Raw genomic sequence first — 42,465 nt, forward strand, 5'->3', positions numbered from 1 at the left:
ACATCTGCCTCATGGTCGCCAAGATCGCGGGGCGGCTGTTGGGTTCGGTGACAAGCTGCTGCGACACCCTGGTCAGTTGGTCATCGTGGGCCCGGGCGTAACGGCGCAGCAAGTCAGATGCTTCCGCGATGGAAATATCCAGAATCGCGCGGAGGAATCCTTTGGCCTGCTCGACGACCACTGCATCAGTCACCATCAGTTCCAGTGTGCGACCGCCGCGACGAGATCACCAGGCGGAACTGGGTTCCAGTGCTTGGGCGGGTGGTCGTCTCAGTAGCGAAGCAGGAGACACCGCATCCGCGGAGGCGGAATGGTGTTGGGTGGTTTTTTCGCGCCTCCGTGAGCTAGTCGGCGTTCGACGGTGGTTCCTGCCGGGGATATTCGGGCGGTGTTTCAGCAAACCGCAACGGTATCCGCTAGAACGCCGTAGGATCCCTGTGGAGTGCAGGAACGGTAATAAGTTCGACGGTCATCAATTGGGGTTCGCAAAATGATTCGGTCTCTAGTCGTCGCCATCGCGGCCACAGTCTGCGTCGGTCTCGCCGTCGCCGCACCCGTCGCCGCGCGACCGTCAAACCCCGACGACCCAGGGCGCGGACCCACCTCCTCTGACGTGCCGCACTACCCGATGCATCCTCCGGAGATTGACTCCCTCAGGATGTATCAGGGCGCCGTCAGCGCCATCCGCCATGAAGAATCCACACTTCTAGAGCACCTGAGCCCAGTTGGCAGTCTGACTTGGCCTTTCCGGCCGCTACACCAATAACTCGAAAGTACAAGTCCGCCACCGTCGGCAATTGGTCGCCACCTGCTGCTCAATCTTCCCCAGCCTGTCGTCTTGCTCTCTGAGGGCTTCGGTGAGTGCGGTCAGTCCGTCGGCGAGAAGTTTGGTCGACGGGTTTTCAGTTGTCCTCGCGACCTCACGGAACTTGCTGCCTGCGGGTTGACGCCCAGGGCGCTGCGTTGCTCATAAGCGATGACCGTAGCGGCGGGCATCGAAAGATTGGTCGGGACTGAGCGTGACCGGACCCGGTCATGTCGACCGCCACCAGGCGGGGAGAAGGCAAAACCCTGACCATGGATCGGCCCGCTACCTACGCAGAATGGCGGGGCGGCTGCATTGGCCTTTGGTCAGTTGTTGGTCACGTCTCTTCCCCAGACCGCGCCCTTGGGGTCGGTTAGTGTGCACCAAGCGTCTGGGGAGCACGCGCTGGCCACCTTTACTACCTGGCCGTTGTTCAGTACGCCGATCTTGTGTCCACCTTGGTCGCTCGGTTTGTCGTACAGATCCGTATCGGCGTTCACTGTTGCCGTCTGTTGCGCTGCCGCCGGACCTTGACTCGTGGGGCAGGTCCAATGCTCATGCTGGGCGCTCCAAGTTCCGCCACCGATGTTACCGCCTTTCGCGACTTGGCCATACGCAAACCCTGCCATTGGGTCGATTTGGCCCGTGATGTGGTTCGTGACATCACCCCAGTTGATAGTGAAATCAATATTTGGATAGGGGTTTGCAGGTATCACTCCAGCGCCGGTGGCGCCGCCGAACTTGACCTTTCCGCCTTCATAGACGGATTTGGTTCCCCCCGTGGGATGTGTGCTGGACCAATCGACGGTGTACACCGAGCCGTCGCTAAGGTCGAGAGTCAGAACGGGCGAGTCTAGCGTGCAGGAGGTGGGGTCAGCCTGCGCCGCAGGGCCTGGGACGGCGATGATTCCCACCGCGCCGATCGCCGTGGCGGCGGCGAACATTTTGGATGCGCCTATAAACGATAATTGCATGGAATTTTCTCCGTTACTCTTTTTCGCCACCGACCGTGCGCATCAAATTAACAGGCAGAGGAAGCTCAGTATTCAGTTTGGTAGAACTAATACGGACGCTAATAAGTTTGTCGTACAGGAACTGGCAAATCTGCAGCGATGTGGCGATGGTCGGTTGCATGTGGATTGGTACACGACGGGGCCGGGGGTGACGTGGCTGCCGGAATGGGTTGCGGAACATCTGAACCAGAGTGTGCGTGCGGTGGTGGTGTCTTGTGAATGCCTTCTGCTGGATGCATGTTTTGCCGTGGGATGCCCGGGTATCAGCACTCGGCGGGTCGAAGATGTCCCGACGGCGAAGCTAGCGAGCCGCTAGTCCGCTTGCGACCGACCAGTGAACAGGAACACACATGCGTAAGACCTTGGGCATCACTTTGACTGCTGCCACCCTCATGTTCGGCGGGGCTGGCGTCGCCAACGCCACGGCACCGATCGCGCCGACCCCGGCGTCGACCACGACGATCTTGGCGGACGACACCTACGGCAACCAACAAAAGGACAGCGACAAGACCGGCCTGTGGGGCCTCGCAGGTCTTCTCGGTCTGGGAGGGCTGCTCGGGCTGAAACGGCGCAAGGAAAACCCCGACGCCGGTTACCGCGCCCCGAATGCTCCTCGGGCCTAGCGAACCGCCTCTCGCAAACGGCCCCCCCGTCACGGCTTGGCGAACCTGTGACGGGGGCTGTTCGCTGTCCTTCACGCGACTGGACTACCGTCGACCCGTAATCGGTGACGTCCGCGCCCAGACGCGTGAAGGGCGTTGGGTCACGAAACCACCGATACACTGCCCGAACGGCCACAGCTAGGTGATGCTGTCAGCGTTCGGGATATTTGTCGAGAAGCTGTTGGGCAACATCGCGCAGTTTGATGTTTTTCCGTTGGGATAAGTCGACCAGGGTGGCGAATGCCTCGTCAGCAGTGCAGCCCGTGCGAGTCCGTACCGCTCCCTTCGCTTGGTCGATGACGCTGCGCGAGTTCAGTGCTGCCTCAAGTTGGGTGACGGTTTCTCGTGAGCTTTGCCAGCGCCGCGCGTTGGTGATGGCTTGACTGGCTGTGACGGTGTAAAGCCGCACGAGCAGGTCGTCGAAGGGGTCAAACGCTGCGGTGCTGCGGCTATAGATGTTGAGGGAACCGACAAGTTCGCCTTCGTCCTCGTCATGGGCTGGCGCAACGATCAGCGGCGACGACAAGCTGGCCAATACACCTTGTTGCCGAGCTGCGGCCACGAACTCCGGCCACCGCTGCTGTTCCACGTCGGTGCTGACGCGCACCGCTTGACGTGTTTGGGCCGCCTCCAGACAGGGGCCACGACCGGCGGTGTATTGCTCGCGATCTAGACCCAGCATCAGGTCGTCGGTACACGCAGCGGTGCGCGGTTCAGGATCACTCAAGACCGTTATCGATACTGCGTCGGCTCCCGGGACTGCTCTGGCGGCGGTGTCGGCTACCCGTAATAGCACGTCGTCGAGTGGCTCCTCGGCAGCGAAGATAGCACCGAGCGACTCGATCGCTTCGGAGACGGTCTGCAGCCTGCTTAGCGGGTCGGGACGTTCACCATTGGTCGACATTGCTCTCCGCCTCCGAAGCGTTTGCGCTGAATTGAACGCGCTCCCGCTGATGCAATTTGCAGGGATATACATTGCCCGCTCGATCTAGAACAAGTTTGGAACCAGGCCACCGTGTGATGCATGGCGGCCCCGGCTTGCTCGGCGGCCTCAACCAGCACGTGGGTCTGAACTGGTGAGGCCTGGGCAAATGCGCTAGCCGGCTAACGCACTCACCTAGGAGACACTGATGCCCGTAACTCGTCGCCCTAAAACGGAAGTCGGCTCGTGAGTCGGCCCGCCACCCCATGCAGAAGGGCCTTCCAAGTGACAGGGAATCGCCACCATAGAACGCGCGCGGCCGGGTTGGCGCTGCCTCGGTTTACCGGGGCCGATCTACGGCGTCGGCGCACCGAGACATGCGGTCCGATAATTCCAGAAATTCGTTCTCATGCCCGTTAGCCACAGACGAGTAGCCCATCCTCCGTACCTCCGTCGCAAACCCCTGCACGTCGCGAGCCAACTGCTCCAACTGGTTAATCACGACACCACGCTTTCGGAAGGGAACCGTTGCACACCGCTATCAAACGAGGGGTCGGGCGCAGCCACTACTCCACAAGCGGCATCAAATATCGGCGATTTCCCGTGTCGGGCGCACTGCCCTTCCGACCGCGACGCTACGCGCGAATGGGTTCCAGACCAAATGTCCCTTGGCCCCGCGAACGTGGTTCCGTAGGTGCCTCGCGGGTCACCGGTTAGCACCCATTCGTGCTGTTGGTCGGCCCGCGCCGGCAATCGCAGCGAACTTGCTCCGTTGCGCGGCCTCCGCGGCTTGGTGGCGCGCTCGCATTCCGGCGCGTATTTGCACGTCGCAACAGCGCCCATCACGAGCGCGATAAACCACTAATACTTGAGCACGAACCCGACCAGCAGCAGTGTTCTGAACATCCCTGCGTCTGCGGAGAGGCGGGGGTTTCGGGCCGGTCAGCCCAGCGTGTTACACGCGGCATCGCGCTTTCCATCGCCTAGGTGCGAACCTTCGTGCGGCGCTTGGGTCTTTTCGTCGGGTCGTGCTGGCCCGCAAGCGTCAAACCCAATAGCAGCATGCCCCCGCCCAGCCCGAATTGCAGCCAGTTGTCGGCGTTGTTCAGCGCGCTGCCCTGGTCCATCGGCAACCCGTATACCCCAGCGCGCGACGTAGGCGAGGCCGCCGCCAAGCAGGTAGGCGCGTGATGCGGCGTACGTACGCGCGAAGATGAAGCGATGACGCCGAGCGCCAAATGGGCGACGATGCAGAGCTGCGCAGTGAACTTGAAATCCGCACTGAATTGACGACACTTCTGACGACAACCGTGACGACAGCTGCTCGCCCGACACGATGGACAGTGTGGTGCGGGCGAACGGCGCGTAGGGCGGGGTGGCCGGGGCGGCGATCAGGCGGGGCACCCGGGCCATCGCACCCCGGGCGGTGGCGAACGCTTCGAGCAGTCCTTGGGTCGCGTCGGCGGAGTACAGCGACATGAGCGTCGTTTCGAACGTGAGGCTGATGCGGGCGTCGGTGGCGCGGGCGTGGTACACCGCGATGTCTGAGGTGACGTCAACGTGGATGACGGCGGTCGTGTGGGTGACGGTGGCAGCTGGGATGGCATGAAGTGTTTGAGACATGGTGTGTCACCTTCTGTTTGAGATGTGTGAGGTGCCGGTTGGCAGCGCGCGGACGGACCGGCGGGGTTCCGGGTCAACCCCGTGGAGCCGCCGTGCTGGAGGCGAATTTCGCCCCGCGGGCGGCAGCGAGCACGGGATGGGCGAAATGTCGCCGTAGCCGGGCGCAGCGCGGCGGAGCACGGGCGAGCGCGATTCAGCGGCGTGGGTTGACGCGGTCGGGGTCCCGCCGGTCAGGCTGGGCCGGCGCTGACGGCAATCTTGGTGAGGGGCTACGGATCCGGCGCCGCGCAGCGGCGCCGTGGGAGCCCACTCAGTGGGCTAGGCCGGCGACCAAGTTCACGGCTGCGCCGAGAATGACGGCCCCGAGGAGGAACGACAGCAGACCGTGGCGTAAGGCCGTCACCCGAATCGGGCTGGTTTTGAGATCGGTGTCTGACACCTGATAGGTCATGCCGATCGTGAAGGCTAGATAGGCGAAGTCGGCGTACGCCGGCGCTTCGGATTGATTGAAATCGATGCCACCCGCTGAATCGGCGTAGTACAGCAGCGCATAGCGCAGGGTGAAAATCGTGTGCACCACTAGCCACGCCGCCCCGACGCTGCCGACACCGACCACGGCGGCGATATCGGCTTGCACTCCATGTGACTGGCCCGCGGCGAAGAGGCAGGCGACCCCGAGCAGGCTCGCCACGCTGGCGCTCAGAATGAAGATGTCGGTGGCCACCCGGGTCGGGTCTTCGCGGGTGGCGTGAGATCCCGTGCGTGCCGGGCTCATTTTCGCGATCACCGCCCATGTCCAGATGAGGAACACGGCTGCAGCGGTGATCCAGCCGCACGCTGGCGCATAGTTCCACTGCACCGATACGCCGACGCCGATCGCCACGGCGAGGCCACACGCTGCCGCCACGACGGCGCGCGCCGCGATGGGGCCGTCGCGGCTCAGCGTGCTCACGTAGCCGAGTGTCGCATCGTCGCGTCCGAGCCGACGCGCGACACGGCCAACTCAGCGTCACCGATGTGGTGTGATCGTCGGGCGGCTTGACCGCGGCGCCACAGCCCGGCCAACTCGGTGCGCATCCTCGCCACCTCGTTGGCGAGTTCCTCTCGGTCCGCGCCGCTTTCAGCCAATTGAGTCAAGCGTGTCCCGTGACATCCGGCCGCTCGTCGAAACGCATCCTCGAGTACTTCGCGGGCATACTGTCCAGCCGACGCTGGTGCGACCGTCTGGGCGTACAGATCGGCGAGGTGCACGGCGAACCGGTGGTGCCGCCAAGCGGTGACGCGTCGGTGAGACTGCCTGTCGGCAGGTCCGCGCTGACGGGCGGTGTGCAGCACCGTCACCGGGTCGGGATCGGCGCTGTGCGACGAGGTGTCGGATGAGTTCCATCGCCCACCGATTGTCCGGTCGCCAGATCGCGCTGTCGGGCACCACATTCAGCAGCGGTGCGGCTTGGGCGGCGGGCAGGTGCATCATGGCGCCGACGAGCTGGGCCTCGGGATCCCACTGCTGCATGACGGTTTCGCAGCGCCTGCCCGGCGGCTCGCCGGCAGGGTTGTCCTGACGGAGCTGGCCCAGCCCCGAGGTACTCGTGGGCGCAGCACCTCGTTCTCCTGCTCTAACAACCGGTTCCGGCGGCGCAGCTCCCGCAGTTCCGCGGACTCACCGGTGCTAGCGCCGGGCTTGGCGCCGTCGTCGACATCAGCCTGGCGCATCCACTTCGACAGGGTCACCGGATGGACCCCGAAATCGGTGGCGATCTGCTCGAGCGTCACCCCGTCGTCGCGGTTACGGGCGATCCGCACGACGTCATCACGGAACTCGCGGGGATAGGGCCTGGGCACAATGACATCCTTCCAGCCTGCCCTTGCGGGGCAAGCCATCTCAGATGTCACCTATCCATGCAGCAGACCCTAGTGATGTTTTCAATGGTGTGTATGCAGGCGGATAACGCCTGAACTTGTCGTCCCTACTGGGATCGAACCAGCCGACATGGTGAGCTCCGGGCTTGTGGCCGAAGCGAAGTCGGCGAAGGGTTTTGATCCGAACGCGCATGCGACGTGTCCTAGCTGTGTCCTAAGACAGGCGACCACCCGATGAAACACGTGGGATGCATAAGCACGAAAATTGCCCATCTAGCTGCACAGATCACCACTGCGTAGACACTGCGGAACGGCCCAGAACACGGTGTGCACACTGGCAGTGTGGGGGTCAGGGGTTCGAGTCCCCTTAGCTCCACCGAAAACCGCACGTCAAAGGCAAAGACACAGCCACCAGACCGTCATCACAATGTCGGTTTACGCTGCTTAAATGAACTCCATGTTGGGGCGCGCCGTCACCATCGCCACGAGGCGTCCGGAGCGCGTACAACTGCGGCGCACTAAAGACTGGCGAAAGCCCCAAGGAGCCATCGTCGTCGCACGGCCGAGCAAGTGGGGCAATCCGTTTCCCGTTGAGGACTTCGGGCGTGAGCGGTCAGTCGCGATGTATCGCAACCTCATCCGCGGCATCTGGAATCCGAGACTTCTTGACGACCTCGACGATCCGGCGCTCGCGCGGGCCTACGTCGCCAACGAGAAATGGAGGCGCCGAATCGGCGGCCACCCGCTCGAAGCCGCCCGATTCGAGTTGGCGGCCCACGACCTCGCGTGCTGGTGTCCGCTCGATCAGGCCTGCCACGCCGACGTCCTACTCGAACTGGCGAACGGCGCCTGATGGCGTGGGTGAAGCCGTGCACGCGGAAGGACGGCTCGGTCTACTTCTCGGGGTTCTTCCGAGAGCTCAACCACGCGACCGGGAAGATGCAGCAGTCCAGCATCTCGTGAGACGACCCGGGCGACGCCTAGCACTGCCGCCAACCTGTCGATTGGGTCGCTCCGGCCAAGGCGCGCGAGATCGTGCGCATCGTCCAATCCCCGCGCCAGGCGCAGACCGTCCGCCAGTTCCTGACTAAGCACATCGACACCCTCACCGGTGTCGAGCAAGCACCCTCTGAGTCCCTCGGTGAGTGCCGTCAATCCTTCGGCGAGAAGCCCGGTGGTGGGTTTCTCCGCGTTTCGCGTGACTTCGCGGAACTTGTTCCTGCGCCGACGGCCCATGATGCTGCGTTGCTAATGAGCGGTAACTGGATCGGGTGATACCGCCGACGGCACCCTTTCGGCGTGGGTGAGCACAATGCGCAGAATCCGAGAATCGGAGGTTTCGCGGGTTGCGAGCACAAGCGAGCCACACCCATGCGCACGGCCATAGCTTCGTCGAGACAACGAAGTTCACCTCGAAACTTCCAATAAGACGAAGGACACCATCATGACCGCCGCGCAATTGACTCGAGCCCGTGCCGATGCCGCACGTCTGGACGCGGCACGACTGGAGATGGATTCCGATCACGCGTATGCCGCTGGCAGGCTGCAGCGCGCGCGGCGACTGGCGGCGACCGCCGCACGGATACGCGCGGCGGCGGAGGGTTGGGAGGTTGCGGCGTGAACCGCACGACGGGGTGTGTCGCTTCCGGATACATCGAAAAGCACAGCTAGGCAGTCGATTCCGTCAATCAGTAGTCAGAAAGGGTCGATGCCGCAGTCACCTACCTCGCCGGGCATCTGATGGGCGGCACCGTGGTCACCGCCCAGCCCACCTATGGGAACAACGCTCCCGCCCGAGCGCTGTCGACAGGCTGCCCCTGCCTGACTCGGGCGATCTCGGTTGCACGGGTGTACTGCCAGTACACCTACCGATAGGAACTCCCCGGCTCGACCTCTGAGGTGTTTCCTGAAGATAGCCGGTGCGGCAAGGACGCCACACCCAGTCGAAGTCAAAGGCGCAACGCCACAGTTGATTTGCAGCGCCACCGGGGATAAGGAGCAATTCGATGACCACCCAACGCACTCGCCGCACGCTGTTGACCCGGATCGGGGCGGGCGCGGCCTTGGTCGGCCTGTTGGCCGCCGGCTGCGCACCGTCGAACTCCGAAACCGCCGCAACCACTACGCCGGCCCTGTCGGGTCCGACGCCGAACCTGCCCGCAGGAGATATGTCCAACGGGGCGGCGAACTTTTACACCAGCGATCGAGTGGATGCGCAACCCGTGTCATTCAAGAACCAGTACGGCATGAACGTCACCGGGAACATGTTCGTGCCCAAGGACATCGACCGCAATACGACCAACCCCGCGATCGTGGTCGGCCATCCGATGGGAGCGGTCAAGGAACAAAGCGCCAACCTTTACGCGACCAAGATGGCGGAGCGTGGCTTCGTCACGATGTCGCTGGACCTGTCATTTTGGGGTGCCAGCGACGGGCAACCGCGCAACGCAGTCTCACCCGATATCTACGCCGAGGACTTCAGCGCAGCCGTGGATTACCTGCGCACCCAGTCATTCGTGGACGAGGAACGCATCGGCGCGCTTGGAATCTGCGGCAGCGGCAGCTTCGTGATCAGCGCAGCGAAAATCGACCCGCGCATCAAGTCGGTCGCCACCGTCAGCATGTACGACATGGGTGCAGCCAATCGCGATGGCCTGCGCAACGGCGTCACCCTCGAACAACGTCGCCAAGTCCTGCAGCAAGCAGCCGACCAGCGCGACGCCGAATTCGGCGGCGGGGAGACCGCATACACCGGCGGCACTCCCGAGGAACTCACCGACCAGTCCAGCGCCATCGACCGGGAGTTCTACGACTTCTACCGCACCTCGCGAGGTAACAGCCCCGACACCACCACGCACCCGACGATGACCAGCAACGTCAAGTTCATGAACTTCTACCCCTTCAACGACATCGAGACGATCTCGCCACGACCCTTGCTGTTCATCGCCGGCGAGAACGCCCACTCCCTCGAGTTCAGCGAGGACGCCTACGCCCTCGCCGCCGAGCCCAAGGAACTGGTCATCATCCCCGGCGCAGGTCACGTCGATCTCTACGACCGCGTCAACCTCATCCCATTCGACAAGCTGACCGGCTTCTTCCAGAACAGCCTGCGAAACGGGTAACTAGTTCCACCACAACCGCGGACCACACAGTCACGATTCACCGACCCCACGTCAGGAGTTCGACCTATGCCGGTAACCACCAATAACAGTCGGAACGACGAGTTCGCAGGCAAAGTCGCGTTCATCACCGGCGCCGGGAGCGGCATCGGACGTGCTACGGCGCTAGCGTTCGCCGACCGTGGCGCCGCGGTGGCCATCGCCGACGTCTCAGCTGAGGCCAGCCGTGGTGTCGCCGAGGAGATTGTTCGTACTGGTGGGCAGGCGCTCGGGCTCGCGTGCGACGTCACCGTCAGCGGCGATGTGCAGACCGCCCTTCGGCAGACGGTCGAGGCGTTCGGTCGCCTGGACTTCGCATTCAACAACGCCGGCATCGAGCAGCCCCCCACTCCGCTGGCCGACATCACCGAGGACCAATGGCAACGCGTCCTCGACATCGATCTGCGTGGGGTGTTTCTCTGCATGAAATACGAAATCCCGTTGATCCTGGCCGCAGGCGGTGGCGCGATCGTCAACACCTCCTCGGGGGCGGGTGTCAAGGGCTTCTCCGGCGGTGGAGCCTACGGCGCCGCCAAGCACGGGGTGATCGGGCTGACCCGCTGCGCCGCACTGGACTACGCGGCGGCCAACGTGCGCATCAACGCCATTTGCCCCGGCATCATCGAAACTCCGATGATGGATCGCTTCTCAGGAGGCACACCAGAAGGGCGCGAGCGGGTCATCGATCAGGAACCCGTCGGCCGGATGGGCCGTCCCGAAGAGATCGCCTCGGCAGTGATGTGGCTCTGCTCCGACAACGCCGCCTTCACCGTCGGCCACGCACTCGTCGTCGACGGCGGACAGACAGTCGGTTGAACCGCGTCGAGAACGCCTTCGCTGCGGGCTCGAGGTTCTTGTCAGGGGATAAGTGGGCACTAGCCCTGCGCCGCAGAGCGCACTGGCCACCAGCAAGGACCGCCCCAGCAGCTCGTTCTATGGCCTGGCGATCGGATTCACCGTCATGGCCGGCGCGTTGGCGGTCGGCGCGATCTCAAGAGGCGATTCACTCAACATCTGAACTCACCGCGCCCAAGTCAAAGGCAAACCTCCACACCGAGCCGTCCCAGTGATCCGCCGCAGCCGATCCGCAAATAGCGGCCGAGTTTTTACCTGTGCGTCAACTGTCCAAATGCTGCGGAAGGTCGTTGATAGCGAACTAGACTCCGCGGTCATCGAGGAAGCGAACCCTTAAGGCGACTAGGAACGCGAACAACTCGAGGCTCGCGTCGTCGTTCCTGAATCCTCGGTGCGTAGCAAGGGGGCCATGGTGCAGCTTTCAACCTCGTTTTGGGCCGCCGACGAGTCGGTGCCAGTGGTGGATCTAACGGTCGGGGACCTGCTGCGGGAGGCTGTTGGGCGTGCTCCGGACACAACTGCTCTCGTGGCCGGTATGTTTGCGGCCGACGAGCGGCGGCGGTGGTCGTATGCGGAGCTGCTCGCTGAGTGCGAGCGAGCGGCACGCGCCCTGCTTACCCGGTTCTCGCCGGGCGACCGTGTCGCCGTGTGGGCCAACAACATCCCGGAGTGGGTGATCCTCGAGTACGCAGCCGCACTGGCGGGTATCACGCTAGTCACAGTCAACCCGGCCCTGCGGTCGGAAGAACTGGCCTACGTTCTGCGTCATTCGCGGTCCGAAGGGATCTTCTTGGTGCCCGAGTACCGCGGCTCGGCGATGGCCGAGATGCTCGACTCGGTTCGCGGCGAAGCGCCCGCGCTGCGCGAAACCATCTTGCTCACAGAGTGGGAGGCGTTCTGCGCGAGCGGCTCGCCGAATCAAGCATTGCCGGAGGTCGACCCGGCCGCTCCGGCGCAGATCCAATACACGTCGGGGACCACTGGGCGGCCCAAGGGCGCGGTATTGCATCACCGCGGGATCGTCAACAACGCGCGCATTTGGAACCTTGACGTCCTTGGTGTTCCGCCCGGGACGGCGCAGCTCACCGCGATGCCGCTCTTTCACTGCGCCGGATGCGTATTGGGCGTTCTGGGATCGGCAGCGTGCGATGGCACGCTGATACTTCCGCCCTATTTCGATCCGCCGTTGCTGCTCGAACTCATCGAAGCGGAGCGCCCGACATGCTTTGTCGGTGTACCCACCATGCTCATCGCCTGCCTAGATGACCCGAACTTGGCCAACACAGATGTGTCATCCGTGCGCTGGGTCGCCAGTGGGGGCTCTGTGGTGCTGCCGGAACTGGTGCGCCGCGTCGAGGACGCCTTCGGTGCGCCGCTCTGCATCGTGTACGGCCAAACCGAGGCGTCGCCACTCATCACAGCCGTCTCGGCACAAGACGCCCCGCCCGACCGCTTGACCACCGTGGGGCGACCGCTCGGCGCGACCGCTGTCAAAATCGTCGATCCAGCGTCGGGTGAGACGGTACCTCCCGACACCGATGGTGAGCTCTGCACTCGCGGGTATCTCGTTATGGCGGGTTATTTCGACGATCCGGAGGCGACCGCGTCAACGATCGACCGCGACGGTTGGCTACACACCGGTGACCTTGCCGCCATGGATAGCCGCGGTTACTGCCGCATTACCGGTCGGCTGAAGGACATGATCATCCGCGGAGGAGAGAACATCTATCCGCGCGAGATCGAGCAGGCGCTGTTCGAGCATGGTGATGTCGCGGACGTCGCCGTGGTTGGCGTGCCCGACGACCTGTGGGGAGAGCAGGCCGCCGCTTTCATCCGTCCGGCGCAGGGTCGGATCCTTGATCGGGAGAAGTTACGTGTCTACTGCGGCGAGCGTCTGGCCCCGCATAAAGTGCCGCGACATTGGATCACCGTCGATGAGTTTCCCGTCACGCCATCGGGGAAGGTGCAAAAGTACGTTTTGCGGGAGCGGTTCCTCGCGGGGCCACCTGCCGACGCGAGCAGCCATGGTCGACCCAAAACCGCGGCCCAGTTCACCGGGAACGACTCGATACCGATCCTCGAATTGAGTATCGGCGGGTTACTGCGCGCGACTGCCGCGCGCACGCCAGATGCCGTCGCCTTGGTGGCCGGTACGCCGGCGCCCGGCGAGCGACGGCGGTGGACGTATGCCGAACTGCTCGCTGAATCTGAGCGCGCGGCGCGTGCTCTGCTGACCCGGTTCTCACCGGGCGACCGTGTCGCTGTGTGGGCCAACAACATCCCGGAATGGGTCTTCCTCGAACTTGCGGCTGGACTTGCCGGAATCACCCTCGTAACTGCCAATCCCGCCCTGCGGGCAGACGAGTTGGCATACGTCCTGCGTCATTCTCGATCAGATGGCGTCTTCTACGTGCCGGAGTACCAGGGCTGCCGAATGGCTGGGACGCTTGACGGTATACAAGGTGAGCTGCCCAACCTGCGCGAGGCGATATCGTTTGCTGACTGGGAATCGTTCTGCGCCAGCGGCCCGCCGACCCAACAGCTGCCCAACGTTGATCCGCAGGCACCAGCGCACATCCTGTATACCTCGGGCACGACCGGGCTACCCAAGGGTGCGGTCCTGCATCACCGCGGGCTGGTCAACAGCGCGCGAATCTACGTCGATGCTCTCGGCGTGCAGCCGGGCATGGTGCAGCTGGGCGCGATGCCGTTGTTCCACATCGTCGGATGCGGCCTGACCGTCTTGGGCACGTTCGCGAGCGCGGGCACACTTGTTCTGATGCCGTACTTCGACCCTTCGCTATTGTTCACGCTCATCGAAGATGAGAGCGCCGCATGGTTTTTCGGCGTCCCCACGATGCACGTTGCGTGCCTCGAGGATCCTCGCCTGGCTGCCACGGACGTTTCGTCGGTGCGACTTATTGTTGCCGCCGGCGCTCCCGTCTTGCCCTTGCTAGCGGCTCGTGTCGAGGAGGCCTTCGAGGCGCCGCTGTGCATTGGGTTCGGCCAGACGGAGACGTCAGGATGCATCACACAAGTCGTCCCCAACGATGAACCGTCGGACCGCCACCACACCATCGGTAAGCCAGTTGCTCATACAGAGGTAAAGGTCATCGACCCCACCACCGGCGAAACCGTCGGCACTGATATCGATGGAGAGCTATGCACGCGTGGATATTTCGTGATGACCGGTTACTTCGACAATCCCGAAGCGACGACCGCGGCAATCGATGCCGAGGGATGGCTGCACACCGGCGACATTGCGGCCATGGACAGTCGCGGTTACGTCCGCATAACGGGCCGCCTCAAGGACATGATCATCCGCGGCGGCGAAAACATCTATCCGCGCGAGATCGAGCAAGTGCTGTTTGAGCACGAGGATGTCGCGGACGTGGCGGTCATCGGCGTCGCCGACCCTACCTGGGGAGAACAGGTGGCCGCGTTCGTTCGGCCGACCGCCGGGCGGACACCGGACGCCGAGCGACTGCGCCGGTACTGCGCCGAACGACTGGCGTCGCACAAGGTGCCGCTGTACTGGGTGGTCGTCGATGAGTTTCCGACCACGCCGTCCGGCAAAATACAGAAGTTCATTTTGCGTGAGCGGTTCACCGCGAGCGCACCTGCCCCGGCGGCCGCTACCGAAAACCAAGACGAATTGCTGGCTGCGTTGCGACGGGGTGGTCCTGATCAGCCGGTGGCCGAGGCCTTCCGACTGGGTGTGCAGGTGACGTTGGGATGTCGTCGCGAGGATTTGCGAGGAGACGCCACGTTCACCGAGATGGGTGGCGATTCGCTGTCTGCATTGCGCTTTTCACGGCTGATCGAGGAGATCTTAAATATCGAAATGCCGGTCGGCGTGGTCATTGACGCGACCAATGATCTCGACGGGCTGACCAACTACATCGAGAAGAACCGGAAGACAGCCGAGACCCGAGCAACGTCTGCAATGGTACATGGCCGTGACATCGATGAGCTGCGAGCGAGCGACCTCACGTTAGACAAGTTCATCGACGCCCGAACGATTGCCGGGGCCAGGACACTTGACCGTCCCAGCGGCGTGCAGACGGTGCTGCTGACTGGTGCGACCGGTTACCTCGGCCGGTTCCTTTGCATGGAATGGCTTGCGCGCCTAAGTCGTTCGGAGGGCAAACTGATATGTATCACTCGCGCACGCGATGCCGGCGCGGCACGCCAGCGGATCACGGCGTCACTCGAGCGGGACGATCCAGACCTGGCCTCCGCATTCCGGAGGCTTGCCGCAGATCACCTCGAGGTGATCGCGGGCGACGTCGATGAGCCGAATTTCGGTTTGGATGAGGCCACTTGGCACCGGTTGGCCAACACTGTCGACCTCATTGTGCACGCCGCTGCTCTCGTCAATCATATGCTGCCGTACAGCCAGCTGTTCGGTCCGAATGTCGCGGGCACTGCACAAGTAATCCGGCTTGCGCTGACCTCAAAGCTGAAGCAACTCAACTATGTTTCCACCGTCGCGGTGGCGACCACCGGTGCTGAAGTACTGGGAGAAGACATCGACGTTCGTGTGGCCAGTCCGGTGCGCAAGATCGATCAGACGTACGCGAACGGGTATGCCAACAGCAAGTGGGCGGGCGAAGTGTTGATGCGAGAAGCCCACGATCTGTGTGGCGTGCCGGTCGGCGTCTTCCGCTGCGACATGATTCTGGCCCACAGCCGATATGTCGGTCAGCTGAACGTATCGGACCTTTTCACGCGGTTGATTCTGAGCCTTATCGTCACCGGAATCGCGCCGTATTCCTTTTATGGGCTCGACGGGCAGGGGCAGCGTGTACGGGCGCACTACGACGGACTACCAGTGGATTTCGTCGCTGAGGCGCTCGCGACGCTAGGCGCCAACGTCACCGAGGGATACCGTACGTACAACGTCGTGAATTCGCATGATGACGGCATTTCGCTGGATCAGGTTGTGGATTGGTTGATTGACGCCGGTCATGCGATGGAACGCATTCACGACTACGCGGACTGGCTTAGTCGCTTTGAATCCGCCATGCGCGTGTTGTCGGACACGCAACGGCAACATTCGGAGCTTGAATTGCTGGAGGCCTTCAAACCCCCGGCGCCTGCGCTGACTGGACCCGTACTGCCGGCGGAATCATTCCGTGACGCGGTACGAGCCGCGCAGATCGGAGCCGACCGCGACATCCCGCATATGTCGGCGGAACTCATTGGCAAGTATGTGTCCGACCTTCGGCAACTTCAGCTGCTCTAGGTCACGGGGCGGGTCGCCATACGGGCACTGATTCGTCGAATCAGATCGGCGGACCTTCCTCAGAAGCATCCGACTTATCCGTGGCCGGTCACTAACGCGATCGGCCAGCAGGTCTTGTGCGGGCTGTTTCGTGTTGGTCGGTTGAAGTGTTCTTATTCATGCGGTTCCTTATTCAACGTCAGCGCGCGGACGAGGTCGCCGCCGTCAGTCGAAGATGCGCAGACGGTTCCGTGCGGCAGCAGGCCGAACGTGCGCGATCGCGCGGGCGAATCGCAGATGCCGCCGAGGAGGTCGTCGCACCCGCGATGCCGGCCGAACGAGCGCTGGAGCGCAACGCATTGGTCAAACGTCACCGTTGAGGGCCTTCACCAATGCCGAAGTCGCCTCGGCTTCTTCCCCCGGTACGACCGTGATAGGTGGCCCCACGGTCAGTTCCCAGTGCGAGACGAACGGAATCGGAAGCTGCTTTTCATCCCATCCGCCAAGGTTCCAGCAACGTTTCGCCTCGAAGCGCAGGGGGACCAGCGGCAGTCCGGTCACGGCGCCCGTGAGCACTGCGCCAGGGCGCGCCTGACGCCGAGGGCCCGCAGGGCCGTCGGGCATCACCACAGTATTTTGCCCACGACGCACCCCGGCGATCAGCGCCTCCAGCGCCGCCCGGCCGCCGGAGCCGCTGGAACCCAAATACAGCATTTCGACGCCATCCCAGGAGGCAGCCAGATGAATTGGCCGCATGTACCAATAGGGGTGGTTCAGCCAGCCGTGGCCCCGCCAGTCACCAAGCGAGACCCAATTCAGCCACACGTGCTCGTGCCACAGCACCCACACAAAACGTTTGATTTCGAGATGCTCTTCGCCAACGACTGTGAACCGGCAGGTCCAACGGACGAGGCGGATGTAGCTCCAGAGCAGCGCAGCAAGAATGTACGAGATCGGCACGTACACCGGCCACCACCGCATGGGCACAGTGTCGACGCGATACCAGCTTTTCCAGGACGGTTTCATCGCCCGTTCCTCAGCGGCTTCCGCCCGCGGTCACCGCGAGTGCCCGGCATTGAGGCGGCGCCCAGTCCCTCAGAGTGCTCGTAGGCCATCAGGGTCCTTTTGATCAGTTCCCGTCGTTCGTCGATCGTCATCGAGTCAAAGGAGCGTGGACAACGTCGGAGGCCGACCGGTGTGGTCATACAGAGTGAAGTCAGGCGCCTCGTCGCCCGCGATCATCCCGGAAGACTAACGCGAGAAGCTCTGCCTGACGCACGAGCCAGATGATCCGGTCGTCGTCGAAGAGCTACCGGGTGGAACCGTGCTCGGCCCGACCACGCCGAGGATGCGGGCAACGATGCGCGGGTGATCGACGAGGCGTGCGCTGATGAGGTGGACTCTCATCACTGAGAGAGTCGGCCGTGGGACTCTACGTGGACGGTCCCCGTCTGGTGCGCGCCCGGCGTATCCGGCATTTCATGCCGACCACCGGCGTACCGGCGCCGCAAGATCAACACAAGACCCCGGCCGCAATCAAGCCTCACTTGCGACTCTGCCCAGGACGCGGCGGTCGAAGACCAGATCCCACGCCGTGTCCATCGCCGTGGCGATGGCGCCGACCAGAACCGCGTCGTCGCCCAGGTGTCCTCCGACGATGTCGGGGACCGACGGAATCGTCTCAGCGAGCTGTTGGCGGATCGGGTCGGCGAGCAGGTCTGCGTTGCGACCGATGCCGCCTGCAAGCACGATCAGCCCAGGGTCGAGCACAGCGGTCACCACAGAGACGACCCGCGCGAGCTTCGATGCTTCATCGGCAACCACGCGCAGGGCGCGTTCGTCGCCGTCGCGGGCGGCGTCGAAGACCGCCTTCGCCGACGGCAGGTTGAGGCCGGCCTTGCGAGCGGCAGACACCACCGCGTCGCCCGCCGCGACGACCTCGACCGGGCCTGGCCGGTGAGCCGCCACACCCGCTGGAACCCGGCCGTAGGGCAAATCCGCGATCTCGCCCGCCGCGCCGTGCGCTCCACGAAAGAGTCTGCCGTTGACCAGGATTCCCATTCCAATGCCAGTGCCGACGGTCAGGCACGCCACGACGCCGACGCCTTGCGCCGCACCTCGTGCGTGCTCACCGACGGCACACAGATTGGCGTCGTTCTCGACGATCACCCTGGAGCCGTTCGATCCCAGGATTGTCAGAAGTTCGTGCAGCAGGCCCCGCCGTTCCCAACCGGGCAGATTCGGCGCCCGATAGACGGTGCCCCTCTCGGTGTCTGGGATGCCGGGGGTCCCGAGGACGGTGACCACGATGTCTTCTGGAGTAAGCCGGGCTTCGGCGACCGCACGACCAACGCATTCCGCGACGGTTCGCACCAACATGGCCCCTGAGCGGCTGCGGTTCGTCTGCTCGACGCGGGCCACCACGGTCCCGTCGAGGTCAGCGACTGCGACGTGAAGAACCCGGCGACCGACGTCCACGCCGACGATATGGCCCGCATCCGGAGCGGTGCGGTAGACGACCGCCGCCCTGCCGGGGCGATCCACGCGCCGACCTATCGCCCGCACCAGACCATGCTGCTCCAGATCCAGAAGCGCTTGACCCACCGTCGGTTTCGAGAGACCTGCCTCCCCGGCGATCTCCGGACGCGTTGCCTCACCGTGGTCTCGCAGCCGGTTCAACACAAGGCGCTGGTTGAGTGCGCGCATGCTCGCCGGCGTTCCGGCTTGCGTCGCAGTGCGGCCTTCCACCGCCACCTCCACTCCCGTCGGCGTCAGACCCTACAAACTCTTCCAGATCCACCAGTTCTATGTTAAGAAACTTTACTAACATAGAAAATCGTCGGAGGTGCGTCATGAGCTCACCAGAGAAGCCCGCCACGGCAGCGGCGTCCCCGCAGCCCGCGCTCGAGCGCAGCATCGGTCCGCTTCAGGCGACGGCGATCAACATGACCCAGATGTGCGGCATCGGCCCGTTCGTCACGATCCCCGCCATGGTGGCGGCGATCGGTGGTCCAGAAGCCATGTTCGGGTGGGTTCTTGGCGCTCTTCTGGCGCTCGCCGACGGCCTCATCTGGGCCGAACTCGGCGCGGCCATGCCCGGTGCCGGTGGGACCTACATCTACCTACGCGAAGCATTCCAGTACCGCACCGGGCGGCTGATGCCGTTCCTTTTCGTCTGGAGCGCGGTGCTTTTCATTCCACTGATCATGTCCACCGGCATCATCGGCTTGATCCAGTACCTCGGCTATCTGATCCCCGGCGTCACCTCCGACTCTGGAAACACCTTGTTGGGCAAGCTCATCGGCGTCGGCATCACCCTGCTGATCATGGCAGCGTTGTTCCGCAGGATCGGCCAGATCGGCAAGCTGACCACCGTGCTGTTCGTCGTCATGCTGGTTGCGGTGCTCAGCACGATCGTCGCGGCATTCTCGCACTTTAGCGGCGCACAAGCGTTCGCCTACACTCCCGGCGCATTCAGCTTCAGCGGGGGAACGTTCTGGGTAGGACTGGGCGCGGGCCTGATCATCGCCATCTACGACTACTTGGGGTACAACACCACCGCGTACCTCGGTGCCGAGATGCGCGATCCGGGTCGGACGATCCCGCGGTCCATTGTCTTGTCGATTCTCGGCATCATGAGCCTGTACTTCCTGCTGCAGGTCGGCGTTCTCGGATCAATCCCGCTCGACGAGATCGAGAAGGCGACATCCGTCGCCTCTGCGGTGCTCGAGCAAGCCTGGGGATCAACCGCTGCACACGTGATCACTGTGTTGATCGTCGTCGCCGCCATCGGCTCGGTGTTCGCCGGTCTGCTCGGCGGATCCCGTGTCCCGTTCGAAGCCGCCCGGGACAAGGTGTTTCTCCCCGTCTTCGGCAGGTTGCATCCCAGACTGAAACTGCCCACTGCCGGCGTACTCGCCATGGGTGTTGTCACCATCATCGGCTCGTTGTTCACGCTGACCACGATCATCAACGCCGCTGTCGCGACACTGGTCATCATCCAGTCTCTGGCCCAGGTCGCCGCGATTGTTGTCCTGCGCCGCCGGCGGCCGAACCTGGTGCGCCCGTATCGCCAATGGTTGTATCCGCTACCAACGATCATCGCCTTGGCGGGCTGGATTTATGTCTACGTGTCCGCGACCTGGCTCTCGATCGGCTTGTCCGTGGGCTGGATTGTCATCGGATGCATCGCGTTCCTCATTTATGCCAAGGCCGAGCACACCTGGCCGTTCGGGCCGAAAGAGGTCAACGAGGCCTTTGCGGACGAGGCGGCAGAAGGTGGCCCGCTGGTAGGTGGTGGGTTCTCGCCCGCTGACGACGTTTGAAATCCGATGCGCCCATGTTGCAGGCGAGGGCGATTCTGTCCGACATCGATGGAACGCTGGTGGATTCCACCCCTGTCGTCGAAAGGTCTTGGCGCACCTGGGCACTGGAATACGGCGTCGACGCGGGTGAAGTCCTGCGAGTCTGTCACGGCCGACGGACCGAGGACACGGTGGCGGAGTTCGTCGCGCCGCAGCAGCTGGAAGTCGCGGTGGCTCGGCTGCAGGCGCTGGAGTTGGCCGATTTCGACGGCGTGACGGCGTTACCCGGCGCCCAGCAGATCCTCGAAGCTCTGACTCCACAGCGCTGGGCCGCGGTGACGTCGGGTGAGCGCGACCTGATGACTAGTCGACTTTCGGCTGCGCACCTGCCGATTCCAGAAACCATGATCTGCGCCGAGGATGTCACCGTCGGCAAGCCGAGCCCGGAAGGCTACCTACTGGCGGCTGCGGCGTTGGGCTTGGATGCCAAGGATTGCGTGGTCGTGGAGGACGCGCCCGCGGGTATCGCCGCGGGATTGACCGCGGGCGCGCGGGTCGTGGCGGTCACGACCACCCACACTGCCGACCAAGTAGCCGGCGCGGATGTGATCGTGGCCGATCTGTCTTGCCTCCGTGTGGAATTGACTGATGACGGTGTCGTGCTGAACCGACTCGAGTCGTCGTAACTCACAGCCTCCGACGGTTCTCGCCTTCATGACGCTACTCAGATTCGGGCTGATTGAACGACACATCGACTTGTTGAAATCCTTTGGCCTGCTCGGCTTTCGCCCTGGCGGTGTAGGTATGCCGATCGGCGCGGGTGAGTTCGACGTTGTCGGTGAACGGAGTCAGCAGGGCCCGTGGATAGAGCCTCTTGACGCGTACGACGTTTATCTCGGCGCTGAGCACCAGGCTTGTCGAGATGAGGTACAGGAAGGCCAGCATCCCCAGAACCAGCGCGAAGACGCTGTTGGTTGCGCTGGCCGTCTTGACGATGTGGCCGACATAGCCGGCGGCGAACCACTGCAGCAGTTGCCAGGCGATCGCCGCAGCCAGCGCGCCGGGAAACAACTGCCCGTAGGGCAGACGACGGGCGGTGGTGAGGCGGAACGCCAGCAGGCAGATCGAGGTGTTGATCGCAACGCTCGCCGTTATCGCCGCTACGGTAGTCAAGAACCCGAAGTTGTCGGCGGCACGCGTAAACAACGACAGGACCGTCGTGCCCGCCGCGGCGCCGCCAAGTATCAGGATGAGCAACAAGCTTTTCAACCGGGACCGCAAGGGGTCGGGTCGCACGTTGCGCGGCACCGCCCACACCGAGTCCATGGCGTTCTGGACCGCCTGTCCTACCCCCATGCCGCCGTAGACCGCCCCGCCGACTCCAATGACGACGCCGACTGTGCCACCGGAGAGTTGATGAGGCTGGGTCAACTGATCGCCGATGACCGGAAATTGGCTGAGTGCAGACTCCAGGACCTGGCGTTGCAGTTCGGGGTGGCCGACGAGGACGACACTCAGCGCGGTGGTCAACAACAGCAGCAGCGGAAACAGCGACACAAAGGCGTAGTAGGTGATCAGCGCAGCCAGATAGCCGCCCTGGTCATCGACGTACTTATAGATCACCGCAATGACGAAGCCCACCGCACGGTTTCGTTGCTGCAACCGGTCCAGCCAGCTCACCATCTCGGTCACTCCTCGCAGAGCGTGTGAGCTGGTACTACCCGCCGGCGACCGTGGTCAATCGCTTCGACGCGGTCACCTTGTCCATGGGCGGCGGTCAAGCCGGGTTTATCAACTCGATCGAAGCGATGACCGCCTCGGCCAAGGCAACTTCGGAGATTTCGGGTGTTTCGCTGTGCAGTCGCCCACCGGCGTCGTTCCACTCGATACGGCCGTCATGGGGATGCCGCGCGACGAGAAAGTGGACTTCGCCGGGAGGATCGATATCCCCGTTGGGGCCGCCCGCAATGATGCAGACGGTGCCATCTGCCCTCTGTCCTGCTGAGCAGTTGTAACCGCGTCCTTCGAGTTCCCTGGCGAGAGTTTCTGCGTTCGGCATAAGCCATCCAAGCGTATGAAACGGACTGTTGGCGCCGTCGGGCCAATCCTGGCAGTGTGGGAGTCAGCGATTACGAATCCGCTTCGACGAATACGCAATCTGGAATTGCAGGTGAGAGGGCTCGTGGCGACGCCGTTTGATGACTCAGTCGGCGAGTGGGAGGTGGCTGTCGCGCGGCCCTACGATCGCGGAAATCCTAGCGAGGGATTCGACGAGACGGTCCTCGTTCGGGGGACTGAAGACGAGGCGCGGCGTGTCTATGGCGACGAGGTCGGGTCCGCATCCGAACGGGGCTACCAATACGTGCGGCTGCGCTGCCGGGGCAAGGATGTGGACTCCTGGCCAGCTGCGACCGGCTGGACGTCGTGACCAACACGCTCGACCGTCGTCGCTCAATTCCAGTCGGCTAGCTCAGGCGTCAGGGCGGGACACGTCGCCGCGCCAGGCACCGGTTTCTCCCGGCCTGCTCTCGATGAACTTCTTGAATCGCTCCAGGTCACCGCTGACGCGTGACTTGAGGATCCCCAACTTGTCGGCGACGTTTTCCACGAAGCCCTCGGGGTCGACGTCCATCTGCGTGGTGACGCGGGTTTTTTCGTCGTCGAGACGGTGGAAAGTCACCACTCCGGCGTGGTCGGGTCCGCTGTCGGACTTCCAGGCCACCCGCTCCTCGGGATGCTGCTCGGTGACGGTGGCATCGAATTCACGGGTGATACCGCCGACTTTGATAACCCAGTGCAGATGGGTGTCGTCGCGCTGTTCGATGCGCTCCACGCCCTCCATGAACTCCGGAAAGGATTCGAACTGGGTCCACTGGTTGTAAACGACGTCGATCGGGCGATTCACATCGACTGATGCGGTGGTCGTGCTCATGACTTGCTCCTCTCGAGATGTAGGCGTTTGTGCAATACCCGCCGCTCGATCAAACAAGCCCCCATGGCGCCTCAAGTTAGTTACATCTGGGCGGTCTCCTGCCCCTCGTTGCTCGCGAGCGCTTGGCTGCTCGCGCGCGGGGTATTCGGCGGGCGACGAGATGGAGCCAGGTTGTCGTTGGATTTGAGTTGTCCCAAGCGGATGGAGTTCGGGCCGTGCGGGGGGGTGCGCCCCGACGGTCAGTGCGAGATGCGTCCGGGCGAGTGCGCATTCGGCGATGTGGTGCCATGGTCCGGAGCACGCGCAGAGCCGCGGCCGTCCCGCGCCCCGAAGGTGCTCACCGATTTCAGCAGTACGCCTTTCAACGCACACGATATCGCCGCGACGGCCGCTATTCTCGCACCGTCCTGTGAGGCAGTCCTAGTCGGCGAGCATCAGAACAAGCCGGATTTCCCGCCCACCCTCATGGGCCGCCTGCTGCTCGAAGCGGGTGTCACGCCGTGGATCACCCTATCGTGTCGGGACCGCAACCGTGTAGTGCTCGAACAGGAGTTGCACGGGCTGCGCAACATCGGCGTGGAGACCGTTCTCTGTGTGACTGGCGACGGCCGCGGCTACGACGTGCGTCCGGATGTCACCCAGACTTTTGATCTCGACGGTCTGCGCTTGGTATCCCTCGCGGCGTCGATCGGAGTTGTTGCGGCGGTTCCCGAGACGCCCACCGCTCCGCCCGTGGCTGGCCGCCCGCGCCGCCTAGTAGAAAAACAGTACGCGGGCGCCAGCATGGCGGTACTCAACCATGTGACATCTGCCGACCGCGTGGCCGATTTCGTGGAATCGGCCCGGTCGGCGGGCCTGTCGATTCCGGTAATCGCGTCAGTCGCGGTATTCACCGACAGCGTGTCCGCGGCAGTGCTTCAAGGCTTGCCTGGTCTTGAACTCGAGCCGTCCGTGACCGAGGAGGTGCTGGCTGCATCTGATCCGGTATCGGCGGGCATCGAGGCGGCGGTCGCCGAAGCGCACGCTCTGTTGTCGATCGAGGGAGTTGACGGGATCAACATCTCCGGGCTCGCGTCGGCATCCGGCGCCCGCGTCGGCGCGGAGATCAAGTCGGAAGTCGGTCGCCGGATCCGTGCCGGGACGATGCCATGAGCGAGGCAATGGACGCCGAATTCGACACGGTCGCAGAGTGGACGGCTCAGGTGGCGGAGGACCTTGGACCGGAATATCACATTCCTGGCGCGTGCCGAGGTAGCGGCAGTCCGCGCGCGCTGGATTGGCTCATCGACCGCATGGCGTTGACTTCTGGGCAGGTGCTGTTGGACGTCGGGGCCGGTGTCGGTGGTCCCGCCGCGTATGCGGCGCAACAGATTACGGTACGGCCGGTACTCGTCGAGCCGGAACCAGGCGCGTGCCGCGCGGCAAGACGTCTATTTGATTTACCGGTGGTGTGCGGACTTGGAACGGCGCTGCCGATGGCTGACCTGAGCTGCGACGCTGCGTGGTCGCTCGGGGTGCTCTGTACGACACCGGATCAGCTGATGTTATTGAAGGAACTGCGACGCACGGTGCGGGGAGGCGGGCCCATCGGTCTGCTCGTGTTCGTGGCCCGCCGCCCCCTACCCGGCGATCAACTGCCAGATAACCACTTCCCGACAAAAGCCGGCCTCATTGAGTTGGTGAATGAGGCATCCCTGGAAGTAGAGGTGTGGCACAGCACCGCTGACCTTCCCGAGGTCCCCGCGATATGGAACGAACGCGAGGCTGCAGTAGCCGACGCACTCACCGCTCGGCATGCTCACACGCGGGCGTGGCAGCTGGCAGAAGAGCAGAGCGGCACTATTGGACGCCTGCTCGAAGATGGGACGCTCACCGGCGAGATGCTGATTCTGCGGCACACGTGAGCGACCGAACGAGCGTAGCGCGGGTCTTCAGCCAATCACCCGATGGCCGGCCCGGCGCAACAGCGCAGACGCCTCGTCGACCCGATCAAAGGGGATCAGCACGAGGTCTCCGTCGAAGCTGGCCGCGACCCAAACAGGCACATTGCTGGCTGCGAGCGGCGCCACGATCGCAGCCAACATCCCGGTCGCGTCCGGCGGGTGCGCCTCGTCGCCATTCCACAGCGCCAACCAAGCGTCGTCGGCCCCCATCCCGGCGTCGCATGCAAGCTCCGCCGTCAGGGCCATACACGACCGCGAGCACCTCGCCGTGGCGGGCGAATTCGACATTCAATACCGCGCGCTCCAGTACGTATCGACCCTCCAGCACCCGCAATGTCTGATGATCAGCGACCGACACCAACGCATCGTCGCACACCGATGATTGGTGTCACGGCCTCACTGAGGCAGTCGACGAGGCGAATGTCCATGTCCTCCGTCACTCGTGGGAAAGCCGGCCGTCAGGCTCCACATGCACGGACCCGGCCTCGTGTGCTCCCGGTGTATCGGGCATTTCATGCCGACCACCGGCGTACCGACGCCGCAAGATCCACACGACGCCACCGAGCGATAGCACTCCGGCGGCGATCAGCGCTGGCCACGTCAGTACCTGAACTAACCACACGCGACGCTGAGCTCTAACGATTCGCTGCTGCGCGTGCCGAAGCCGGGTCAGCTTGTCCATGGGCTTCGGGATGCCCACGATCAGTGCGGCGAAAACGCAGCCCGCACAGCCGAGATGAAGCGGCGTGGGATGACGCCGACGGGCCTTCGCCGGTCACAATGCGGCTGGGCTTCACCGGACCGGGGTGAGGGGTGGTTCGCCTGCGAGCACGGCGGCCGCATTGTCCACGGCAAGAATGCCCATTGTGTCTCGGGTCGCTTGGCCGGCGCTTGCAATGTGCGGGGTGAGTACCAGCCCCGGTGCGTCCAAAAGCGCCGGGTTGACCCGCGGCTCGCCTTCGTATACATCCAACGCAGCCCCTCGGATTTGGCCGTCATGCAGGGCGGCGATCAGGGCCGCCTCGTCGACCACACCGCCGCGCGCAGTGTTGATCAGGTACGCAGTCGGCTTCATGGCTTTCAACGCTGCGGCGTCGATCAGGTGCCGCGTCTGGGCAGTCAGTGGGGTGTGAACGGTAACGACATCGCTCTCGGCCAACAAAGTGGGGGTGTCGACGAAGGTGACTCCGTCCTCGGTGCTTCCCGGGGTCCTGCTTCGCGAAGTCGCGATGACGGTCATGTCGAAGGCGTGCGCCCGCCGGGCCACAGCTTGACCGATGCGGCCGTAACCGAGGATGCCGAGGGTGGCGCCGGCGCTGATGTCGAGCCCGACCAGCATCCGCGGCCCCCACACCCAGGGCTGCTGACGTCGAATCAGGCGGTCCCCCTCGGTGATTCGGCGAGTGGCGTCGAGGATCAGTGCAAATGTGTGGTCTGCGGAGGCGCGATCGAGCACGCCCGGGGTGTTGGTGACGATTACGCCCGCAGCTTCGGCGGCAGACAGGTCGATGTTGTCGAACCCGACCGCGACGTTCGCGAGGATCTTCAGCTGCGGTCCGGCGGCGGCGATGAGGTCCGCATCGATGCGCTCGGTGAGGGTGACCACCGCCGCACTTGCGCCCGCGATGCCTGCTTCGAGCTCACCGCGGTCCGGCGGTGCTTCCGATCCGATCCGCAGGGGAGCCCCGAGCGCCTGAAGGTGCTTCATCGCGCGATCAGTGAGGAGTCGTGATACGTAGATGGTTCCGGTGAGCGTGCCAGTGTGAGTAGGCGACTTGGTCACGTGAAGACCCTCCAGCGCGTCGGCGAGTAGTTGCGGTGGCTCTGGAACTGCGACACGCAAGTCGCACCGTGGAGTCCCACCCGTCAGAGCGCTCGGAGGCCGGTCAAGGTCCGGGTCAGCAATTCACGGCGTTCGTTGATTGTCATTGAGTCACCGGAATGGGTGTTCACCCGTAGATACCCCTGGGTCATCAGGTCGCCGACCAGGAACCGCGTCGCACCCAGCGGCAAAGACAGTTGGGCCGCGATCTCTGCCACGGAGATGCGTTTCGCGCAACACGTCAGGATCTGGGCCCGAACATCGTTTTTCGGCCAGCGCGGCGGCTTCGCTGTGGTGTTGAGCGCTTGGACGGGCGCCTCGAGTGGCAGTTCAAAACCGGGGTCGGTATGGCCTGCCGTCAGCGTGTACGGCCGGACCAGGCTTGGCTTGACCGCGGATTCCGGTTCTGTGAACCAGTCGTCGATCGACTCGCCTTTGCCCTGCGACTGCTCGCGCGCATTGGTGTGCTTCTGCAGAAACCGCAAGGTCTCGTCAGCGTGCACCGATGCGCGCAACTCGCTGGAGACGACCTTGAGCACGGTTCGGTTGGTGTCGATGACGAATGTGGCCCGCCTGACCGGCATCAGCCGGGCCAGCAGGCCACGGCGTCGAGTGTGTCGGCTGTGTCGGCGACCCCGGCCCGCCTCCCGGGCCAGGACGGATCGGCGCAGCTTGGCGAGCCTGCCCCGGCGCACTCCGAACAACTCGGACACCACGCCGTCCGCATCGGAGAGCAGCGGGTAGTCGAACGAGCGCTGTTGTGCGAAGTGAGCCTGCCTGTCGACGGTGTCGGTGCTGATGCCAACCCGCTGGGCGCCGACCGCAGCGAATTCGCTGCTCAAGTCCCGGAAATGGCAAGCCTGGGCGGTGCAGATCGGTGAAGACGCAATGGGGAAGAAGAACAGGACTACCGGCCCATCGGACAGGAGCGCCGACAGGGTCCGAGCCCGACCGGCGTGATCGTACAGAGTGAAGTCAGGCGCTGTGTCGCCCGCGATCATCGAAAAAGACTAGCGCGGGAAGCTCGGCGCGACGAACGACTCGAGTAAATTCGGCCATCGCCGGATGGCTGGCACGGGCATCGACTTGCTGCTAGTGCAGTGCAGGCAGCACGTCGCGTTTCCAGCTCGCAAAGAATCCGTCCATGTCCGGCCCGATCTGTTGGACGCCGCTTCTACCTGCTAGCACGACCACTGGTTTGGGGGAGGCCGTGCTGACTTCACGTGCTTGCGGCGACACGATCGATGTGTCCGAAAACACGTTCATCAAACGAAGTCAGGAACAGGCCATGAAGACCAGAATGGCATTAGCGGCAACACTTCTCACTACAGGTCTGCTCGGCGGATTGATCGCCTGTACAGCCGCAGGCGCGGCACCTGCCGCGCTGGCGGATGGACCCAGCCCCACCGCCGTGGACCCCACCAACCCGATCTCGGCCGAAACGGGCGCACCGTTCGGTGAAGCAAATTTTGGGACGGACCCACTGCTGCCCTATGGCACCGAGCCGCAGTTTCCCGTGTCTCCCGGTTACGTCAACCGTAACCACGACGAGGGCATCACGACCAACGGCGAAGTGGACATGCCATTCTGAATCAGGGCGGCATCGCCGCAGGCTGCATGAGTCCTCCATATTTCGCGCACGGGCTGACGATACGCATGGTGTTTCCTTAGACGGAATCTTCTGAACGGTGGTGTGAATTCGCGCGGACGCGGGTACTGGGTGTACATATGTTCACCGAACACAATCCGACGCGAGGAGAAGCCGAGTATGGCAGCGACGCTGCGTGACCTGATGCGGTGGAGCGTGAAGCCGGCCGAGAACGTCGACACCGCCACCACGCCGAGAATCAACGTCCTGCGCGGCCTGGCGGCCAGGGCGACGACACCGCTGTTGCCCGATGACTACCTCAAGTTGCTCAATCCGCTGTGGACGGCGCGAGAGCTTCGTGGCGAAATCGTCGACGTCCGCAACGAGACGGCGGACTCCGCCACGGTCACGATCAAACCGGGGTGGGGCTTCTCTGCCGACTACCAGCCCGGCCAGTACGTCGGCATCGGGCTGCGCGTCGACGGCCGCTGGCACTGGCGCTCGTATTCTCTGACCTCTGTGCCGGTGCGTGATAAGAAACGGATCACGATAACCGTCAAGGCAACGCCTGAAGGTTTCTTGTCCTCGCACCTGGTCAACGGCGTCACACCGGGAACGATTGTTCGGCTCGCAGCCCCGAAGGGCGATTTCGCGCTTCCCGACCCGCCGCCTCCGAAGATTCTCTTCGTCAGCGCCGGCAGCGGCATCACTCCGCTGATGGCGATGCTGCGCTCTCTGACCGCACGCGGTCATAATCCGGACATCGTTCACCTGCACTCAGCGCCCACCGCGGAAGACGTCATCTTCCACGATGAACTGCGGGACCTCGAGGTCAGCCAACCCGGCTATCGGCTGCATCTCCAGCTCACCAAGCAGGACGGCAAGCTTGACTTCGACAACCTCGACGATCTCGTACCGGACTGGCGAGAACGACCGACATGGGCGTGCGGACCCACACCCATGCTCGACACGGTCGAAACGCTGTGGGATTCTGCGGGACTTTCCGACGACCTGCACATGGAGCGGTTCACCATCGCCCGCACCGATAAGGGTGGCGAGGGAGGCACCGTCACGTTCGCGATCTCGGACAAGACGATCGAAATCGACGGCGCCACTTCGCTTTTGGAGGCAGGGGAAAAGGTCGGGATCCAGATGCCGTTCGGCTGCCGGATGGGCATTTGCCAGACGTGCGTCCTTCCGCTGGAAGACGGCAACGTCAGGGATTTTCGGTCCGGAAACGAACACGGACCGGGGGACCGAATCAACACCTGCGTGTCCACCGCGTCCGGCGACTGCACGCTCAAAATCTGAGGAGGAACACCATGGCTATCACTGACATCAAGGAGTACGCGCACCTCACGCCCGAGGACGTCGATTCACTGGCGCGGGAGTTGGACGCGATCAGGACCGACATCGAGGAGTCACGAGGTGAGCGCGACGCCCGCTACATCCGCCGCGCAATTCAATTGCAGCGCGCGCTGGCGGTCGGCGGGCGAGCTGTCTTGTTCGCGAGCCGCAACAAGGTGGCGTGGAGCGTCGGCACGGCGATGCTCGGCACCGCCAAGATCATCGAGAACATGGAGTTGGGCCACAACATCATTCACGGGCAGTGGGACTGGATGAACGACCCTGAGATCCACTCCACCGAGTGGGAGTGGGACACCACCTCACCGAGCGAGCACTGGAAGAAGTCGCACAACTTCATCCACCACAAGTACACAAACGTCGTCGGGCTCGACGACGACATCGGTTACGGCATCATGCGTCTCACCCGCGACCAGCGCTGGGAGAAGTGGATGATCTTCAACCCCATCATCAATCTGACACTCGGGACGCTTTTCGAATGGGGAGTCGCGGCCCACGGTCTGGAGACGACGAAGTTTCGCAAGGGCGAGAAGTCCAAGGGTGAGGTGCTCAAAGACCTGAAGATCATCGGAAAAAAGGTCGGCAAGCAGGTCGGCAAGGACTACGTCGTGTTTCCCGCGTTGGCCGGACGCAATTGGAAACACACGATGGGCGCCAATGCGGTCGCCAACCTGATCCGCAACTACTGGTCGTACATGGTGATCTTCTGCGGGCACTTTCCGGACGGAGCGGAGAAGTTCACCAAGGAGGAGTTCGACAACGAAACCCAGGCCGAGTGGTACCTGCGGCAGATGCTGGGATCGGCCAACTTTCACGCAGGCCCGCTGATGGCGTTCATGAGCGGCAATCTGTGCTACCAGATCGAACACCACCTGTTCCCGGACCTGCCGAGCAATCGCTATGCCGAGATCAGCGTGCGGGTCCAAGCACTGTGCGACAAGTACGACCTGCCATACACGACGGGTTCGCTGGGTCGCCAGTACATGCAATCGTTCTTGACCATCGCCAAACTGGCCTTGCCCAACAAGCTCCTCAAGGCCACCTCCGACAACGCCCCGGAAACGAACTCAGAGCTGAAGTTCCGGATCCGCGACGGGGTGCGGGAGAGCTTCGGCACCGATCCCGCCACGGGCAGACGCCGCGGACTGCGCACCGCGATACGTGAGGTCAAGTCCGGGGCAATCGCCGCCTCGTGATCCGGTCGCGGGCGTTGTGAGCCGTCAGCGGCACAATGCATGTCCTGACGGCAACCCAGCGATAGGACCCGGTCAGTTGACCGCCGAACCTGACTGAGAGGCTCCGCTGAGTTCCTTCATGAACTCGTGGCACCGCTTCGCGCGTTCGGCATCTTGAGACATCACCTCTTCAAAGAACGACGCGATGTCGTCACGGCCGGCGTTTTTCGCGTCGCGGACATACTGTCCGTAATCGTGTCCCGCCTTCAACGAGTGATATTGCACCGAGACCAAATCGAACGACACGTCGTCGAAGCCGGTTTCTCCTGTAGCCATGACCTCACCTCCAAATAGATTACTGCTCAGATATGCGACGGCTACCCGGATGCATTCGGGCAAAACACCTTAAAAAATTTTTTTCGGCGACTATGCAAGGCCCTGGGGTCTGCCGCCGACAAAAAGTGCCGACGGCAGACCCGCGGGCTAAATCGGTGACGTGCGCACAGCCCACATCACAGATGCCACCGTCAGTGGCGGTACGCGCGCAGGTCGTGTGACGCTGCGTCGGCGGCTTCACACAGTGATCGGACAGGTGTGGCCGGCGCGAGTCACCACATGCTCGTAATCATCGGTCAGGGCATCACCTCACTCCTTGGACAACACGTTTCGGGACAGCGGACTTGCTCGCCGGGGGAGATCGCTGTGTCGGCGACACGCGCAGGGGCACCCAGCGTCTGGCGGGCTGCTCGCTGCTGGCGCACTCGTGCCTCGGCCCGTGCGGCCCGACAGCGACCGTCGTGACGATGGCATGCGGTTGACGATGCCGAATGTCGGGCAGCTCGGTGCGTCGCCGGGACAGCCCGTGGCCTCGCGGTTGGAGGTCGTGCAGGCGCAACCACTCCGCGCGAACGATCGCCTCCGCCTCTTCCAGTAGAGCTTCGGTCAGCGTGTCGGTGTCCAGTTCGTCACCTCCCTCCACTTGCCGGCCGCCGCCGGATCCGAGGTTCAGGCGTTGATGGCTGTTTTGTCCTCGCTGCTGGCGATCTTGATTCGTCGTGGCTTGGCCTTCTGGGCCACCGGGATGATCAGCCGCAGCACGCCGTCCTGATAACTGGCCTCGATCCTGTCGGCGTCGAGGTTGTCGCCCAGGAACAGTTGGCGGCTGAACACTCCGCGCGGTCGTTCCGCGGAGACCATCTCGCGATTCTGATCCAGGCCGGCGCGTTCGGCGCGCACGGTCAGCACATTTCGTTCGACGTCCAGATCCAGAGAATCGTGCTTCACGCCGGGCAAGTCCAGCTCGACGATGAACTCTTCACCTTCACGCCACGCGTCCATCGGCATCACCGCAGGTCGAGCGGCCGTACCCCACACCTGCTGGGTCCAGCGGTCGAGATCACGGAACGGGTCGGTACGCATCAACATCATCTCCACCTCCTGTGGTAGTAGTAGATCATCTATGCGATCTGCCATAGATTTCTATATAGCACCAGTGGTAGATTCTGGCAAGAATTACCCAAAAATTTTCTGGGCGCAGACATGGATGGAGAAGAGCAGCGGTGAGCCAGGAGTCGACTGAACGATCCGGACGCGGGGTGTATGGCATCTCGGTGGCCGCCGAGCTTTCCGGCGTCGGTCCGCAGACATTGCGGCTCTATGAGGAACGAGGGCTGCTCTCTCCGACGCGATCGCCCGGCGGCACTCGCCGGTACAGCGACGACGATCTGGTGCGACTGGAGCGAATCACCGGGCTGCTTGCCGAGGGGGTGAACGTGGCCGCCATCGGCCACATCCTGGACCTGCAAGACCGCAACACCGAACTCGAGTCTCATAACCTGCAGCTGATATCCGACAACTCGCAACTGAAGTCCGACAACGCCCGACTGGCCTCCGTCCGCGACGCGCGACCAGACCGTCGGGCAAGTGGAAGGAGGAAAACGGAACAATCATGATCGAGGGACACGATTCACAACAGCCGACGGGAGCCCGTCATATAGCTCACGCGGTTGCGTAATCCGAACTATTGATAGGTCGCCTGGCTTTTTGTGACGTTGTGCTGCGACTTTTGAAAGTTCAACGCAGTGAAATAAAATGGGAACCTGTTGCAGGGAGGAGAGTTTCGATGAGCGGTGAGCGGCCGGACGTGCTGGATCGCCTGAACGCGGCGGCGGCAGCTATCGAATCCTTGAATGCCCTGGTAGTGGCTGACAGGTCCCTGGACGACGTGCTGCGCGGAGTAGCAACTTATGCAGTGAACGCTCTGCCAGGCGCGGACGCCGTATCGATCACCGTGCTTGACCCGCCGCTACGAACCGTTGCGCACACAGATGACGACGTTCTGGCGTTGGATTGCGAGCAGTATGCCTCAAAGCAGGGACCATGCCTGGAGGCCGCGCAGACGCGCAGGCCGGTGCGCGTTGCGATACGGTCCGCCGAGGACCGGTGGCCACAATTCGCCACGGCCGCCCGCCAGGCCGGTGTGCACGCCACCTTGTCGATTCCCCTGATCATCGCCCCGGTCGCACCGGGCGTTGACGACGAACTGGTCGGTTCCTTGAACGTGTACAGCCGATCGACGCCCGACTTTGATCTTTTCGACGAGAGTCTGATGAGTCTTTACAGCGGTGCGGCGGGCCGAGCCGTCATGGACGCACGACGGTGGCGAAGGCTTCGGGGCACCGTGAGTCAATTGGAGGAGGCACTGGTGTCTCGTTCAGACATCGACCAGGCGAAAGGTGTTCTGCGTTGGCGGTACGGCGGCACTGCTGACGAGGCATTCGCCTTGCTCGTGGAGAGATCTCAGCGCGAGAACATCAAACTCAGAGACATCGCACGTCGCATCCTTGAAGAGCTTCCCCGGCGCAATCACGACCGATGAACGGCCGGGCGCGGTTCAGAAGGAGCGCCTCAATTGGACGGAGTACGAAACTCCGTTTTCAAGAAATCCACAAGGATCTGAGTCATGGCCGGAATGGCGTCGCGCGCAATGACTTCGTAGCCATGAGTGCTCAAAGTCGGTAAACAGAGCAGACCCGCTTTCGGCGACAACCCGCTGGCTTTCGCGTGTGATGCATCGGACTCGAACGCGCCGAGTACGGCCGGCTGGGGAGCCAGGTCGAGTTCGTTGGCGATACTCATCAGCCGGTCCGCGACGTCCTTGTCGTAGACGCATTGCTCGTCGCTGTACGCGACGATCGGACCCCCGCTCACCCTGGTGGAGTACTCGGCTTCGGTTGGCCCGACTTCCAGCGCGATGGTCAGGTCGCCGGGCAGCGTACGACAGGCATACGATCCGCCGACGCCGCCGATCTCTTCGTTGGTGGTGAACACCGCGTAGACGTCAGCAGCAGGACGATGTGCGCTCTCTTTCAACCGGCGCATCACCTGAAGGAGCGCGGTCACTGCCGCGCGGTCGTCGAGGAAATACGAGCCGAGGTAGTCGCCGAACTCCACCAGTGTCCGCTTACCGCGCTCGACACAGATACGCGTTCCCGGCCGCACTCCTGCCGCAGCCAGGTCTTCCGGTGTGAGACCGGTGAAGACGTAGACGTGCATCCAATCCAGTGACTTGTCGCCCTGATCCGGCTTCGTCTCCCAGATGCGTTGACTTTCCTTCGTGGTGTGCTCCGAGCCGACCGTCAATACTCCACACACTGTCTGCCGGTCACCTAGCGCGGCAACAGGGCCGAGCCCGAAATTAGCCGGATACATGGTTCCCAGCGGCGTCAGATGCAGTGAGCCGTCCTGTTCGACCCGCTTCACCAGCATCGAGAGTTCGTCCATGTGCGCCAGGATCCGTATCGGAGACGGGCTGGGATCGACACCACTGCCGCCGTGAAGAAGGCCGATCAGATTGCCGGCCGGATCGATCCACGTCTCATCGACGGCGGACTCCAGTTCGCGACGACAGACCTCGCGTACCGCATCCTCCTGACCGCAAGGTCCGTAGGCCCACAACAACTCTTGTAGAAGCTCTATGTCCAGCATGTTGCCGGCGTCGGACACGCTCGCCTCCTCATCCTCGGACCAACGAATCGCGGCCCGAGGCCGCTTGTTCGAGAATCAACTAGACGAGCTGGACTTCTTGCCGCCCTTGCGACCCGCAGCCTTCTTCTGAGACGTATTGCCGCCGCTGCCGCTTCCGCTGCTTGCCTTGCTCTGGCTGCTTCCCGAACTCTTTCCGCCTCTGCTCGACGCGCCCGGCGAGTTCGATATTGCCGCCGCCCGCGACTTGCTCATCCCCTTCTCGCGCAAGCCCTCGTACTGTTTGTCATTCTTGACGCTGGAGCCATGATCTTTTGCCATCGTGGCGTCCTCCTTCCGTGCGTTGGCGTGCATTGATGCCGACCGGTGACTACCCCCTCCGCGCCATGTGGACACCTCGGCAGCGGGTTTGTCGGCGCCGTAGTCGGGTAGCCCGCGACCATGGCGAAACGTCTCGCGCTGGTGACCGGCGCCTCGAGTGGGATCGGCTTCGAACTCGCGACACTGTTCGCCGAAGACGGCTATGACCTCGTCGTGGCCGCTGACGAGGACGGCATCGACGCGTCCGCCGACAAGCTCCGCGCCGCCGGTGTCGACGTCCAAGCGGTGCAGGTAGACCTGCGGAAACCCGAGGATGTGGTCCGCCTCTACGACATCGCGACCGCAGGCGGCCGCATCCTGGACGCCGCGGCCCTGAACGCAGGTAGTGGGCGTGCGGGATCCTTCCTGGAAGGCGAGCTGGATGACGACCTCGGCATCATCGATCTCAATGTTCGCTCGACGGTGCATCTGGCCAGGCTGGTCGTTGGCGACATGGCACGTCGGGGCAGCGGCAAGGTGCTGTTCACGTCGTCGATCGTGGCCGGTATGCCCGGCTGGAACCAGAGCATGTACAACGCGTCGAAATCGTTCGTCCAGTCCTTCGTGGAGGCGCTGCACGACGAGATGCGCGGTACCGGTGTGACGGTGACGGCACTGATGCCGGGTCCGACCGCGACGAATTTCTTCCGTCGAGCCGGTATGCCGGACACCGTGCTTGGGCGCATGCCGAAGGACGACCCGGCTCGTGTCGCGCGCCAGGGCTACGACGCGATGATGCGCGGCGACCGCAAGGTGCTCGCTGCGTCCTTGTTCTCCAAGGCCATGGGGGTCACGAACTGGTTCCTGCCTGACTCGGTGAAGTCGGCGGCGAATCGCCTGATCGTCACCCGCACCGGAAGTAGCTGAAAGGAATCCCACATGCAACCAGCCGCAATCGACAGCTCGCTTACCGTAGAACGGGACATCGCGGCGACGCGCCAACAGGTATGGAACATCATCGCCGACGGGTGGACGTATTCACAGTGGGTGGTGGGCAACACCCGCATGCGCGCCGTCGACCCGGCTTGGCCTGCGGCGGGTGCCACGATTCACCACACCATTGGCGTTTGGCCGGTCGTGCTCAATGACGAGACCGCGGTCGAGTCCTCGACGCCGTTGGAAGAACTCGTTCTCCTCGCGAAGGGCCGCCCCTTCGGCGGTGCTCGGATAACGCTGCGGCTCAGAGACACTGAGAACGGCTGCTGCGTTGAGATGGCTGAGGTGCCGGTGGGCGGACCGCTCAATCTGGTGCCGCGTCGACTGGCACTTGCCGCGGCTCATCCCAGGAACCGTGAATGCCTTGCTCGGTTGGCCGCCATTGCGGAACGACGGGAACAACCTCAGTGAGTTCACATACCGTCGACGCGGTGGTGATCGGTGCCGGCCACAACGGGCTCGTCTCCGCTGCAATGCTCGCCGACGCCGGCTGGGACGTGGTGGTTCTGGAGGCGCAATCCGAGCCAGGGGGAGCGGTGAAGAGCGCTGAACTCTTCCCCGGCTACGTGAGCGACCTCTACAGCGCGTTCTACCCCTTGTCCGTCGCATCTCCTGCGCTGCAGGCGATGCACCTGGAAGACCACGGTCTGCGATGGACGCATGCCCCGGCAGTCGTCGGGCATCCGCGCTCCGCCGACGATGACGACGCACCGGTCATCCACCGCGAGATCGACCGCACCGCAGATGATCTCGAGCGACGCGATCGCGGCGACGGCGATCGGTGGCGCGCATTGTTCGAGCAATGGCTGGAAATCAAGGATGCCCTGCTGGCGACGCTGTTCGCTCCGTTCCCACCGGTGCGGGGTCCGGCACAGCTGCTCCGGAAGCTCGGTTCGGCCGAGGCGTTGCGGCTCGCCCACCTGATGCTCCTGCCCGCGGGGGTGATGGCGGAGCGACTGTTCGATGGTGAGGCCGCGCGGCTGTTGTTGCTGGGTAACGCGATGCACGCCGATGTGCCCATCGATGCGCCGGGCAGCGGCGTGATGGGTTACATGCTGATCATGATGGCTCAGGACGGAGGGTGGCCGGTCCCCGTGGGCGGGGCAGGCCAGCTGACGCAGGCGCTGGTGAATCGGGCTCGCGCCGCCGGAGCCGGCATCGAGTGCGGTCGCGAAGTGGACGCCATCGAGGTCAGCGGCGGGCGCGCTGTGGCGGTCCGGGCCACCGATGGATCAACCATTCGGGTCCGTCGCGCGGTGATCGCCGACACCTCAGCGCCCAGACTGTATGGCCATCTGCTGCCCGAACATGCTGTTCCGGATGCGGTGGCGCGTGAGCTTGAGCACTTCGTTTGGGACACACCCGTTTTGAAGATCAACTACGCGCTCGACTCTCCAATACCTTGGCGTTCCAAGAGTTTGAATGACGTGGGCACGGTCCACCTCGGGGCGGACCACGACGGTCTTGTTCGGTGGATGGCGGACCTCAACACCGCGACGGTCCCGCTGCACCCGTTCATGCTGTTCGGTCAGATGACTACGGCCGACCCGAGCCGATCGCCTGCCGGTACCGAAAGTGCCTGGGCCTATACGCATCTGCCAAGAGGAATGGGCGACGATGCGTCGGCCGATGAATTGTCGGCGGCGGTGGATGTCGTGCTCGAGAAGTACGCCCCGGGGTTCAGGGAAAAGGTAGTCGGTAAGACGATTCAGCGTCCGTCCGACCTCGAAGCCAGCGACGCAAATCTTCACACCGGGGCCGTCAACGGGGGAACGTCACAGCTTTACCAACAGCTGATCTTCCGGCCGTCGCCCGGGTTCGGTCGGGCCGAAACAACCGTCGAGAACGTGTATCTCGGAAGTGCGGGCGCCACGCCGGGAGGTGGCGTCCATGGCGTGTGCGGCCGCAATGCCGCAAGAGCCGCGCTGGCCAACGACGGTGCTCGTGGTTGGCCTCGCCGACGTTTCACACGGTCACTGATGGCTTTGACCACTCGGTGAATGAACCGCGGCGACTAGTTGTCGCGATTCGAATGGTGTCCCTGGTGCACAGGCGATTCCCACGTGTAGGGCTCCTCGGGATGGCCGGATCCCCCGAGGATGAACGAGCGGTCACTCCGGTTGGCGCGGGTAATGGTCGCCATCCATGTCCCGACTGTGCTGAAGCGGTTGCGTACGCCGGTGAGGAACGCGATGTGGATGAATCCCCAGCCGAGCCAACCGATCACACCCCCGAGCTTGACCGGACCGGCCTGCAACACCGCCTGGCCACGGCTGATATAGGCCGCTGATCCGAGGTCGCGGTAGCGGAAGTCCTTGCGCCGAGCACTGCCGAGATCACGACGGATGCTGGCGGCGACGTGCAGTCCGCCCTGCATGGCATTCTCAGCCACCCCCGGCAGCCCGTCACGACCGGCCAAGTCGCCGATGACGAACACCTCAGGATGACCCGGCACCGATAGGTCGGCGTTCACCGAGATGCGACCCGACCGGTCGGACTCAGCGCCGAGTACTTTCGCGGCGTGCTTGGCAAACGGCACAGCCTCCACGCCCGCCGTCCACAGCACCGTGCGGGCCGCGTAGTCCTCGCTGGGTCCGCCGCCTTTCGGGCTCACGGTCACGCCGTCGCGCCGGACGTCGGATACGTGCACGCCGAAATGCATTTCCACACCGAGCTTTTCGAGCGTTCGTGTGGCGCGCTCGGCGAGCGCCGGCGCGAAGCTCTTGAGCACTCGATCGCCTCCGTCGAACAGAAGCACCCGCGCGTCCTCCGGTTCGATGCTGTGGAATTCGTTGGCCAGCGATCGCGTCGCGAGTTCTCGGATCTGCCCGGCCAATTCGACACCCGTGGGTCCCGCCCCCGTGACCGCGAAGGTAAGCCATTGGTCCCGCTCGGGGCCCGGCGGCAAGGTCTCGGCGATCTCGAACGCCGCGAAGACTCGACGGCGAATGCTGAGCGCATCGTCGAGCGTCTTCATACCCGGCGCCCAGGCGGCGAATTCCTCGTTGCCGAAGTAGGACTGCCGCATGCCTGCCGCGATCACCAAATAGTCGTACTCGACGTCGAACATCGATTCGTCGGGACGGCGGGCCGTGACGCGGCGCGCGTCGGCGTCGAGCCGGATGGCCTCGCCGAGCAGCGTGTGGACGTTGTTGTGTTTGGCGAGTTCCTCCCGGAGCGACCGACTGATCTGGCCGATGCTCAACGTTCCTGTTGCGCACTGGTAGAGCAGCGGTTGGAACACATGGCACGCTGCGCGGTCGAGGAGGGTGACGTCCACGTCGACGCGCCCGAGGCGGCGGGCGCAGAACAGGCCCCCGAACCCTCCGCCGATGATCAGTACCCTGGGGCGCCCGGTGCCCGTTCGACCAGCTGAGGTCGCCTGGTTTTCCAGTTGCGGGACATTATCGTCGGCCAAAGCATCCATGTGTCTGCCTTTCACCGGAGTTCGGGATTCGCAGCGAATACCCGGGCATGGTCAGTTGAAACGGGATCCGATTTGGCGCCGCTTCGGTGAGTGAGTACTCTCTCACGATGGCAGTTTCCGGTCGCGACCGTCTCCTGGCCGAGGCACTCAAGCTCTTCGCTGCCCGCGGTTACGCCGGGACGTCTGTCGCCGACATTCAGACCGCGGCCGGGTTGGCCCCCGGCTCGGGCGCCCTCTACAAGCACTTCGCATCGAAACGCGCGCTACTGGAGGCCGCCGTCGCGCATCGGAGTGAAAGCATCGTGGCCGCTCGCGAGGAGTACGACGCGGAATCACCCGTCGGCGTCGAGAGAGCCGTGCGGAGAGCCGGCCAACTCATCCGGGATAATCTCGCGGCGAGCGAAGACGTGCTTCGTGTGATGTTGCGCGAATCAGAAGAGCTCGGCGATCTGAACGATCAGACGTGGAAGGTCATCACCGACAACGCTTATCAACGTTTCACCGACGAACTCGTCGCGTCCAACCGTGCAGGCATCACGAACGTACCCGACCCGCAGGCTTTCGCCGCCGTCGCGATCTCATCATTGACTTACGCCGCCACCCTTCGGGCGTTGACTGGCCATTCCCCGGGCGACGTCGACGACGATCGGTTCTTCGAGGCGTGGGTATTCCAAACCGTCAGCGCGCTCGGTGCGCCATAACAATCCCAGTCCTATTCGACGAGACACCGCAAAGGAACTCGACATGACTTTCTCCCTGGAACCAAGCGACGACGTCATCGAGGTGCGCGACTGGGTCCACCAATTCGCCGCCGAGGTCGTCCGCCCGGCCGCCGCGGAATGGGACGAGCGGGAGGAGACGCCCTGGCCCGTCATCCAGGAGGCCGCCAAAGTCGGCCTCTACTCCCCGGAGTTGTTCGCCGCGCAGGCTGCAGAACCGAGCGGGCTCGGCATGCTGACGGTGTTCGAGGAGCTGTTCTGGGGTGACGCCGGTATCGCCTTGTCGATCCTGGGCACCGGCCTCGCCGCTGCAGCGCTGGCGGGCAACGGCACTCCCGAACAAGTCGGGCGGTGGCTGCCCGAGATGTTCGGCACCGCAGGCGATCCGAAACTCGGTGCTTTCTGTTCGTCGGAGCCCGACGCCGGTTCCGACGTCGGGGCAATCCGCACGCGGGCGCGCTACGACGAGGCCTCCCGCGAATGGGTTCTCAACGGCACGAAGACCTGGGCGACCAACGGCGGCATCGCCAATGTGCATGTCGTGGTGGCCTCGGTATATCCCGACCTCGGCTCGCGTGGTCAGGCCACATTCATCATTCCGTCTGACACCGGGGGACTGTCGCAGGGCCAGAAGTTCAAGAAGCACGGCATTCGCGCGTCGCATACCGCCGAAGTGGTACTCGACAACGTTCGCTTGTCCGAGGACATGATTCTGGGTGGTCGGGAGAAGTTCGAGGAGCGCATCGGCCGCGCCAGGTCTGGGGTCTCGACCGGCGGACAGGCCGCGATGAAGACCTTCGAGCGGACTCGACCCACCGTCGGTGCGATGGCGGTCGGTGTTGCCCGCGCCGCATACGAGTACGCACTCGACTACGCCTGCCAGCGTGAGCAATTCGGCCGTCGGATCGGGGAGTTCCAGGCGGTCGCGTTCAAACTCGCCGATATGAAGAGCCGCATCGACGCAGCCCGCATGCTGGTATGGCGGGCAGGGTGGATGGCCCGAAACAACAAGAGTTTCGATTCAGCGGAGGGCTCGATGGCCAAACTTGTGGCCAGCGAAACTGCTGTGTACGTCACCGACGAGGCCATCCAGATTCTCGGCGGCAACGGTTACACGCGTGACTACCCCGTCGAGCGAATGCACCGCGACGCGAAGATCTTCACCATTTTCGAAGGCACCAGCGAGATACAGCGTCTGGTGATCGGACGCGCTGTCACCGGCCTGCCGATCCGGTAGCGACCGGTAGCCGGCTATCGACTACGCGGTGTAGTAGTGGTTGACTGGTCGCATGGACAAAGGCGCTCCGCGTGATGGCGGACGCCGAGGGCTGCAGGTGACTCTCGGTGTCCTCTCCGCTATTCCGTTTCTGTCCGGTTTGGCTGGGATGCTTGTCGGTCCGAAGACCCTGCCTGGTGACACGAGTCAGCTGGGTGCCACCGCCGACAGCGAATATCGGTTCGTCAATGCGTTCTGGTTTGCGACCGCGCCGGTGATCTGGTCGGCCATCCCGCAGGTCGAACAGCGCACCGGCCTCCTTCGGCATCTGACGGCCGTCATATTCGTCGGCGGCTTGGCGCGCCTCGTCTCCTGGCGAACGACTGGGAGGCCGCACGCGGTCTTCATCGCGGCGACCGTCCTCGAGTTGGTCGGCCTTCCCGCCGTGATGGCTTGGCAGTCCCGCGTCGCGCGCCTCGCGAGCGGAGCGCCGCACCGGCCCTGACGCTGCGTCGGCGCGGAGAGGCTTGGCCCCGGGCGATCGCCGTCAGTCCTGCAACTCGCAAATC

At 63.6% G+C, this 42,465-nt stretch carries 43 protein-coding genes and 1 pseudogene; 23 read left to right on the forward strand and 21 right to left on the reverse strand.

Features of this window, described 5'->3' with window-relative positions; translation table 11 throughout:
- On the reverse strand, nucleotides 1-196 hold a 196-nt coding region (locus QOJ24_RS20030), incomplete at its 3' end, for an ANTAR domain-containing protein (protein WP_526264380.1).
- Nucleotides 197-1,131: 935 nt separating this feature from the next.
- Complete coding sequence (locus QOJ24_RS20035) at nucleotides 1,132-1,809, reverse strand: hypothetical protein (RefSeq protein WP_526264382.1); 678 nt, start codon at nucleotides 1,807-1,809, stop codon at nucleotides 1,132-1,134.
- A gap of 359 nt (nucleotides 1,810-2,168) precedes the next feature.
- Between QOJ24_RS20035 and QOJ24_RS20040 the strand changes: the two genes are divergently transcribed.
- Nucleotides 2,169-2,441 (forward strand): WGxxGxxG family protein, encoded by a 273-nt coding sequence (locus tag QOJ24_RS20040; RefSeq protein ID WP_526264384.1) that lies wholly within the window; start codon nucleotides 2,169-2,171, stop codon nucleotides 2,439-2,441.
- A 190-nt stretch (nucleotides 2,442-2,631) separates the two neighbouring features.
- Here QOJ24_RS20040 and QOJ24_RS20045 read toward each other — a convergent pair whose 3' ends face one another.
- From QOJ24_RS20045 to QOJ24_RS20060, 4 genes are all read right to left on the reverse strand, one after another.
- A complete protein-coding gene (locus QOJ24_RS20045) occupies nucleotides 2,632-3,384 on the reverse strand; it encodes an ANTAR domain-containing protein (RefSeq protein WP_526264386.1) in 753 nt (250 codons plus the stop codon).
- A 960-nt stretch (nucleotides 3,385-4,344) separates the two neighbouring features.
- On the reverse strand, nucleotides 4,345-5,025 hold the full coding sequence (locus QOJ24_RS20050; RefSeq protein WP_526264388.1) for a hypothetical protein: 681 nt from the start codon (nucleotides 5,023-5,025) through the stop codon (nucleotides 4,345-4,347).
- A 310-nt stretch (nucleotides 5,026-5,335) separates the two neighbouring features.
- Complete coding sequence (locus QOJ24_RS20055) at nucleotides 5,336-5,977, reverse strand: DUF1345 domain-containing protein (protein WP_526264390.1); 642 nt, start codon at nucleotides 5,975-5,977, stop codon at nucleotides 5,336-5,338.
- Nucleotides 5,974-6,153: a hypothetical protein gene (locus tag QOJ24_RS20060; protein ID WP_526264392.1), complete on the reverse strand. Its 180-nt coding sequence runs from the start codon at nucleotides 6,151-6,153 to the stop codon at nucleotides 5,974-5,976. The genes QOJ24_RS20055 and QOJ24_RS20060 overlap by 4 nt, the downstream gene beginning before the upstream one ends.
- An 18-nt stretch (nucleotides 6,154-6,171) precedes the next feature.
- Here QOJ24_RS20060 and QOJ24_RS20065 point away from each other — a divergent pair, with 18 nt between their 5' ends.
- Nucleotides 6,172-6,405: a hypothetical protein gene (locus QOJ24_RS20065; RefSeq protein WP_526264394.1), complete on the forward strand. Its 234-nt coding sequence runs from the start codon at nucleotides 6,172-6,174 to the stop codon at nucleotides 6,403-6,405.
- A 90-nt stretch (nucleotides 6,406-6,495) separates the two neighbouring features.
- On the opposite strand, the gene QOJ24_RS20070 is transcribed toward QOJ24_RS20065, so the two are convergent.
- Nucleotides 6,496-6,867 (reverse strand): transposase, encoded by a 372-nt coding sequence (locus tag QOJ24_RS20070; protein ID WP_526264396.1) that lies wholly within the window; start codon nucleotides 6,865-6,867, stop codon nucleotides 6,496-6,498.
- A gap of 466 nt (nucleotides 6,868-7,333) precedes the next feature.
- On the opposite strand from QOJ24_RS20070, the gene QOJ24_RS20075 reads away from it, so the two are divergent.
- The 6 genes from QOJ24_RS20075 (at nucleotide 7,334) to QOJ24_RS20100 (ending at nucleotide 16,146) form a co-directional block, all read left to right on the forward strand.
- Nucleotides 7,334-7,738, forward strand: a complete 405-nt coding sequence (locus QOJ24_RS20075; protein WP_526264398.1) for a DUF4326 domain-containing protein — start codon at nucleotides 7,334-7,336, stop codon at nucleotides 7,736-7,738.
- A 591-nt stretch (nucleotides 7,739-8,329) separates the two neighbouring features.
- A complete protein-coding gene (locus tag QOJ24_RS20080; protein ID WP_526264400.1) occupies nucleotides 8,330-8,506 on the forward strand; it encodes a hypothetical protein in 177 nt (58 codons plus the stop codon).
- A 385-nt stretch (nucleotides 8,507-8,891) separates the two neighbouring features.
- On the forward strand, nucleotides 8,892-10,007 hold the full coding sequence (locus QOJ24_RS20085) for an alpha/beta hydrolase (protein ID WP_526264402.1): 1,116 nt from the start codon (nucleotides 8,892-8,894) through the stop codon (nucleotides 10,005-10,007).
- A 66-nt stretch (nucleotides 10,008-10,073) separates the two neighbouring features.
- Entirely contained in the window at nucleotides 10,074-10,859 is a 786-nt protein-coding gene (locus QOJ24_RS20090; protein ID WP_526264404.1) for an SDR family NAD(P)-dependent oxidoreductase, read from the forward strand.
- A 52-nt stretch (nucleotides 10,860-10,911) separates the two neighbouring features.
- Entirely contained in the window at nucleotides 10,912-11,061 is a 150-nt protein-coding gene (locus tag QOJ24_RS20095) for a hypothetical protein (protein WP_526264406.1), read from the forward strand.
- Nucleotides 11,062-11,307: 246 nt separating this feature from the next.
- The gene (locus tag QOJ24_RS20100; protein ID WP_526264408.1) at nucleotides 11,308-16,146 is read left to right on the forward strand and encodes a thioester reductase domain-containing protein; all 4,839 of its coding nucleotides are present in this window, start codon (nucleotides 11,308-11,310) and stop codon (nucleotides 16,144-16,146) included.
- 342 nt (nucleotides 16,147-16,488) lie between these two features.
- Here the strand turns inward: QOJ24_RS20100 and QOJ24_RS20105 are convergent, their stop codons facing one another.
- Nucleotides 16,489-17,151, reverse strand: a complete 663-nt coding sequence (locus QOJ24_RS20105) for a lysophospholipid acyltransferase family protein (RefSeq protein ID WP_526264410.1) — start codon at nucleotides 17,149-17,151, stop codon at nucleotides 16,489-16,491.
- Nucleotides 17,152-17,661: 510 nt separating this feature from the next.
- Nucleotides 17,662-18,873 (reverse strand): ROK family transcriptional regulator, encoded by a 1,212-nt coding sequence (locus QOJ24_RS20110; protein WP_526264412.1) that lies wholly within the window; start codon nucleotides 18,871-18,873, stop codon nucleotides 17,662-17,664.
- 104 nt (nucleotides 18,874-18,977) lie between these two features.
- Here QOJ24_RS20110 and QOJ24_RS20115 point away from each other — a divergent pair, with 104 nt between their 5' ends.
- Both QOJ24_RS20115 and QOJ24_RS20120 read left to right on the forward strand, forming a co-directional pair.
- Nucleotides 18,978-20,450, forward strand: a complete 1,473-nt coding sequence (locus tag QOJ24_RS20115; RefSeq protein WP_526264414.1) for an amino acid permease — start codon at nucleotides 18,978-18,980, stop codon at nucleotides 20,448-20,450.
- A gap of 14 nt (nucleotides 20,451-20,464) precedes the next feature.
- On the forward strand, nucleotides 20,465-21,115 hold the full coding sequence (locus QOJ24_RS20120) for an HAD-IA family hydrolase (RefSeq protein WP_526264416.1): 651 nt from the start codon (nucleotides 20,465-20,467) through the stop codon (nucleotides 21,113-21,115).
- A gap of 34 nt (nucleotides 21,116-21,149) precedes the next feature.
- On the opposite strand, the gene QOJ24_RS20125 is transcribed toward QOJ24_RS20120, so the two are convergent.
- The 3 genes from QOJ24_RS20125 to QOJ24_RS20135 all read right to left on the reverse strand — a co-directional run bounded on the left by QOJ24_RS20125 (nucleotide 21,150) and on the right by QOJ24_RS20135 (nucleotide 23,361).
- The gene (locus QOJ24_RS20125; RefSeq protein WP_526264456.1) at nucleotides 21,150-22,112 is read right to left on the reverse strand and encodes a YhjD/YihY/BrkB family envelope integrity protein; all 963 of its coding nucleotides are present in this window, start codon (nucleotides 22,110-22,112) and stop codon (nucleotides 21,150-21,152) included.
- Nucleotides 22,113-22,206: 94 nt separating this feature from the next.
- Nucleotides 22,207-22,488 (reverse strand): hypothetical protein, encoded by a 282-nt coding sequence (locus QOJ24_RS20130; protein WP_526264418.1) that lies wholly within the window; start codon nucleotides 22,486-22,488, stop codon nucleotides 22,207-22,209.
- Between the two features lie 411 nt (nucleotides 22,489-22,899).
- Nucleotides 22,900-23,361: an SRPBCC family protein gene (locus tag QOJ24_RS20135; protein WP_526264420.1), complete on the reverse strand. Its 462-nt coding sequence runs from the start codon at nucleotides 23,359-23,361 to the stop codon at nucleotides 22,900-22,902.
- A 201-nt stretch (nucleotides 23,362-23,562) separates the two neighbouring features.
- Here QOJ24_RS20135 and QOJ24_RS20140 point away from each other — a divergent pair, with 201 nt between their 5' ends.
- On the forward strand, nucleotides 23,563-24,513 hold the full coding sequence (locus tag QOJ24_RS20140; RefSeq protein WP_526264458.1) for a methylenetetrahydrofolate reductase: 951 nt from the start codon (nucleotides 23,563-23,565) through the stop codon (nucleotides 24,511-24,513).
- Entirely contained in the window at nucleotides 24,510-25,265 is a 756-nt protein-coding gene (locus QOJ24_RS20145) for a class I SAM-dependent methyltransferase (RefSeq protein ID WP_526264422.1), read from the forward strand. The genes QOJ24_RS20140 and QOJ24_RS20145 overlap by 4 nt, the downstream gene beginning before the upstream one ends.
- Nucleotides 25,266-25,292: 27 nt before the next feature.
- Here the strand turns inward: QOJ24_RS20145 and QOJ24_RS20150 are convergent, their stop codons facing one another.
- From QOJ24_RS20150 to QOJ24_RS20165, 4 genes and pseudogenes are all read right to left on the reverse strand, one after another.
- Nucleotides 25,293-25,550 carry an ACT domain-containing protein gene (locus QOJ24_RS20150; protein WP_526264424.1) on the reverse strand — a complete coding sequence of 86 codons (258 nt, stop codon included), beginning with the start codon at nucleotides 25,548-25,550 and terminating at the stop codon, nucleotides 25,293-25,295.
- 547 nt (nucleotides 25,551-26,097) lie between these two features.
- Nucleotides 26,098-27,087 (reverse strand): 2-hydroxyacid dehydrogenase, encoded by a 990-nt coding sequence (locus QOJ24_RS20155; RefSeq protein WP_526264426.1) that lies wholly within the window; start codon nucleotides 27,085-27,087, stop codon nucleotides 26,098-26,100.
- Between the two features lie 83 nt (nucleotides 27,088-27,170).
- Nucleotides 27,171-27,611 carry a DUF742 domain-containing protein gene (locus tag QOJ24_RS20160; protein ID WP_526264460.1) on the reverse strand — a complete coding sequence of 147 codons (441 nt, stop codon included), beginning with the start codon at nucleotides 27,609-27,611 and terminating at the stop codon, nucleotides 27,171-27,173.
- A pseudogene (locus QOJ24_RS20165) lies at nucleotides 27,597-28,127 on the reverse strand (peroxiredoxin); the annotation flags it as partial. The pseudogene QOJ24_RS20165 and the gene QOJ24_RS20160, both read right to left, overlap by 15 nt.
- 143 nt (nucleotides 28,128-28,270) lie before the next feature.
- Here QOJ24_RS20165 and QOJ24_RS20170 point away from each other — a divergent pair.
- From QOJ24_RS20170 to QOJ24_RS20180, 3 genes are all read left to right on the forward strand, one after another.
- Nucleotides 28,271-28,717, forward strand: a complete 447-nt coding sequence (locus QOJ24_RS20170; RefSeq protein WP_526264428.1) for a hypothetical protein — start codon at nucleotides 28,271-28,273, stop codon at nucleotides 28,715-28,717.
- A 177-nt stretch (nucleotides 28,718-28,894) separates the two neighbouring features.
- The gene (locus QOJ24_RS20175; protein WP_526264430.1) at nucleotides 28,895-30,025 is read left to right on the forward strand and encodes a ferredoxin reductase; all 1,131 of its coding nucleotides are present in this window, start codon (nucleotides 28,895-28,897) and stop codon (nucleotides 30,023-30,025) included.
- 11 nt (nucleotides 30,026-30,036) lie between these two features.
- Nucleotides 30,037-31,275: a fatty acid desaturase family protein gene (locus QOJ24_RS20180; RefSeq protein WP_526264432.1), complete on the forward strand. Its 1,239-nt coding sequence runs from the start codon at nucleotides 30,037-30,039 to the stop codon at nucleotides 31,273-31,275.
- A gap of 72 nt (nucleotides 31,276-31,347) precedes the next feature.
- Here QOJ24_RS20180 and QOJ24_RS20185 read toward each other — a convergent pair whose 3' ends face one another.
- Nucleotides 31,348-31,590 (reverse strand): acyl carrier protein, encoded by a 243-nt coding sequence (locus tag QOJ24_RS20185; protein ID WP_526264434.1) that lies wholly within the window; start codon nucleotides 31,588-31,590, stop codon nucleotides 31,348-31,350.
- A gap of 669 nt (nucleotides 31,591-32,259) precedes the next feature.
- Nucleotides 32,260-32,682 carry an Hsp20/alpha crystallin family protein gene (locus tag QOJ24_RS20190; RefSeq protein WP_526264462.1) on the reverse strand — a complete coding sequence of 141 codons (423 nt, stop codon included), beginning with the start codon at nucleotides 32,680-32,682 and terminating at the stop codon, nucleotides 32,260-32,262.
- 131 nt (nucleotides 32,683-32,813) lie between these two features.
- Here QOJ24_RS20190 and QOJ24_RS20195 point away from each other — a divergent pair, with 131 nt between their 5' ends.
- Nucleotides 32,814-33,206 carry a MerR family transcriptional regulator gene (locus QOJ24_RS20195; RefSeq protein WP_526264436.1) on the forward strand — a complete coding sequence of 131 codons (393 nt, stop codon included), beginning with the start codon at nucleotides 32,814-32,816 and terminating at the stop codon, nucleotides 33,204-33,206.
- 101 nt (nucleotides 33,207-33,307) lie between these two features.
- The gene (locus tag QOJ24_RS20200; protein ID WP_526264438.1) at nucleotides 33,308-34,132 is read left to right on the forward strand and encodes an ANTAR domain-containing protein; all 825 of its coding nucleotides are present in this window, start codon (nucleotides 33,308-33,310) and stop codon (nucleotides 34,130-34,132) included.
- 29 nt (nucleotides 34,133-34,161) lie between these two features.
- On the opposite strand, the gene QOJ24_RS20205 is transcribed toward QOJ24_RS20200, so the two are convergent.
- Nucleotides 34,162-35,241: a M42 family metallopeptidase gene (locus QOJ24_RS20205; protein WP_526264464.1), complete on the reverse strand. Its 1,080-nt coding sequence runs from the start codon at nucleotides 35,239-35,241 to the stop codon at nucleotides 34,162-34,164.
- Between the two features lie 75 nt (nucleotides 35,242-35,316).
- Nucleotides 35,317-35,559 carry a DUF7218 family protein gene (locus QOJ24_RS20210; protein ID WP_526264440.1) on the reverse strand — a complete coding sequence of 81 codons (243 nt, stop codon included), beginning with the start codon at nucleotides 35,557-35,559 and terminating at the stop codon, nucleotides 35,317-35,319.
- Between the two features lie 120 nt (nucleotides 35,560-35,679).
- Between QOJ24_RS20210 and QOJ24_RS20215 the strand changes: the two genes are divergently transcribed.
- The 3 genes from QOJ24_RS20215 to QOJ24_RS20225 are packed head-to-tail and all read left to right on the forward strand — an operon-like array spanning nucleotide 35,680 to nucleotide 38,534.
- Nucleotides 35,680-36,465: an SDR family NAD(P)-dependent oxidoreductase gene (locus QOJ24_RS20215; RefSeq protein ID WP_526264442.1), complete on the forward strand. Its 786-nt coding sequence runs from the start codon at nucleotides 35,680-35,682 to the stop codon at nucleotides 36,463-36,465.
- A 12-nt stretch (nucleotides 36,466-36,477) separates the two neighbouring features.
- The gene (locus QOJ24_RS20220) at nucleotides 36,478-36,945 is read left to right on the forward strand and encodes an SRPBCC family protein (protein WP_526264444.1); all 468 of its coding nucleotides are present in this window, start codon (nucleotides 36,478-36,480) and stop codon (nucleotides 36,943-36,945) included.
- Complete coding sequence (locus QOJ24_RS20225; RefSeq protein ID WP_526264446.1) at nucleotides 36,942-38,534, forward strand: phytoene desaturase family protein; 1,593 nt, start codon at nucleotides 36,942-36,944, stop codon at nucleotides 38,532-38,534. Before QOJ24_RS20220 ends, QOJ24_RS20225 begins: the two co-directional genes overlap by 4 nt.
- Before the next feature lie 14 nt (nucleotides 38,535-38,548).
- Here the strand turns inward: QOJ24_RS20225 and QOJ24_RS20230 are convergent, their stop codons facing one another.
- The gene (locus tag QOJ24_RS20230; protein ID WP_526264448.1) at nucleotides 38,549-39,961 is read right to left on the reverse strand and encodes an NAD(P)/FAD-dependent oxidoreductase; all 1,413 of its coding nucleotides are present in this window, start codon (nucleotides 39,959-39,961) and stop codon (nucleotides 38,549-38,551) included.
- Nucleotides 39,962-40,068: 107 nt separating this feature from the next.
- Here QOJ24_RS20230 and QOJ24_RS20235 point away from each other — a divergent pair, with 107 nt between their 5' ends.
- The 3 genes from QOJ24_RS20235 to QOJ24_RS20245 are packed head-to-tail and all read left to right on the forward strand — an operon-like array spanning nucleotide 40,069 to nucleotide 42,401.
- Complete coding sequence (locus tag QOJ24_RS20235; protein ID WP_526264450.1) at nucleotides 40,069-40,662, forward strand: TetR/AcrR family transcriptional regulator; 594 nt, start codon at nucleotides 40,069-40,071, stop codon at nucleotides 40,660-40,662.
- A gap of 43 nt (nucleotides 40,663-40,705) precedes the next feature.
- Nucleotides 40,706-41,917: an acyl-CoA dehydrogenase family protein gene (locus tag QOJ24_RS20240; RefSeq protein ID WP_526264452.1), complete on the forward strand. Its 1,212-nt coding sequence runs from the start codon at nucleotides 40,706-40,708 to the stop codon at nucleotides 41,915-41,917.
- 52 nt (nucleotides 41,918-41,969) lie between these two features.
- Nucleotides 41,970-42,401 (forward strand): DUF4345 family protein, encoded by a 432-nt coding sequence (locus tag QOJ24_RS20245; RefSeq protein ID WP_526264454.1) that lies wholly within the window; start codon nucleotides 41,970-41,972, stop codon nucleotides 42,399-42,401.
- Nucleotides 42,402-42,465 lie beyond the last annotated feature (64 nt).

Origin of the sequence: Mycobacterium sp. (assembly GCF_032159775.1) — a bacterium.
Classification (GTDB): Bacteria; Actinomycetota; Actinomycetes; order Mycobacteriales; family Mycobacteriaceae; genus Mycobacterium.

Coding starts and splice junctions, on each gene's coding strand:
- QOJ24_RS20085 (WP_526264402.1), top strand. CDS start 8,892: ATGACCACCCAACGCACTCGCCGCACGCTGTTGACCCGGATCGGGGCG.
- QOJ24_RS20145 (WP_526264422.1), top strand. CDS start 24,510: ATGAGCGAGGCAATGGACGCCGAATTCGACACGGTCGCAGAGTGGACG.
- QOJ24_RS20040 (WP_526264384.1), top strand. CDS start 2,169: ATGCGTAAGACCTTGGGCATCACTTTGACTGCTGCCACCCTCATGTTC.
- QOJ24_RS20090 (WP_526264404.1), top strand. CDS start 10,074: ATGCCGGTAACCACCAATAACAGTCGGAACGACGAGTTCGCAGGCAAA.
- QOJ24_RS20240 (WP_526264452.1), top strand. CDS start 40,706: ATGACTTTCTCCCTGGAACCAAGCGACGACGTCATCGAGGTGCGCGAC.
- QOJ24_RS20135 (WP_526264420.1), bottom strand. CDS start 23,361: ATGAGCACGACCACCGCATCAGTCGATGTGAATCGCCCGATCGACGTC.
- QOJ24_RS20245 (WP_526264454.1), top strand. CDS start 41,970: ATGGACAAAGGCGCTCCGCGTGATGGCGGACGCCGAGGGCTGCAGGTG.
- QOJ24_RS20210 (WP_526264440.1), bottom strand. CDS start 35,559: ATGGCAAAAGATCATGGCTCCAGCGTCAAGAATGACAAACAGTACGAG.
- QOJ24_RS20080 (WP_526264400.1), top strand. CDS start 8,330: ATGACCGCCGCGCAATTGACTCGAGCCCGTGCCGATGCCGCACGTCTG.
- QOJ24_RS20185 (WP_526264434.1), bottom strand. CDS start 31,590: ATGGCTACAGGAGAAACCGGCTTCGACGACGTGTCGTTCGATTTGGTC.
- QOJ24_RS20190 (WP_526264462.1), bottom strand. CDS start 32,682: ATGATGTTGATGCGTACCGACCCGTTCCGTGATCTCGACCGCTGGACC.
- QOJ24_RS20075 (WP_526264398.1), top strand. CDS start 7,334: ATGAACTCCATGTTGGGGCGCGCCGTCACCATCGCCACGAGGCGTCCG.
- QOJ24_RS20105 (WP_526264410.1), bottom strand. CDS start 17,151: ATGAAACCGTCCTGGAAAAGCTGGTATCGCGTCGACACTGTGCCCATG.
- QOJ24_RS20120 (WP_526264416.1), top strand. CDS start 20,465: ATGTTGCAGGCGAGGGCGATTCTGTCCGACATCGATGGAACGCTGGTG.
- QOJ24_RS20230 (WP_526264448.1), bottom strand. CDS start 39,961: ATGGATGCTTTGGCCGACGATAATGTCCCGCAACTGGAAAACCAGGCG.
- QOJ24_RS20175 (WP_526264430.1), top strand. CDS start 28,895: ATGGCAGCGACGCTGCGTGACCTGATGCGGTGGAGCGTGAAGCCGGCC.
- QOJ24_RS20140 (WP_526264458.1), top strand. CDS start 23,563: ATGGAGTTCGGGCCGTGCGGGGGGGTGCGCCCCGACGGTCAGTGCGAG.
- QOJ24_RS20220 (WP_526264444.1), top strand. CDS start 36,478: ATGCAACCAGCCGCAATCGACAGCTCGCTTACCGTAGAACGGGACATC.
- QOJ24_RS20205 (WP_526264464.1), bottom strand. CDS start 35,241: ATGCTGGACATAGAGCTTCTACAAGAGTTGTTGTGGGCCTACGGACCT.
- QOJ24_RS20215 (WP_526264442.1), top strand. CDS start 35,680: ATGGCGAAACGTCTCGCGCTGGTGACCGGCGCCTCGAGTGGGATCGGC.
- QOJ24_RS20125 (WP_526264456.1), bottom strand. CDS start 22,112: ATGGTGAGCTGGCTGGACCGGTTGCAGCAACGAAACCGTGCGGTGGGC.
- QOJ24_RS20100 (WP_526264408.1), top strand. CDS start 11,308: ATGGTGCAGCTTTCAACCTCGTTTTGGGCCGCCGACGAGTCGGTGCCA.
- QOJ24_RS20115 (WP_526264414.1), top strand. CDS start 18,978: ATGAGCTCACCAGAGAAGCCCGCCACGGCAGCGGCGTCCCCGCAGCCC.
- QOJ24_RS20150 (WP_526264424.1), bottom strand. CDS start 25,550: ATGGCCCTGACGGCGGAGCTTGCATGCGACGCCGGGATGGGGGCCGAC.
- QOJ24_RS20130 (WP_526264418.1), bottom strand. CDS start 22,488: ATGCCGAACGCAGAAACTCTCGCCAGGGAACTCGAAGGACGCGGTTAC.
- QOJ24_RS20235 (WP_526264450.1), top strand. CDS start 40,069: ATGGCAGTTTCCGGTCGCGACCGTCTCCTGGCCGAGGCACTCAAGCTC.
- QOJ24_RS20180 (WP_526264432.1), top strand. CDS start 30,037: ATGGCTATCACTGACATCAAGGAGTACGCGCACCTCACGCCCGAGGAC.
- QOJ24_RS20170 (WP_526264428.1), top strand. CDS start 28,271: ATGTCCGGCCCGATCTGTTGGACGCCGCTTCTACCTGCTAGCACGACC.
- QOJ24_RS20050 (WP_526264388.1), bottom strand. CDS start 5,025: ATGTCTCAAACACTTCATGCCATCCCAGCTGCCACCGTCACCCACACG.
- QOJ24_RS20045 (WP_526264386.1), bottom strand. CDS start 3,384: ATGTCGACCAATGGTGAACGTCCCGACCCGCTAAGCAGGCTGCAGACC.